Origin of the sequence: Botrimarina hoheduenensis (assembly GCF_007859815.1) — a bacterium.
In the GTDB taxonomy this organism is placed as follows: domain Bacteria; phylum Planctomycetota; class Planctomycetia; order Pirellulales; family Lacipirellulaceae; genus Botrimarina; species Botrimarina hoheduenensis.
Window position 1 is genome coordinate 286,207 of the sequence record NZ_SJPH01000003.1, and the last position, 57,671, is coordinate 343,877.

At 64.1% G+C, this 57,671-nt stretch carries 45 protein-coding genes and 1 pseudogene (1 of these 46 running past the window's edge); 20 read left to right on the top strand and 26 right to left on the bottom strand.

Translation table 11 applies throughout. The features are described 5' to 3' along the window. Positions 1-17 precede the first annotated feature (17 nt). Positions 18-536, bottom strand: a complete 519-nt coding sequence (gene smpB / locus Pla111_RS08535; RefSeq protein WP_146573328.1) for an SsrA-binding protein SmpB — start codon at positions 534-536, stop codon at positions 18-20. A 24-nt stretch (positions 537-560) separates the two neighbouring features. Further along, positions 561-1,688 carry a DUF1559 family PulG-like putative transporter gene (locus Pla111_RS08540; protein ID WP_197524869.1) on the bottom strand — a complete coding sequence of 376 codons (1,128 nt, stop codon included), beginning with the start codon at positions 1,686-1,688 and terminating at the stop codon, positions 561-563. Positions 1,689-2,096: 408 nt separating this feature from the next. Between Pla111_RS08540 and floA the strand changes: the two genes are divergently transcribed. Further along, entirely contained in the window at positions 2,097-3,128 is a 1,032-nt protein-coding gene (gene floA, locus Pla111_RS08545) for a flotillin-like protein FloA (protein WP_146573332.1), read from the top strand. A 67-nt stretch (positions 3,129-3,195) separates the two neighbouring features. Here floA and Pla111_RS08550 read toward each other — a convergent pair whose 3' ends face one another. The 4 genes from Pla111_RS08550 to Pla111_RS17190 form a co-directional block, all read right to left on the bottom strand. Further along, complete coding sequence (locus Pla111_RS08550) at positions 3,196-3,855, bottom strand: hypothetical protein (protein ID WP_146573334.1); 660 nt, start codon at positions 3,853-3,855, stop codon at positions 3,196-3,198. 376 nt (positions 3,856-4,231) lie between these two features. Continuing rightward, entirely contained in the window at positions 4,232-4,792 is a 561-nt protein-coding gene (locus tag Pla111_RS08555) for a hypothetical protein (protein ID WP_146573336.1), read from the bottom strand. 111 nt (positions 4,793-4,903) lie between these two features. After that, positions 4,904-9,256 carry a tetratricopeptide repeat protein gene (locus Pla111_RS08560; RefSeq protein WP_146573338.1) on the bottom strand — a complete coding sequence of 1,451 codons (4,353 nt, stop codon included), beginning with the start codon at positions 9,254-9,256 and terminating at the stop codon, positions 4,904-4,906. A gap of 301 nt (positions 9,257-9,557) precedes the next feature. Further along, positions 9,558-11,663, bottom strand: a complete 2,106-nt coding sequence (locus Pla111_RS17190) for a hypothetical protein (RefSeq protein WP_197524870.1) — start codon at positions 11,661-11,663, stop codon at positions 9,558-9,560. Positions 11,664-11,682: 19 nt separating this feature from the next. Between Pla111_RS17190 and Pla111_RS08570 the strand changes: the two genes are divergently transcribed. Continuing rightward, positions 11,683-12,558: a serine/threonine protein kinase gene (locus Pla111_RS08570; protein ID WP_146573340.1), complete on the top strand. Its 876-nt coding sequence runs from the start codon at positions 11,683-11,685 to the stop codon at positions 12,556-12,558. Between the two features lie 209 nt (positions 12,559-12,767). After that, the gene (locus Pla111_RS08575; RefSeq protein WP_146573342.1) at positions 12,768-12,971 is read left to right on the top strand and encodes a small basic protein; all 204 of its coding nucleotides are present in this window, start codon (positions 12,768-12,770) and stop codon (positions 12,969-12,971) included. Positions 12,972-13,210: 239 nt separating this feature from the next. Here Pla111_RS08575 and Pla111_RS08580 read toward each other — a convergent pair whose 3' ends face one another. Then, positions 13,211-14,425, bottom strand: a complete 1,215-nt coding sequence (locus Pla111_RS08580; RefSeq protein ID WP_146573344.1) for a hypothetical protein — start codon at positions 14,423-14,425, stop codon at positions 13,211-13,213. Positions 14,426-15,182: 757 nt separating this feature from the next. Here Pla111_RS08580 and Pla111_RS08585 point away from each other — a divergent pair. Beyond that, the gene (locus Pla111_RS08585; RefSeq protein ID WP_146573346.1) at positions 15,183-15,872 is read left to right on the top strand and encodes a LuxR C-terminal-related transcriptional regulator; all 690 of its coding nucleotides are present in this window, start codon (positions 15,183-15,185) and stop codon (positions 15,870-15,872) included. Positions 15,873-16,026: 154 nt separating this feature from the next. On the opposite strand, the gene Pla111_RS08590 is transcribed toward Pla111_RS08585, so the two are convergent. Then, positions 16,027-17,133: a PA0069 family radical SAM protein gene (locus Pla111_RS08590; RefSeq protein WP_197524871.1), complete on the bottom strand. Its 1,107-nt coding sequence runs from the start codon at positions 17,131-17,133 to the stop codon at positions 16,027-16,029. Positions 17,134-17,247: 114 nt separating this feature from the next. Between Pla111_RS08590 and Pla111_RS08595 the strand changes: the two genes are divergently transcribed. Continuing rightward, on the top strand, positions 17,248-17,784 hold the full coding sequence (locus Pla111_RS08595) for an FxsA family protein (protein WP_146573349.1): 537 nt from the start codon (positions 17,248-17,250) through the stop codon (positions 17,782-17,784). 24 nt (positions 17,785-17,808) lie between these two features. Here the strand turns inward: Pla111_RS08595 and Pla111_RS08600 are convergent, their stop codons facing one another. The 4 genes from Pla111_RS08600 to Pla111_RS17195 all read right to left on the bottom strand — a co-directional run bounded on the left by Pla111_RS08600 (position 17,809) and on the right by Pla111_RS17195 (position 24,163). Further along, entirely contained in the window at positions 17,809-19,389 is a 1,581-nt protein-coding gene (locus Pla111_RS08600; protein ID WP_146573351.1) for a hypothetical protein, read from the bottom strand. After that, positions 19,389-20,195, bottom strand: coding sequence for a glycosyltransferase family 2 protein (locus tag Pla111_RS08605; protein ID WP_231930848.1), 807 nt, complete (start codon positions 20,193-20,195; stop codon positions 19,389-19,391). Before Pla111_RS08605 ends, Pla111_RS08600 begins: the two co-directional genes overlap by 1 nt. Before the next feature lie 286 nt (positions 20,196-20,481). Further along, positions 20,482-21,264 carry a Nif3-like dinuclear metal center hexameric protein gene (locus Pla111_RS08610; RefSeq protein WP_146573353.1) on the bottom strand — a complete coding sequence of 261 codons (783 nt, stop codon included), beginning with the start codon at positions 21,262-21,264 and terminating at the stop codon, positions 20,482-20,484. Between the two features lie 52 nt (positions 21,265-21,316). After that, complete coding sequence (locus Pla111_RS17195) at positions 21,317-24,163, bottom strand: hypothetical protein (protein ID WP_197524872.1); 2,847 nt, start codon at positions 24,161-24,163, stop codon at positions 21,317-21,319. A 230-nt stretch (positions 24,164-24,393) separates the two neighbouring features. Here Pla111_RS17195 and Pla111_RS08615 point away from each other — a divergent pair, with 230 nt between their 5' ends. The 3 genes from Pla111_RS08615 (at position 24,394) to Pla111_RS08625 (ending at position 28,805) form a co-directional block, all read left to right on the top strand. Next, a complete protein-coding gene (locus tag Pla111_RS08615; protein WP_197524873.1) occupies positions 24,394-25,179 on the top strand; it encodes a sugar phosphate isomerase/epimerase family protein in 786 nt (261 codons plus the stop codon). A gap of 75 nt (positions 25,180-25,254) precedes the next feature. Next, positions 25,255-26,979: a hypothetical protein gene (locus tag Pla111_RS08620; RefSeq protein WP_146573357.1), complete on the top strand. Its 1,725-nt coding sequence runs from the start codon at positions 25,255-25,257 to the stop codon at positions 26,977-26,979. After that, positions 26,976-28,805: a hypothetical protein gene (locus Pla111_RS08625; protein WP_146573359.1), complete on the top strand. Its 1,830-nt coding sequence runs from the start codon at positions 26,976-26,978 to the stop codon at positions 28,803-28,805. The genes Pla111_RS08620 and Pla111_RS08625 overlap by 4 nt, the downstream gene beginning before the upstream one ends. 96 nt (positions 28,806-28,901) lie before the next feature. Here Pla111_RS08625 and Pla111_RS08630 read toward each other — a convergent pair whose 3' ends face one another. Beyond that, positions 28,902-30,263, bottom strand: coding sequence for a methyl-accepting chemotaxis protein (locus tag Pla111_RS08630; RefSeq protein WP_146573361.1), 1,362 nt, complete (start codon positions 30,261-30,263; stop codon positions 28,902-28,904). A 579-nt stretch (positions 30,264-30,842) separates the two neighbouring features. On the opposite strand from Pla111_RS08630, the gene Pla111_RS08635 reads away from it, so the two are divergent. Continuing rightward, entirely contained in the window at positions 30,843-32,162 is a 1,320-nt protein-coding gene (locus Pla111_RS08635) for a UDP-glucose dehydrogenase family protein (protein WP_146573363.1), read from the top strand. Positions 32,163-32,261: 99 nt separating this feature from the next. Continuing rightward, a complete protein-coding gene (locus Pla111_RS08640; protein ID WP_146573365.1) occupies positions 32,262-32,498 on the top strand; it encodes a DUF5808 domain-containing protein in 237 nt (78 codons plus the stop codon). 33 nt (positions 32,499-32,531) lie between these two features. Here the strand turns inward: Pla111_RS08640 and Pla111_RS08645 are convergent, their stop codons facing one another. Then, a complete protein-coding gene (locus Pla111_RS08645; RefSeq protein ID WP_146573367.1) occupies positions 32,532-33,221 on the bottom strand; it encodes a hypothetical protein in 690 nt (229 codons plus the stop codon). Positions 33,222-33,358: 137 nt separating this feature from the next. Here Pla111_RS08645 and Pla111_RS08650 point away from each other — a divergent pair, with 137 nt between their 5' ends. Further along, positions 33,359-34,006 (top strand): J domain-containing protein, encoded by a 648-nt coding sequence (locus Pla111_RS08650; protein WP_146573369.1) that lies wholly within the window; start codon positions 33,359-33,361, stop codon positions 34,004-34,006. Between the two features lie 37 nt (positions 34,007-34,043). Here the strand turns inward: Pla111_RS08650 and Pla111_RS08655 are convergent, their stop codons facing one another. Then, positions 34,044-34,340, bottom strand: a complete 297-nt coding sequence (locus Pla111_RS08655; RefSeq protein ID WP_146573371.1) for a hypothetical protein — start codon at positions 34,338-34,340, stop codon at positions 34,044-34,046. Positions 34,341-34,598: 258 nt separating this feature from the next. Here Pla111_RS08655 and Pla111_RS08660 point away from each other — a divergent pair, with 258 nt between their 5' ends. After that, entirely contained in the window at positions 34,599-36,071 is a 1,473-nt protein-coding gene (locus tag Pla111_RS08660) for an aldehyde dehydrogenase family protein (RefSeq protein WP_146573373.1), read from the top strand. Between the two features lie 22 nt (positions 36,072-36,093). Here the strand turns inward: Pla111_RS08660 and Pla111_RS08665 are convergent, their stop codons facing one another. From Pla111_RS08665 to Pla111_RS08690, 6 genes are all read right to left on the bottom strand, one after another. Further along, a complete protein-coding gene (locus tag Pla111_RS08665) occupies positions 36,094-37,218 on the bottom strand; it encodes a serine hydrolase domain-containing protein (RefSeq protein WP_146573375.1) in 1,125 nt (374 codons plus the stop codon). Positions 37,219-37,377: 159 nt separating this feature from the next. Next, a complete protein-coding gene (locus tag Pla111_RS08670) occupies positions 37,378-38,301 on the bottom strand; it encodes a hydroxypyruvate isomerase family protein (RefSeq protein WP_146573376.1) in 924 nt (307 codons plus the stop codon). Between the two features lie 211 nt (positions 38,302-38,512). Continuing rightward, positions 38,513-39,472, bottom strand: coding sequence for an anti-sigma factor (locus Pla111_RS08675; RefSeq protein WP_146573378.1), 960 nt, complete (start codon positions 39,470-39,472; stop codon positions 38,513-38,515). Continuing rightward, a complete protein-coding gene (locus Pla111_RS08680; RefSeq protein WP_231930928.1) occupies positions 39,469-40,101 on the bottom strand; it encodes an RNA polymerase sigma factor in 633 nt (210 codons plus the stop codon). The genes Pla111_RS08675 and Pla111_RS08680 overlap by 4 nt, the downstream gene beginning before the upstream one ends. Before the next feature lie 187 nt (positions 40,102-40,288). Further along, positions 40,289-40,882 (bottom strand): fasciclin domain-containing protein, encoded by a 594-nt coding sequence (locus Pla111_RS08685; protein WP_231930850.1) that lies wholly within the window; start codon positions 40,880-40,882, stop codon positions 40,289-40,291. 146 nt (positions 40,883-41,028) lie between these two features. Beyond that, the gene (locus Pla111_RS08690; RefSeq protein WP_146573896.1) at positions 41,029-41,931 is read right to left on the bottom strand and encodes a LysR family transcriptional regulator; all 903 of its coding nucleotides are present in this window, start codon (positions 41,929-41,931) and stop codon (positions 41,029-41,031) included. A gap of 165 nt (positions 41,932-42,096) precedes the next feature. On the opposite strand from Pla111_RS08690, the gene katG reads away from it, so the two are divergent. Continuing rightward, complete coding sequence (katG, locus tag Pla111_RS08695; protein WP_146573380.1) at positions 42,097-44,424, top strand: catalase/peroxidase HPI; 2,328 nt, start codon at positions 42,097-42,099, stop codon at positions 44,422-44,424. 16 nt (positions 44,425-44,440) lie between these two features. On the opposite strand, the gene Pla111_RS08700 is transcribed toward katG, so the two are convergent. Both Pla111_RS08700 and Pla111_RS08705 read right to left on the bottom strand, forming a co-directional pair. Continuing rightward, positions 44,441-45,682 (bottom strand): PQQ-binding-like beta-propeller repeat protein, encoded by a 1,242-nt coding sequence (locus Pla111_RS08700; RefSeq protein WP_146573382.1) that lies wholly within the window; start codon positions 45,680-45,682, stop codon positions 44,441-44,443. Between the two features lie 145 nt (positions 45,683-45,827). Then, positions 45,828-46,787, bottom strand: coding sequence for a histone deacetylase family protein (locus tag Pla111_RS08705; RefSeq protein WP_146573384.1), 960 nt, complete (start codon positions 46,785-46,787; stop codon positions 45,828-45,830). A 407-nt stretch (positions 46,788-47,194) separates the two neighbouring features. Between Pla111_RS08705 and Pla111_RS08710 the strand changes: the two genes are divergently transcribed. Both Pla111_RS08710 and Pla111_RS08715 read left to right on the top strand, forming a co-directional pair. Next, entirely contained in the window at positions 47,195-48,505 is a 1,311-nt protein-coding gene (locus Pla111_RS08710; RefSeq protein ID WP_146573386.1) for a hypothetical protein, read from the top strand. Between the two features lie 179 nt (positions 48,506-48,684). After that, positions 48,685-49,968: a Gfo/Idh/MocA family protein gene (locus Pla111_RS08715; protein ID WP_146573898.1), complete on the top strand. Its 1,284-nt coding sequence runs from the start codon at positions 48,685-48,687 to the stop codon at positions 49,966-49,968. A gap of 11 nt (positions 49,969-49,979) precedes the next feature. Here Pla111_RS08715 and Pla111_RS17450 read toward each other — a convergent pair. From Pla111_RS17450 to Pla111_RS08735, 3 genes and pseudogenes are all read right to left on the bottom strand, one after another. After that, positions 49,980-51,335 (bottom strand): annotated as a pseudogene (locus Pla111_RS17450) (OprO/OprP family phosphate-selective porin). A gap of 287 nt (positions 51,336-51,622) precedes the next feature. After that, on the bottom strand, positions 51,623-52,216 hold the full coding sequence (locus tag Pla111_RS08730) for a DUF6580 family putative transport protein (protein WP_146573392.1): 594 nt from the start codon (positions 52,214-52,216) through the stop codon (positions 51,623-51,625). Positions 52,217-52,265: 49 nt separating this feature from the next. Next, positions 52,266-52,895, bottom strand: a complete 630-nt coding sequence (locus Pla111_RS08735; RefSeq protein WP_146573394.1) for a DUF4430 domain-containing protein — start codon at positions 52,893-52,895, stop codon at positions 52,266-52,268. A 73-nt stretch (positions 52,896-52,968) separates the two neighbouring features. Between Pla111_RS08735 and Pla111_RS08740 the strand changes: the two genes are divergently transcribed. The 5 genes from Pla111_RS08740 to Pla111_RS08760 form a co-directional block, all read left to right on the top strand. Continuing rightward, the gene (locus Pla111_RS08740) at positions 52,969-55,185 is read left to right on the top strand and encodes a 3-hydroxyacyl-CoA dehydrogenase NAD-binding domain-containing protein (protein WP_146573396.1); all 2,217 of its coding nucleotides are present in this window, start codon (positions 52,969-52,971) and stop codon (positions 55,183-55,185) included. Next, complete coding sequence (locus tag Pla111_RS08745; RefSeq protein ID WP_146573398.1) at positions 55,182-56,339, top strand: acetyl-CoA C-acyltransferase; 1,158 nt, start codon at positions 55,182-55,184, stop codon at positions 56,337-56,339. Before Pla111_RS08740 ends, Pla111_RS08745 begins: the two co-directional genes overlap by 4 nt. 43 nt (positions 56,340-56,382) lie before the next feature. Then, on the top strand, positions 56,383-56,946 hold the full coding sequence (locus Pla111_RS08750; protein ID WP_146573400.1) for a hypothetical protein: 564 nt from the start codon (positions 56,383-56,385) through the stop codon (positions 56,944-56,946). Between the two features lie 96 nt (positions 56,947-57,042). Further along, entirely contained in the window at positions 57,043-57,423 is a 381-nt protein-coding gene (locus tag Pla111_RS08755; protein ID WP_146573402.1) for an ArsR/SmtB family transcription factor, read from the top strand. After that, a protein-coding gene (locus Pla111_RS08760) for an SRPBCC family protein (RefSeq protein ID WP_197524877.1) crosses the window boundary here: on the top strand, positions 57,410-57,671 show its start. 1,139 nt of this gene lie beyond the right edge of the window; only the first 262 of its 1,401 coding nucleotides appear in the window; it begins with the start codon at positions 57,410-57,412; its stop codon lies beyond the right edge, outside the window. The genes Pla111_RS08755 and Pla111_RS08760 overlap by 14 nt, the downstream gene beginning before the upstream one ends.

A 57,671-nucleotide genomic window follows, 5' to 3' on the forward strand; every position in this document is an offset into this window, starting at 1 on the left:
CACCCAGCCCGGGCGCACTAGCCGCGGCGCATCGCCCGATCGATGTCGCGCTGCATGACCTGCTTCTTGAGGCTCTCGCGTTTGTCGTACAGCTTCTTGCCCCGACACAGTCCGAGCAGCACCTTGGCCCGCCCCTCTTTGAAGTACATCTTCAGCGGCACGAGGGTCAGATTCTTCTCGTACGCGCGAGCGGCGAAGCGCTGGATCTCGCGCCGGTGCATCAGCAGCTTACGATGCCGCTTGGCCTCGTGCTGCTCGTGAACGGCGTTGCGGTACTCTTCGATATTAGCACCGACGAGCCAGACCTCGCCCTGCTGCATCCGCCCATAGGCCTCGTCGAGCGACAATCCGCCGTTGCGCAGGCTCTTGACCTCGCTCCCCAAGAGCACGATTCCGCACTCGATGGATTCGAGAACCTCGTACTCGTGGCGCGCCTTGCGATTCGTGGCGATCGTCCGCTCGTTGGGGTTGTCCCCCTTCGCCGGCTTCTTTTCTTTCTTGCCCGTGGCGACCGCCCTTCCCGCAGTTAGTAACAAACGACTCCTGGTACACCGGGTCGGTCAATAAGAATTTGCCGACAGCGGCGGCGCGTCGCGAAACGCTTGGATCGCTGGCGAAAGCGGCTTGTGCTGCAGCGGATCGACGCACTTCGACCCCTCGGTGGTCAGCAGCTGCTGATAGACGACGTAGTCAACACTCGGATCGATCGAACCGCCGTGCCCGTCGGCGAAGATCACGTTGAACGTGTTGGCCGGGTGGCTGCTGGCGGGGCGGGCGAAGGCGGGCGAAGACGGCTGGTAGGAGAAGGCCGCATTGCCACTCGCATCGCGGTCGTCGCTAAAGCGAAACTGCTGGTTGGGTCCCGTGCCGGCGACCGGCGTTGTTGTCACCACCCACGAGAAACCAAACTGCTGCTCGCCCTTGAGCAGCAAGCCGTTATCCCACTGCCGCGTGACGCCGGCCCAGGTGTAGGACGGGTCTTCTATCTCTTTATGGATGTTCTCGGTCAGCATCAGCGTGTTCGAGGCACCGTCGGAGATGCCGTCGCCAGAGACCTTAACGGTCCCCTCGGAGAGGTTGTGGAAGATGCCGTTGGCCTTGGTGTCTCCCGTGCCGGCAACGATGTTGGGGACCAGGTAGTTGTCGCCATCCCAGTCCCAGGCCCCGGTATTGGCCGAGTAAGTTATGCCGGCCGCTTCGCGGCGTGAGTTCAGCTCCGAATCATCGGGACACACCAGCACCTCGACCCGGGTGATCGGATACTGATTCACGAACTTCGGATCAATAAACTGATCGTAAATGTCCTGCCGCTCGAGCTGCGGCAAGCAGACCGTGACCCAGCTCATAAGGGACTGCTGCTTGGCCGTAACGCCGCCGGCATTCGAGTTGGCCGGGTACGAGGTTGTCCGGGTGTCCTCCATATTGCCGGAGGAGTTAAAGGCGATCGCCAGGTAGTCGCCGTTGCTCAACTGCACCGGCTGCACGTAGCCGGGGAAGTTCTTTTTGGACGTTTCGAAGTTGATTACGCCCAGGCCGATCTGCTTCATGTTGTTGAGGCAGGTTCCCTTGCGCGCAGCGGCGCGGGCGGCCTGCACCGCCGGCAGCAGCAGCGCAACCAAGGCACCGATGATCGCAATCACCACGAGCAGCTCCACAAGCGTGAAGCCGGCTGGGCAAGAACGGCGCACGCAACGCCGCCGAAGAGGTTGGGACACGGTCATCGAGTTTTTGAACCTCATTCTCGCTTGGAGGAGACAGCAGAGCCCCTGTTCCCTGTGGCGAGACCGATCCCAAGGGGGGGGGGTCGCCCGCCACGCTTATAGTATCGTCCAATCGCCCCGAAAATGCCAGCAACGTGCCGCCGCCCCGGTCCCGCGGAGAGCGGTCGGGCACCGCTTCTGCGAGGCATCTCGGGAACCTCGGGGAAATCGGCCGCCCCGGTGACACCCCCTAACTTGGAGACGGATACAGTATAGTGCTGCTGATCGGTCGGCTCGGCCACGGTGCTATCCCGCCCCCTACCGGCTAACAACTGGCGGCAAAACAGCTTGCCGCGTTGCCCCTGCTCTGTCTTCTACCTTGGTGGAAACCTCGAGATGACGCTCACGCTGCTGTCCTGGGTCCCGGGCCCGCTGCTAGCCCAAATCGCCGGCCAACCGGCCGCCGCCCCTACGACCACCCAAAATGTGTTGTCGGTGGTGCTCGCTCTGGCGGCGCTCGTGGCGTTCGTCGTGCTGGCGGTGTTCCTGTTCAACTACGGAAAACTGTGGCTGCAAGCGTACACCTCCAACGCCCCCGTGAATCCCTTCACGATGGTGTTCATGTCGTTGCGGCAGGTGCAGCCGCGGATCATCATCGACGCCCTCATCCAGGCCAAGCAGGCCGGTGTTGGTTCCGACCCCGCGACCGGCATCACCACGCGCCGGCTTGAAGCGCACTATCTGGCCGGTGGCAACGTCCAGCGCGTCATCAGCGCGATCATCGCCGCTCACCGGGCCGATATCGATCTGGATTTCGACCGCGCGGCCGCGATCGACCTGGCCGGCCGCGACGTGCTGGACGCCGTCAAGACGAGCGTTTACCCCAAGGTGATCGACTGCCCCGATCCGCTGAAGTCGCCCAAGACAACGCTCAGCGCGGTCGCCAAGAATGGCGTCGAGCTAAAGGTCCGTGCCCTCGTCACGGTTCGTACCAATCTGCATCAGCTCATCGGCGGGGCGACCGAAGAGACCATCATTGCGCGTGTCGGTGAGGGGATCATCACCGCGATCGGCTCGGCCGCCGACCACCAACAGGTAATGGAGAATCCGGACCGTATCAGCAAGGCGGTGCTCAACCGCGAATTGGATGCCCACACGGCGTTCGAGATCGTCTCGATCGATATCGCCGACATCGACATCGGCGAGAACATCGGGGCCCGGCTCCAAGCGGATCAGGCGGAAGCCGACACCCGCAAAGCGCAAGCCCTCGCCGAACAGCGCCGCGCGAACGCGATCGCCCGCGAGCAAGAGATGAAGGCCGAGGTCGCGCTCAAGCGTGGCGAGGTGGTGCTCGCCGAGGCCGAGGTGCCGCGCGCCATAGCCGAGGCCTTCCGCAAAGGAAACCTCACCACCCTGCCACGCGGATAACGCCCGCCGCCCCGCACTGCTAGTCCAGCGCCTGCTTAGTCCAGCGCCTGATAGTCTCGTTCCCGTACTACTGCTGGTTCAGCGCGTACTCGATCGCGCCCGCATTAAACGGCTGCGAGTCGGGGTCAAGCTCGGTGATCAGCACCCACCGATTGTCGCGGTAAGCGAGCTCGTAGCGGCTCACCCGTTCTTTCTCTCGCTCGACGATCGGCGAGGAGCGCAGGCGGTCCAAATCGCTCGCGCTGGGGCGTTGCTGCAGAGCGCGTAATTCCTTGGGCAAATCCAGAGCCAACTCGTTCTCGGCGTTGTCTCGTTCGGCGTTGCGCTGGTCCGGATCACTCTCGACTTCCTCGCTGGGAGGAATCACCATGGTGACGCTCGACTTGGTGCGGATCGCCACCTCAGCGCGGTACTCGTCGCCCGGGTTCTTGGGCTTGATGAGTCGATGCTCGACACTCGAACGCCACGAAGTTACCGGCGTGCCGGGATCGACTTCGAGGTCCGTGAGCGCCACCGCCGAACGGATGTCGTCGCTCTCGACCCAGCGCTTGAGGGATTCGAGAAAGTTTGCGTAGCGATCTTCCGCTGTGGGTTCGGCGGGGGGCGGCGGAGCGACGGCCGAGCCGCTACCGCGATCGCAACCCGGTGCCAGCAAGAGCAACAAGCTCATCAGGCTCAACGAGCCCAATTGCCATGAAGTAAATAAGCCGCGACGAATCGAAAGCATCGGCAACGCGCGTGGTGTTAGTGCGGAACAAAAAGAGGCAACCAAGCCGCCTCAAGTTCTAGAAGCGTGGAAATCGGGCCCGGCAGCGTTGACGCCACCAGGGTGCCGGGCTCGCCCCCGTATCGAGAGGTCTCCTCCCTGGAAAGATAGCACTTCACCGCCGACCGACAAAACACGTCTGCGCATCTCGCGGCCCGCGTCAGCCTCTTGGACCGATCGTAAGGAAAAAGACGATCGGACCGGCGGACGAATCAAGGGCGGATCGTTTCGAGACCGCCGCCGTGTCGATGGGCTGCCCCGTGCTTGGCGGGGCAGTCGTGTTTGGCGGGGTAGTCAATCGGCCCTCAAAAAAGGGGGCGACCCGGTTACCGGCACCTCATTCGGCGAACGGATCGAGATCGTCAAAATCGTCGCCGGAGGCGTCGTCTTGCGAATCGATGCTGGTATCGGGCTCGACAATCGGGTCGTCACCGGCGGGGGCGAAATCGGTATCGAGCCCCGCTCCTTCACCGAACGGATCGTCGCTAGCGGGGAGCGGGGGGGCGGGAGTGCTCGGGCTGCCCGCCAAATCGGCTGCCTCCGCAGCGAACAGTTCGGCTAGCACATCGAACTCTTGCCCGGTCTCGGCAGAACCATTGAAGGGGTCCCCCTTGGTCTCGGCCGCGGCCACCGGGAGCAGCGGACGATTGGGATCGGGCAGCGGCTCGATCACCACCGACGCGGCGAGTTCACGCGGCGTTTTGGCTTTCGCGAGCTGATCGAGCGGCAGCTTAAAGCGCGGGCGCAAGGCCGCCTGCTCTGCGGGGCTGAGCGCACCGTACCGGTAGCCCAAGGCCGGCAGCTTCTCCGGCGTATCGGGCGACTCCGCGACCAGCTGGCCCCACGAAGAAGACCCGACCGCAAGAACGGCAAGACTAAGGATCAGAGTCCGGGACATCGGCGAGCGGGAGGGTTACAGGCAATCGTTGCGACCTCAAGGCCGGCTTATCTAGCGTAATCGGTGAACAACGGACGGACAAATCTCGCTTCCAAAAGCCGCTTTGGGGGCCTAAAGCGAAGCGCTTTGCATCCCCAGGCCCTCGAGCTGATCCTTCACCCGCTTGAACTGGTCTTGCTCCAGCCGAGAAACGCTCTCGGCCGAGAGCCCCCGGGCGATAGCTTCCTTCCACGCGGCAATGGCCTCTTCGGTTTGCCCCGCCATGAGGTGGGCGGTCGCTTTGTGGAAGTACTTGTCGGCAGTGGGCCGGTCGATCACGGCGAGTTCAAGATCGGCGATCGCGTCGCTGTAGCGCTCATCCGCCATCGCGACAACCGCCCGCGTATCCAGCAGGTCGGTACCGGGACCGAGCAGATCGACCGCCTCATCGACGTACTTCCTGGCTTCATCAACGTCTTGGTCCGACGGGTCGGCCAGGGCCAGCAGGTACGCGAAGTTGTTCAGCACAACCGCTCGGTTGACGCCGGCCAGATCGCGACTTGCCAGCAGCTTGCGATACAGGGCCGAGGCCCCCTCGTAATCGCGTTTGATGTCGAGCAATTCGGCGCTCTGCATGCGGAGCGCGATGAGGTCGGGATCTTCGCGAAGGGCACTTTTCAGCCAGTTATTGATCTTCTCGCCGATGCCGGCGGTGTCGGCCCCTTCGTTGGTGCGCGCCCGCAAGATTTGCAGACCCCGCTGCACAACGCTCGCTGCCGGGATCTCGCTGCGCAGCTTGTCGAGCAGTTCCATCCCGCGGTCGGCATCCACCTTCACGCCCAGGAACGTGGCATACTCAAGCCGCTCGCCCGGACCGCCGCGATCGGCAGCAAGCTTGTACATCGGCTCGGCGTTCTGGATGTCATCAAACTCGCTGAGGAGACTTCCCACTCGTAGCAGCAGCCCGGTTTGCTCGGGCTTGATCTGACTTAGGTTGCGGGGCAGCATGCTGCGCAGGGCGGCAATCGCTTCCTTTTGTTTGCCGCGCTTCATCGCCACGCGGGCGGCCAATTCACGGGTAGTGATGTCGTTTGGCTGAAGCTCGGCCAAACGCCGCAGCTGGCGCACCGCCTCGTCGATCTCGGTCGGGCCGCCCCGCTCCAACAGCATCCGCATGTAGCGAACCCGTACGTTGGGCTCTTCCGGGTAGCGCGCGATGACGTTGATCATCTGCTCACGACACTTGCGCCATTCTCCCACCGAGTAATAGAGCTGCGACAATTCGAGCTCGGACTGAAGGGGCAGACGCTGGGCGTCGGCGAGTTGCTCGAACAGTGTGATCGCCTTCAGGCGTGAAGAGGCCTCGGGACGCGAGGCAAGAATCTTGGCCATCAGCTCCAGGTCTTCGTCCAGCAGGCGACCATCGACCACGTTGCTAGAGAGAAGATTCTCGGCGCTGCGGATCTTTTGGTACTCACCCGAGCCGGCAAGCAGCCGCGCCGCGGCGGTCCGTGCCCAACGAGCGTTCGGATCGTTCGCGTCGAGGTTGCCCTCGGCGATCGCCCGCAGGATTTCGTTGACCAGAGGCGTGGCTTTTTCGAGCTTGTCCGAGCCCGGGTAGAACTGGCTGGCATAGAAAGCCGCTAGCAGCCGCGCCGCGCGGGGGCGTTCGTTGGGGATCGCGTCGTCCAACGCCAGCAGGTAACGCTGCTCGGCGTCGATCCAACGTCCGAGCAGCTCGTAGCAACGCGCGAACACCAGCAGCGAGTCGTCTTCATTCAAACGCAGATGCGCCTCGCGCAGCGCGTCTTCGGCCTCGACCTTGCGGTCGTTCGCCGCCAGGAAACCGATCCAGGTGAGCCACGCTTCGGAAGAATCCGGGGCCACCTCAACCGCCTTCTTGAGCGACTCGCCGGCCCGCTCGGTGAGATCGGCAACGCGCTTCTTATCCGCAGCGTAAACCGGAAGCGCCGTAGCGCGCATGAGCAGATTGCCGTGCCAGAGCCGCGCGGCAGCATCCTCCGAGGCCTTATCCGCTATCTGATTGGCGACATTGATCGCATCATCAGGACTTCCGCTGGCCATGAGCGCCTCGGCGTAGTCGCGGCCAAGCAGCGCAACACGAAGCTGCTGAGGAGCCCGCTCTGCGGCTTTCACGGCATCGGCATAGCGGCCTTGGCGGACCAAGAGCTTCACGTGCTGCAGGAGCGAGATCGCGGTGGGCGGACCAAACTGGGCGGCCTTGTCAAAGCTGCGCAGCGCCGCTCGTTCGTCATTGCGGAGCAACGCAACCTCGGCACGCAAAAGGTGCAACTGGTGCCATTCGGGGCGTGATGCGAGCGCCTTGGAGATCGCGTCGTCTGCCTCGGCAAGCAACGCGGGCTCTTGGGTTTGACTGCGGTAACGCGCCACCGCAAGGTGCGCCTTGGTGAATTTGTAAACCGGGTCATCCTTGCTGCCCACGATCTTGCCGATGCGCTGCTGCGCCTTGAGCATGCCGGACTCGTCATCGCCCTGACGGGCCATCATGAACAGGTCTTCAAAGGTCTGCAGATCGCTCGGCGAGAGTTCCACAACCTTCGACAAACAGAGCTGGCGTCCTTCGACATCGCGAATCTGCTCGAACCGCTGCGACAGCCCGCTCCAGAGCTGGATCTGATCGCGGTTGTTCCAGCCTTCGATCCCCTGAGTGAGCTCGAGCAGTTGGTCGCGGATATCCTCGTCGTTGATCCGGATCAGCAGGTCTGCCTTCTCGAGGCGCAGGATCGGCTTGTCGCCGAACTTCTCGACCACTTTGTCGAGCAGCTTGAGAGCCTTCACCGGGCCCTGCTCGGGGTCGAGGGCAAAGAGCTTGACCGCGGCCCGGCGGACACCCAGGTTGTCGGGATCGAGCTTGACCGAATCAACCAGCTTGCGGCGAGCCTCGGGGTACTTCTCGCGGCGCATGAGAACCTCGCCCTCGATGACCAGCTGCATGGCTTCGCCCAGGTTGAGACGCTTGACGTACTCGTCAATCAGCGGCTGGAACGCGTCCCAGTCTTGCTCGGCCTCGGGCTTGGCGAGCTCTTCGGTCAGCGCCGAGTAGATCGAGGTATCGCTCCGTTCGCGGGCACCGCCCACGCCCAAGCGGTCCTCCATGCGCGTCTTGCCGTAGGTGGCCATCGCGTTAAGCGGATCGCCCTGTAGCGTGACGTTATAAGCGTCGAGCGCTTTATCAAACTGGCCCATCTTTTCGTAGCTGAAGCCCCGCAAGAAGTGCAGCTCGGAGCGCATGTCGGAGACTCCCTCCATAAAGGCAGAAAGTCTCTCAAACTCGCGGGCAGCCTTGACGAACTTGCCCTCGAACATCGCCAGCCGCGCTTCGAGGTACTCCAAGAACGGCGGCGCGATCAGCTTCAGCTCGCGCATGCGAGCGATCGTTTCGCGGGCGGCGTCGCCGTCTTCGCTCTCGATTTGCAGCCGTGCCTTATAGAAAGCCAGCATCTGAGCTTCGCGCGGGGGGATCACGGCAAGCCCCGCCTCGTACCGCTTGATCGCGGCCGGGTAGTCCTTGCGGCGGATCTCCATCGACGCCAGCGTTTGGTGAACTGAGAGGTCGGTCGGGTTGTCGGCAAGGCATTTCTCGAGCAGCACGACCGCCTCGTCGATCTTTTCTTCTTCGGCCAGCAATTGCGAGTTAGCAACGACCGCGGCAGGCAGCTCGGGAGCGATCTCCAGCGCGCGGCGGATCTCGGCCTCCCCCTCGTCCTTCTTGTTGTTGCGAACCAGGAACTGGCCGCGCGCCAATACCGCCTGACCGTTCTCGGAATTGTTCTCTACGAGCTGGTCCATCACCTCGGCGGCGAGTTTCTTGTCGTCATCCTCCACCTGCAGCGCCACCGCCAGCCGGACGTAGGTCATGACGTCGTCCGGAGCGACCGCCTTCTGGCGATCAAACTCCCTGGTCTCCTGGTCATAGCCGACCATCCGATACGCGTGCTCGATCCGCTTGGGGTCGTTGGTCGCGAACAGGCAGGTCGATCGCAGCAGCTCCAGCTCGGTATCACCGGGAGAACGGTTGAGGAGCTGACCGATGTGGTCCAACGCCTGCTTGTAACCGCGGATCTGCGGCGATGTGAGCACATCCACCATCCGCCGCCGGAGCACCACGTTGTCCGGTTGCTCGCGGACGATCGTTTCCAATTGGTTGAGTGCCTTCGCCAGGTCCTCGCGGTCCACTTCCGGATCCGCGGCCAGATCGGCAAACCGATTGGCAAGCTGAGTCATCGCGTCCGTATCTTCCGGACGAATCGACACATACTGCCGGAGCAGGCTGATCGATTTCGAGAGGTTGCCATCTTCACGCGCGACCTCCGCCCGATCGAGCAAACGGCCCGCATTGCGGCTGAGCTGATAGCGCCACAGCCCGAAGCCGCCCCCGATGACGAGAATCGAGCCGACGACTAAGCCGATGAGAAGCGGAAAGTTGACGCGGTAACGCTGCATGGCGGCCTCACGTCGCAAGCCTCTAGGTATCGAAGGGCTCGCGAGACGGAAGAGGGGAAGGGATCGTGAAAGTAATTTGGGCGCATTGCCGGGCCGGCCCCGCTGCTGCGTGCCGCGGGCGGAACACTTCTGGACGCCGCGGCGACAGAAAGAGTTCCAACCGCTTACGCGGGCCCCCTAAGCGACGGAAATGCTTGGCAGTTAAGGGGCTTCGGCAACCGACCCGTCATCGTAACGGGGCCCCGTGGGGTGTCAACGAAGCGTCTCACCCGCTGCGACCGTTGAGACGCTTCAACGCGTTTCAATCGATCGTGATCCAATGCGTGGCGGAACGGACCGTTCCCGGCTCAGCCTGGGCCTGTAATCGCACGGGCCCGGCACCCAATTCGGCAGCCATGACGCGGATGACGCCCACCGGGCCGGTGATGCGCCCGACTTCGCGTGCGTTGTGCAGCAGCACGATCGAGTCGGCACCCTGAGCCGACACCTCAACTGGTACGACGTCGTTCAAACGCCAATCGCTCGGCTTGACCGCTAGCTTGACGTCGCGAGCGACTGCTTTCCCCCCGTCGCCCGGTTTCTCAAGATCGCCCCGCTTGCCGGATTGGTCGGGCTTAGACTCCGCTCCGGCCAACGGCTCCGGATCAGCGGGCTGGGCTGCTCGCTGAAGATTGCTCGGGGTTTCGATCTCCGCGACACGCAGCCGCTGCGGCTCGAGCGGCCCCGTACCGACACCGACACAGCGCAGCTCATGCCAGCCCGCACCAAACTCAGCCGGATCGACCACCGCGCCTCGCCCCGTGGGCAGCCGCAGCCGCAGCCGACCATCAACAAACAGTTCCCAGTAAGCCGTCGTCGGAGCAGGCCCCGATAGGTTTGCCCCAACGTGCGGAGTCAAACGAAACGCGCCCGGTGGCAGCGGCGGCTCGGCCGGGGATTCTGCGGGAGCCAAGGCGGTCTGATCGGTCGGGGCGGTAGCCGGCGCGAGCGAACGCAACGGCTTGAGTTGGGGCCCCCCCTTAGCGGAATCACTGGAGGTCACCGGAAGCGAGAAATCCAGCTTCAGCGAGGTGAGGTTCGAGGCGTTGTCCTTTGCCGGCGCTGCCGAGGCGATGTCCGTCGGTCGATTGAGCGTCGTCTGGCGGTCTTCCGGCCAACCTTCGAGCCGCATGGCCGGACGATCGGCCCAAGGCTGACAGAGCGGATCGCCGACGATCAGCAGCTGATAAGGCGAGGCAACCGACTGGTAATAGGCCTCTGCCAGCGAGCTGCCGCGACGGTAGTGAATCTGGATCGAGGGCAGCGGAAACTTGGCTTGGACCGCGTAGGGTTCTTCAACCGTTCCTGACGCGCCGGTGGCCCCCCGCCGAATCAGCTCTGAAAGCGGCGTCTGCTTGGCGTCGAGCGCAAAGTTGCCGCCGGTGCTTGTCAGGTGCTCGCAGATAGCGCCGGGTTCGATGACTAGCCCTGCCTGTTCGAGGGGCAGAACGGCTGCCCCCAGCGTCATGCCGGCCACGCGCGTGCCCGGTCGTGGCAGCGTCCCCTCCTCGACCGAGGCCCGCGCCCCCAGCCCGGTCAGTACGGCAGCGGCCGCCGGATAGCACCCGTGGCGGGTCTTGGATCGAACGTTGCTGTTCTTCACAAAGCAGAACACGCCTTGGGGCGGCGTCACTTCGGCCTGAACCGCACGCTCCAGCAACGCGATGACTTCTTGAACGCTGTTGCCACGCCCGGTGGTGACCCCCAGCACGGTCGACATCAGATAGCGCCGGGCCTGCGGTGCCCGGTCTTGGCGGACGCCGCCGCGCAGCCAGCGGTAACGGCCCCGGAAAGCGCGGGTGGGGGTTTCGCCGAGCTGCTGGCACTGACTCAGATTGGCTCCCGCCGGGCCGGACAGGTAGTAGTTCGCGTCGTTGCCAAGGTAGGCCGGCTGCTTGGCCAAAATCGCCTGCCAGAAGTAGGTGGCACCGGTCAGCGAGGCCACGGGCATCAATTGCCGAGGGGGCCGCGCCGCTTGGGGAAAATCCGCCCGAAGATCGATCTGCCAGGGAAAGCCGCAGCTGTAGGCGATCGTGTCGATCTGAACCGCGAGTCCCCGCCGGTCGATCTCCGCCAGCACGGGTTGCAAGATCTGCTCGCGAAACGTGTCGCCGTTGGTTTTCTCGGGATTTCCCTGGTAATCGATGGCGATGACGTTCATCGCGGGAAGGTTGCGCAAACGGACGTAGTGGTTCGCGACTTCTTTCGAATCGGGGCGGTTGAGATTCACCACCAGCGCCACTCCCTCGGGGCCCCCGCCGGCCCCCGCGAAGCCGGCAGCCACCAGGGCCATCAGCCCGGCGACCGCTCGGGCCGCCCACCACGCGCCGTAAACGCCAAGTCGAGTTATAGTAGGGGCTTGGGTCACACCATCTCGGGGGTTACGAATGGCCGGTCTGGGCTCTTTCTTCAAGTCGATGCTCGATGGCGGCAAGGTGGATATCACCAGCCGCTATGAGATCTTACGCGATGCGGTGTCGGGCACGATGTCTGACTTCCACAAGGCACGCGATCGTAAGACCAAGGAAATCGTCGGGGTAAAGATCCTCGATATGAAGAAGACGGATCAACTCGAGTCTCGGTTCCGTGGTTTGAACAAACCCAGCGAAGGCCAAATCGCGACGAGCTTTGATCACCCGTACATCGTCAAGACGTTTTCCTACGGCACCACCTCCAAGAACGAGCAGTTTTTGGTGATGGAGTTTCTGGACGGTCCGGGTCTGAACTCGGTCATTATCGGCCGCGATCCGCGGCTGAAGGGCAATCGGCTAACACTGATGCGTCAGGCCGCCGAGGCCCTGGAGGTCGTCCATGCGGCCGGCTATATCCATCGGGACGTCTGCCCCCGCAACTTTGTTTGCAACAAAGAAGTCACGGGCCTCAAGCTGATCGACTTCGGCCTGACCGTACCGGCCAAAAAGGAGTTCATGCAGCCCGGCATTCGCACCGGAACGCCCAACTACATGGCACCCGAGGTGGTCCGGCGCAAGCCAACCGACCACCGGATCGACATCTTCGCGTTTGGGGCGTCGATGTACGAGATGTTCGCCTTCGATCTGCCCTGGATCCGTGGCACCGACGGGCTTGCGGCGATGAGCCACGGAACGAGCGAACCGCCCCCGCTGCGCGATCGATTTCCGACCATCAATCCCGAGCTGGAACGGATCATTATGCAATGCCTGAGCGGAGAGCCCACGGGCCGGCCGGCCTCAATGTCTGCGATCCTCAACCAGCTCAAGAGGATCAAGCAGGAAGAGGTCTGAACCAACCGCACGCCAACCTCAGCCGGAGGGGCCAAAGCCTGCTGGGGGGGGTCCTGATCGGCCTGATAGGGCCTAACCGCCTCGCTATGGTCAGCCGAAAGCCTCGTTAAGCACGCCGCACAGGCCTTGAACGCCTCCCCCCCGGCGGCTAACATGCGGGGCTCGACCAGTAATCTACGCTAAAAACCCCACAACAACGTGGCGCGGCCATGACCATCGACAAGTCTCTCAAAGTCAAAGCTGGCGGCACTTCCAGCCGCAGCGTCCTGACACGCGTCGAGCGAATCACCCGGCTCAGCGAGACCGACCGTTGGTCCGAAGGCAGCTCGGCTTTTGGCCTGCCCAAGGTGCGGGTCAAGATCCTGCAGCTGAAGAAGAAAAAGAAGAAGACCAAGGAAGAAGACGAGAAGTAAGCTCGTCGGGACTTGGCGTCGCTATCCCTCTTCTCTTCTCCTTACCGCCGTGGGCCTGCTTTGCTGCTGGCTGGCCGCTTCCCGGTTGGCTGGACCCGTCCCGGTTGGTAGGACGCTTCCCGGTTGGTAGGTGCTCTCCGTCTGAGAGCCATCACACCGCCTGCGGGTGTGCCGACAAACTGCTGGCTCGCCGAGACTTCTTCGCTAACAAGCCCGGATCACCAACGACCCGCTAGCGCCTAGAAGGCGTCGCGGGCAGGTTCGATTCGCGACATCCGCGCTGAAACCGACTCGAGGGCCCGGCGTTTGGCTCCCTCAAAGTCACGGCTGCTGAGCTGATCATCGGCCCGGCGGCGAAGCAGTTCGCTCACCAGTTCGATCGAAGGCGAGGGGGGCAAAGCCCTTCGCTCGGCCTCGCCGAGCCCTTCCCGGTACAGATCGAGAAAACTCTCCTCCAGGGCGAGTTGTTCTAACTCGGTGGCCCAATCCGATAGCACAAAAGCGTCCGGAGCCGGATCGGCCAAAAGCCGTTGCTGTAGCTCACGCAGCGCCGTGTTGTAACCACGCACCCGGGCCGTCAGCTCGGTCAGGTTGACAGAAATCCCGCTCGGGGTGCCAACGATCGGACGCTGAACCTGCTGCTTCAGACCTCTCCGGAGCGGATTGACGCTTGCCGTGGGATCGTCGGTAAAAGGATCGCGCCAGTCGAGGGGCGCAGCGGAAGCATGCTGCGACCAGTGGCTACGACCGGGCGAGTGCGGCCCAACCAGAGTCGGCTCGCTCGTTGCGGGACGGTCGGCCGCCGTGATGGGTTTTTCTACCCGACGCGGCTCAGCGAACTCGCTCGCCGGGGCCAACTGGCCCCGCGGCGCTGACGGATTCGACAGGTGGGCGTAGGCGTCCCCTGCTTCCGACGAGACCTCTCCAGCGGCGAGCGTCGGCGGAGTTAGGGTAAGCACGCTGTGCGCGGCATGGTCGGAGCTGCTTTGCTGGGGCAGCAGCGACTGAGGCATGAGCGGGTCGCTGCTCTCCAAAGCTGCGGCCGGAATCGCCGCCATCGGCTCGACAAGCGGCTCGATCACGCCCCGAGGCTGCTGAAGCGCCGTCCGGCCCAAGAGTCGCGGTGCCCCAGGAAGTTCACCCGAACCGCCCGGCAGAGTCGCGCGGAACGCGATGTCAAACCAGCGGTGCATCCGCCGATAATCTCCCGCGCTCGGATCGGGCTCTGCCTGCCAAGCGGCCACCATCGCGCGGGCTTCGGTCCGCAGCCGGGCGGCAGCCGCGGGCTGGTTCCGATAGCGCAGCTCGATCTGCTCTTCGAGGGCCACCAGCCGCGATTCAACGGAAACCATGCCGGTGGCGATGGCAGACGGGAGCAGCGTGAGCAACCCGACCAAGATCGCTGCTGAGGAGGCCTTGAAAATCGTTCCAAGCAAGCGGGCGAGAGGGTTCACGGGTTGGTGCTCCTTCGGGCCACCGGCGGTCGCCGCCAGGACGTAATCGCCCTCACCCCGGCGACCGACCTCGGGGCCTGTAAGCGTAGGTCATGCTACGCGGCGGTCAAATCGGTTGGACTTATGACCGCGAACATTCGGCCTCACAGCGTGCGACTTTGACGGTCCTGCCGATCACGCCAGCCGGCACGGGTGATTCGGCCCGCTGTCGGGACGTAAGTAACGCGTTGAAGAGCACAAACTGTTTAAACCAACGCCCGCTGCATAGCCAGAACCTCTAGCAACGGCTTTCAATCTGAAAAAACTCTCGGAGAGGTCGTAGCAACATAGGTGGCGTCTCATCGACGAACCGCTCAATCAACTGGTCTGGCTCTTCGGAAAGCTTCGCGCGTCTTGGTAGAGATTTTGTCCTGACTCCAACTGTGACAAACATCTGACGTTAGTTCAAAAAGAATCGCCGGATTCACGTTACTTCGCGTGTGGACTGCCGTATAAAAGCCACTCACTAGACGGAGCCTTCCGTCCCTTATCCGAAAACCCAAAGTGGCGAGGCTTTCTATTGGCCGCTGCCGAGCCCTACAGGCTCGTTGATCAACCCGCTTGGATGGCGATGGGAGATCCGGCACGAATGAGATTTTTAACGCACCATACAAGTTCGGCATCTCCATTCATTGGCTGGTTGCCCGCGGAGAATCGCTCCGCTGCGGCGGCCGCTTCTGATGACGGCGCTCGATCTACTTACTCAAAGGCGACCCCGATGTACGCCCGCGTAGCCCCTCTGCCGACCAATGGCCTTCTGCTGCTGCACGACGTGCGAGGGCCTGCTGAACGCCTGCTGCAAGAGGCCGCTCGGCAGTTGGGGATCGCTTCGCTTCTCACTTCACGCATCGAGGAATGCGCCGTGCATGCCGAGGGAGCGCGGCCGGTTGGCATCATCGCGCCAACAAAACCAACGGTGAACGCACGGTTTGCGGATCTCGCCGACGCCAGCTTTCGCCGCGCCGTATTCATCGGCCTGATTGAGTCCGAGGCCGAACGTCCCGTCTGGCAACGTCTCGCATGGGGCGTCATCAGCCTCAGTGATCCTCCCGAGCGAATCGCCAAGCTGCTCCAAGACGCCATCCTGATCGCTGATCAGCGCCGGAATGAATGGGATCTCGTTCAGGCTTACCATCGGCGTCGCGAGTCGCTGACCCAGGCCGAAGAAGAGNTCCTCGTCGCGGTTTGCGATGGCAAGCTCAACAAGCAAATCGCCAATGAGTTGGGGGTCAGCATCCGGACGGTCGAACAACGGCGCCGACGGGTGTTCGCCAAGATGAAAGTCGCGTCAGCGATCCCGCTGGCCGATCGTGTGGCGACCGTGCGGACACTCGAAGGCCGCTTCCTGCGGTGCGATTTACAAGAGTCGCGCGGAAACGCGGCACCAAAAATCAGCCCGAATGAATGACGGCGCTTAGCATTCGCAGGCCCGGATGTCCGACCTATCTCTATCGAATGACTGAGGTAACGAGACCCCTCATGTCGCGGCAAGGTCCACTGCGTCTAGCGACAAGGCCCCGGGCGACTCCGTTTGCTTCCTGGGCGATTTCTCGGCAGCGTCATCAACAAAACAGCCGCTGCTGAGACGTGGCGCTCGGGTGACGAAACGCGGCGCGGCTCAACGGCAAGGGCGTGCGCGCCAATCTATTGCGGGCGGCGAACACGCGGAACGTCCGCGCAATGTGAGCCGCATAAGGTCCGATACCCGTCATGCGGTGATGGAAACGGGTGTCGTTGAACCGGCCGCCGCGCGTCGCTCCAATCAGTTGACGCACCTTCGGGGCGAACGTTGGCTCACAGCGGTCGAGCCATTCGAGAAAGACCTCGCGTACCGCACCGGGCAGGCGCAGCAGCGTGTAACTCGCCGAGGTGGCTCCCTGCTCCGCCGCGGCGGCAAGCAGTGCGGAGGCTTCGTGATCGTTCAGGCCGGGGATGGTCGGCGAGAGCATCGCGTGGACCGGAATGCCGGCCGTCGCGAGTTCACGGATCGCGTTGAGTCGCGCTGCGGGGGTGCTGGTTCGCGGCTCCATGCTACGACACCGATGAGGATCGAGCGTCGTCAAGGAAATCGCCACCACGGCGGCCTGCCGCTCGGCGAGCGACGCCAGCAGATCGATGTCGCGGGTCACGAGGGCGTTCTTGGTGACGATTGCTACCGGCTGGCCGCAGGCTTCGGCCACCTCCAGGCAGGCGCGCGTGAGCCGGTACTCGCGCTCGGCTGGCTGATAGCAATCCGTCACGCCCGAGAAGACGATCGGCTCGCCCTGCCACTCGGGGCGGGCAAGCCACTTCTTCAGCAGCGGCGCGGCGGCGTGCTTCACCAGCAATCGCGACTCGAACGCCAGCCCCGCGTCGTAGCCCAAAAACTCGTGCGTGGGGCGCGCATAGCAATAGCTGCAGCCGTGCTCGCAGCCACGGTAGGGGTTCAACGTCCACCGGAACGGTAAATCGGGGCTGTCGTTGCGATTGACGAGGGACTGTGTGGCGTCGGGTTCGTGCCGCGTTGGCAACCGCCGCGAGGGCGACGGGTCGTCCGCAGCGGTCTCCGTTTCGGTGCGCACAGCAACGTGCGGGTTGGCTGGTCGGATGCCGGCACCGCGACCGACAACGCCGTCAACGGGTAACGCCGTGGTCGGCATCGACTGCTCGAAGCGGAAAGTCCCCTGCATGGCTTAGACTCCTGGCGGACGGGATGATGTACCAGAATCCGTTGCATCTGTTATTTTGTACACCTGCCGTGCCGCTGTGGCAAATTACTCGGCAGTGATTTTTGGGAGACCGGCATGCTGCTAGCGTTGATGCTGTTGTTTGTGATCCTGCCGCTGGTGGAGTTCAGCCTGCTCTACCGGCTTGGGCAGGCGTGGGGCCTGGTGCCGACCATCGCGCTGGTGCTGTTTACCGGCGTGCTGGGGGCGGCCCTCGCACGGTGGCAAGGCATGCTCACGCTGTGGCGGATCCGCACCGAGTTGTCGGCCGGCCGCACTCCGACCGACGCCCTGCTGGACGGCGCTCTGATCCTGGTTGCTGGTGCGGTGCTGATCACGCCGGGAATCCTCACCGATGCCCTCGGCTTTGCGCTGCTCGTCCCCGTGACACGCACGCTCGTCAAGCGCTGGCTACGCCGAGGGTTCGCCGAGAAGCTGCATGCGAGCCAGGCCGGCGGAGTGTTCCGGGTCGTGCGGTTCGGCAGACAGAGTAAACCTCCGTCCCCGCCGCTCAATACCGGACAGGTCATTGATGTCGCGGTAACCGAGGTCCGCACGCGTGACGCTTCGACTAAGACGGGCCCCAACACGGAGCCCCGTAACGGCAAAAGCTGAAACGTCAATCTCTTGCAGCGTCTGTTATCCGGCAGGCAGTGGCACCGCGTCGGCCAACCGAGGAGCCAGCCAGCCCTGCGGAAAGAGCACGAAGGCGTGCTCGCGCGAGCCGAGAATTGCCCGCGATTGTTCGGCGAGGCGGGCGGCCGTGAGCTGCTCCCGCATCGCGGCTCGCTCTGTGGAAACATACTCCGCGAGGGCTTGATTAGCCCGCACAATGCGTCGATGACGCTCGGCGGCGTTCGCGGGTGACTTGGCCAAAGCGATCGCGGCCCGCTTTTCCTCGATCCACCGGAGCGCCTCGCCAGAAACACTCGCGGTGCTCATAAAGCGCTCGGGGTGATAGCGCAGATCTCGCTGATCCCTCACAGCTTGGGCGACGGTAATCGGGCAGGCTGGGTGCGGGATCGGCAACCGCAGGGTTGCCGACAGCGTGGCGTGCGGCGGAGGTGCCTGCCCGAAGAGCTGGTGGCTGATCCGGTCGGTTACCTGGTCGTACTTCGCGCCCCCGATCCCGTGTAGAAACAGGTCCGCGAGCGCCCAGCGTGTGAATAGCGTGGTGGTGAGGGCCCGGCTGCGAAGCAAGACCCCTTCCTCACGCAATTGGGTGAGCGCGCGGATCGCGTCCTCGGGTGCGGACGGCAAGGTTGCGTTCCAACCGGCGAAGTTGGCAATCTCAACCGCCCCCGCTCGGTTCCGTGCCCACAGCGGACGCCGTGGCGAAGCCGCGGGGGTCGTTATCCAGAACGGTGTCTCGACCCAGCCGTCAGCGCCGGCCGCCAAGTCTGGCAGCGGCTGGGCCGCAGAACGGAGTCGATGGGCCTGGCGATACGTCGCCAGCGCGGCGTTGTACGCGACGCGCGTCTCGGCTGATCGAGAGACTAACTCGAAGAGAAACGCTCGAAACGGGATCGTATCGGCGACCGCGCTAATCGGCAGCTCGAGGGTGCGATCGTCCCAATCACGCTGCAGCACGCGGCGGGCGGCGTTCAGGCCGGCTGAGATTTTACCGGTCGATTCGAGGGCTTCACGGGCGGCGGGCCAAACGCGCAACGCCTCGGGGTTGGCGATGAACGGTGCCAACGCCTCGGTGATCCGCTGGGGAAAGCTGGCGAACACGCGGTGGTCCATCACCGGGCGTTGCTCGTAGGGCTGTTCCGGTGCCGGTTGATCGTAAGCCAGCGCAACGCGCCGCGGTGCCTCAAGCGTTCCGGTCGGGACGTTGATCGCGACTTCGCGGCAGAGATCCGAATCGATCACCAGATGCAGCCCGACTCCGCCGACGGCGCGCGCGAGGCGGTCCAGGGCAACGTTCTTGATGAGCACGCCCGGATGAAACAGTTCGGGCTGATGCCCCGACACCACCAGCGGCGTCGTTTCATCAAAGGCCCGATCGGCTACGCCGGTCCAGCGTGCCGCAGCGTTTACCGTCTGGAGTCGGAGTTCAGCGGCAAGCGACGCAAGCGAATGTCCGGCCCAAACAAGGGGGACCGCTGCGCGGTGCGCCTGACAGCTGTCGATCAGACGCAGCTGGGCGTCCCACGACGGTTCGACAAGCACACCGCCCTCTTCCGCGGGAGCACGGTAACGGCGAAACGCTTGCATCAGGTCGTCGCAAAGGCGCTGGTATCAACCTGCCGGCAGAGCGGATCTTCTTCCACGACAGGTTGGCGTGCAGCAGCCAACGCACGAGCGATCGTCTCGCGGTAATAGGCGAGTCGCTCTTCGGCGTTATCCAGCGCCCCTCCGAAGCTGCGCTCTTCGTCCAAGTAGATGCGCGGCACCGCGACCTCTTGGATCCGCCAACCGAGCTGCGCCGCTTGCACCCACAGCTCAAGCGGCATGGCGTAACCCGTTTCACTTAGATGAAGATTCGCGAGTGAGGCCACCCGATACGCCTTGAAGCCACAAAACGCGTCCGTGAGCGACAAACCGAGTTGCTCGTTCAGTTCGGCCGTGATCGTGTGGTTGATCCGCCGACGATCCGCGGGCGCGACGCCGGTGGTGTCGAGTTGCTCGTCACGGTAACGGCTGCCCGAGACCAGATCGTATCCTGCGCACGCCTCGGCAAGCGTGCGGATCCGCTGGGGCTCATGCTGACCGTCGCAATCGATTGTGACTAGCACGTCGTAGTTGTGCTTGCGTGCGTAGCAGAAAGCCGAACGCAGCGCGGCACCGTAGCCCCGATTCTTATCGTGCGTGTGCAAGACAATGTCGGTCCGCTTGGCAAGCAATTGCGCCGTGTCGTCGGTCGATCCGTCGTTTACCACCAGGATGTCGTCGGCGTTGCTGACTACGCAGTCGAGCACGGTGTTGACCGACTTCGCCTCGTTAAAAACGGGCAACGCGGTCAGCATCCGGAGCGGCACCGGGGTATTCGGGGAATCGAGCCGTTGGCCGGTGGACTTCAAGGCGGGCTACTCGAGGCGGGGCGGAACGGCAACGAACGCGAGCGGGGGGGGTTCGCGGGGGGGTGCGTTCTGCTTGGGGGGTGAGGGGTTCTAGCCGCGTTCGGCAAACAGCGACATCTTCGCAACCGGCTGAGACAAGCCTTCGCTCTGATGCGGGTCTTGCTCTAAACAATCGCTCTTATGTCTCTAGTCTCTGCCAGACGCGCTTGGTGTTGTACGCTGGATTGTAGATGCCGGTTCGCCAGGGTCAAACTCGCGGTTCAACGCACCAGGATCCCGCGGCGGCTCAAACGGGCTGGAGCGGGTCCCGCTCGATCTGGCTCGCCGTGACCGGCACCCCGATTTCGGCGGCTAAACGCTCCGCAAGCCCGTCCAGTGACGAGCGTTCGCTCGCAAAGTGCCCGATGAGTAGCACCGCGACCCCGGCAGACTGCGCTTTTAAGCAATCGTGAAAACTGGCCTCCCCCGTCACCAACGTGTCGCACCCGACCGCCAGCGCCATCTCGAGCAGCGATCCGCCGCTGCCGCATGCGACGGCGACGCGTCCCGCGGGTCTTGCTGCTGATTCCGTGGCCCGCACCGAAGTCGCCCTCAGAGACACACGGGCCCGTTCCGCCAGCTCGCCCAGGGTGGCCGCCGCGCAACCGATCCGCCCCGTCCCGCCAGCGGACGATGTCGCCGCAGGATCGAGCACCGCCACGTCGGTTAGGCCTAAGGCGCTGGCCAGATGATCGTTCGCCCCGTTGCTCGCCGAATCGAAGGCGGTATGAGCGCTGTAGATCGCCACGCCTGCACGAGCGAGTTTCCACAGCAGGGTGCCGGTGTGCGTCTCGGTTGTGATCCGATCGAGGGGTCGAAAGGGCAGCGGGTGATGCGTCACGATCAGGTTATCGCCCCGCGCGATCGCTTCCTCGGCAACGTCGGCTGTGAGCGTCAAACACACGAGGATTCCGCGGAGCCGCTCACCCGGATCGCCGAGCAACAAGCCAACGTTGTCCCAGTCTTCGGCTAGGTGGAGCGGGGCCGCTTGGTTTAGCAACGCTACCGCATGGGCGATGGTCGTCGGCATCGGCAGAAGGCTTGCGTAATAAGGAATCGGTCGGGGCGGGCTACCGATCGTACTACGGTGCCGCCGCGAGCGGAGCCGGGGTCTTGGTAAACTCCTGCCGCTCGGGCGACTCCTCTTGCGAGGGATCACTGACGGGCTTCTCGGGCGGGGGCGGCACGATGAACCGCTTGATCAGCTCTCGATCGCCATCGATCTCTTCGATGCTGAGCTTCATCTCACGCCCGACCAAGTCTTCACCCTGGTAGAAAGTGTAAGTCTTCTTATCGAGTTGTGGCCCGAGCTGAAAAACCTGCGTCCGCTTGCGCCGCAAAGGCGGGGCGTACAACAAGCACTTGAAGTCACCGGAGCGGCCCGAATGGCTACGCATCAGCTGGCGAACGATGAACCGTCCGTCCGGCTCGTAGCCGACCTCAACCACGAGCTCGAGGTCTCCCTGGCCAACGGTCAGGTCACGCCACACGCTGAAACGGAGCGGGTCTTCGTTGGTTGTCAGCTCGAAGTCAATTCGCAAAGGCTGTCGGCCGTATTCGGCTTCGATCAGCGTCGCGTCGAACGGCAACGCGGCTTTACCGCCCGCGGGCAGGCTAAACGTTTGCTCACGGGGGCTGAAACGGATCGCGCTGTTGACCGAGACACCGTCGTTGCCGAGCGGCACGATCGAGAACGTGCCGCCAACACCCGAGGGGAAACGGTTGACGAAGCGCAACTCGTTCGGATGCGCAATGCTGAAAACGCTTGGCGTGCGATCGTTCGCCAGCTCGGTTTCTAGTCGCCACCGGGCCAAGGGCTCGCTGAGTCCCAGCACAAAGCGGGGCATGCGATCGACCTCGATCACCTGACGACCGTCGCTCAGCGCGGGGGTGCGTGCTTTGCCCCACACGTCGATGACCTGAACCTGATCGCCAAGGTACAGGACCTCTTGCTGAGGTTGCTCGGACCAAACGACCAGCACCACCTGACCATCGGACCGCTTAAACAGCCAGTTGCGGCTGTCGCTCGGCAGGCGGAGCGTGCCCATGTAGTCAGCCCCCCCGAGGAGTCGCGCGCACGTGCGCCACGGCAGCAGCAGTTCTCCCGGCGAACCGTCGTCGTTCATCACGCCGGTCCTGCCGAGCGTGGCGTCGGCAGCCCCGGCAAACGGATTCGCAACAAAGATGGCGTCCGCATGATTGACCTTGGCAACAAGGATCTGTTCGACAAAATCGCGGACACGGCTTTGGTGGCGGCGTTCCTCTTCCGCTTCGTCCGCCGAGATGCCGACGCCCGTCTGTGGCGGCTCGACAAGCACCCACCGCTTCGCAATCGGGGCCGCAGCCTCGGCGAAGGCCTGGCCAAGCTGCGCGGCGTTCAGCCCGTCGCGTGCATCCATTTGCTCGAAGTCCCACAAAGGAGACTCCGACCAGTTCTGGGTGTGGTCCCAACGCCAGCCCAGACCCAACCGAACGTCTTGTCCGAAACGGAACAGCGCGTGGTGGATCTCTTTAATTTTGTCGAGCAGGTTGGGGTAACCAACAAAGCTCGTATCGCCATCGTGCCCCAGCTGCCACCAGCGGATGCGGAGCGAAAGCTTGGTGATCAGGTGATCGATCTTCGACTGCCAACGCGAAGGGTCTTCAACGAGCAACCCCTGGATCGGGGGCGGAGGCCCCTCGGCCAGCGGATTCTCGATTCGCTCGGTGGGGTCCTCCAAGATGCCAACCGTCTCGATGCCGCGTGCCGATAGCTGCTCGGCAAAGCTAATCAGCTTGTCGCCCCGCTGCTCATCGCCCGGCGCGTACCAAACCGGCAGCTTCGCGTACCGCACCCCCACCCGTGGGAGCAGCTCTTGCAGCACCGGAAACGAAAGCGGGCGATCCGCCAACGGCAGCGACCAGCCGAACTCGCTGTCTTCGGTTGTCTCGAGGTCCTCGCGCACCACCGCAACCGTGGTCGAAAGCTCTTTGATCACGCGATCGCTCTCGCTGCCGATCATGCGCACGCGAACGCGATAGAAGCCGTAGTCATCGATTGGTGGCCGCCAATCGATCGAGCCCTCGTAGCCGTCGCGGCTGTTTCCGACACCGTCAACAATGTCTTGGGCGCGCGTGGCGGATTCGGAAATCAACACACCGTCGATCTCAAGCTTGCCGGTGGATCCGATCGATTGATTCGTTGCATCAAGTAGCTGGAAACGGATCTCGGGGTTCTGCACCAAGATGCCCGACACGCTGCACGTGACCACCACATCTTTCGGATCGGTGTAAACGTTGTAATCGCTGCCCGTGTGGATGCGGATGCTCGGCTGACGCGAAAGCCGCACGTCGGCAATCGAGACCTCGGCATTCAGGTCGCCACGCTCGCCTCGGTCAAAGTCGATGTGCACATAGACCCGATCGATCGCTTGGTCTTGGGGCTGCACCGCACCGATACGCAACTCGACCCAATCGCCGCGGGCCTTCACTGGCGGTGATTCTTCTAGCTGCAGGATCCGTCCGTCCACATCAGCAAACGCCATCTGTACCGCCACGCGCCCGTGAACGGCTCGCTCCACCTTGAGTCGCAAGGTCAGCAAGTAGCTGAATTTGGGCATCACCAGAATCGGTGGGCTCGTGAGCCGCGCCGACGCGCCGTCCGGACGGATCACCATCCGCCGACCGGGGATCGCTTCATCGGCGGGAATGTTGTCGATCTCCATCTCCACATACTGCGGATGCGTGCTGTCACGCAGCCGGGTCCAGCGGTCTGGCCAATCGTCGTAGTTGCGGTCGCGCTCTTGATCGAACAGGCAGCGAAAGACCTCCACCAGATCGGGCGTGGCGATGTCATCCACCTCGACACCGTCCGCTAACTGGGCCTGCTGCGCCGCGGCTGGTGTGCTCCCCAAGAGGATCAGTCCCAACACGCCACCCAAAAGCCGCACCGCCCCGCTCCGGCGCAGACCGGACGGGGAAAGGGGGTTCGTTCGGGCAGACCGTCGGAGCATCACAGTTATCTGAAGCGCACTGGGTGGCGGAGGGGCGAATCCGAACGAACAGGGTGCCCGGCTCTGCCGGGTCGCCTAGCCGTAAGGGTCCCCTCAACGTTACAACGCAGCGGCTGACACGCCCGCGCCCGACTGCGCCGCCCCCTGCTTGCGACCCCCCTACAACCGTGGCAACCCTCCCGATCGGCATCGCGACCCGCTCGCTCCGCCTGCCGCTTCGCCAGGCCCTTCTCAAAGCTGCTCAGTTGGGTGCCGACGGTGTTGAGATCGACGTCCGCAACGAGCTTCGGCTGACCGAGATGTCGCAGACCGCGGTGCGCCAGCTCAAGAAGCTGCTCAGCGACCTCGGCTTAAAGGTGGCCGCGGTGGCGTTCCCCACGCGTCGCGGTTACGACGATCCCGATGAACTCGATCGGCGCGTCCTGGCGACCCAAGAAGCGATGAGTTTGGCCTACCGTCTCGGTGCCTCGGTGGTGGTGAACCAAGCCGGGGCCTTGCCCGCCGATGCCGATACCCCGCTCGCAGAAAATCAGGTCAACGCGCTGAGCCTGCTGGCCGCGCACAGCGAACGGGCCGGGGCTCGGCTGGCGCTGGTCTCCGATGCCGCGCCCGCCTCGCAACGCCGTCTGCTCGACGAACTGCCCGGCGGCGGGATCGGCGTGGCACTGGATCCAATCGCGCTGCTCTCGGCGGGTCACGCCCCCACAGAGGCGCTCACGCAGCTCGGCGAGCACCTGCTTTATGGCTACGCGATCGACGCGGTCCACGAGGGGATCGGATCGGGTGCGCGTACCAGCGAAGTTGAACTCGGCCGCGGCGACGCCGACTGGCCCGAGCTGCTCGGCCTGCTCGAAGAGCGCGGCTATCGGGGCTGGCTCACCGCGCTGCGGTCCGCTGGCAGCGACCCGGCAGGCGACCTCGCGAACGCGGTGGCCTACTTGCGCACGCTGTAGCCGCGGCCGCGGCCCGATCGGTGCCTGTCGGGCTCTCTCCTCCTGACCCCGCCACAAGTTGCTAGGCTAAACGCCATGAGCAATCCCGCAGCGTCGTCACCGCACGCATCGAAAGCCCTTTCGGGAAAACTCCTGGTCTGGATGCTGCTGGGCGCGATGTTGATCGTCACGGCCATCCTCATCGGCGGCGTCGGGTTTGCGCTGTACGGGCCCGACGAGACGCCGGTCATTAGTCCCCAAACAACGGTGCTGACCGAACCGCTGCGTGCCGATGGCTGGCCCGACTACGAAGAAGCAATCCGCCGCCGCTGGGCCCGCGGCGCGACGCCCGCGAACAACGGGGCGATCCCCTTCTGGCGGGCGATGATCACCTCGGACCTCGGCGAACTCGACGATCCGGCCGAGCAAGATTTGATTGCACGCGAGTTAGGGATCAAAACGCTGTCGCTGGGCGATGGGTTTGTCGGCGGTCCCGACGCGCTAGAGCGGCGTTTGGCCGAGGAGCTACAGCAGGCTCATCCCCGAGCCGTGATCGCTACAGAAAACTTACTGACGTTCTTTCACCGCAAACCCTGGACCAAACAAGATTCGCCGCTTCTGGCGAGTTGGGTCGCCGCAAACGCGGCGGCGTACCAACTGCTGCACGAGGCGGCAGCCGCATCGCACTTCTATCCGTCGAGTCCGACGCTACTAGACGATCAGCGTGACCGTCTCCAAGACATCGCCCTGCCGGCGCTACAGCACTCACGAACGGCGGTTCACTACCTGTGCCTCCGCGCTATGCTGGCAGTCGGCGAAGGGCGCCCCGATGAAGCGGCCGATGACTTGATCGCGGCCTACCGCCTCGCGGACCATATTTCAGCAGGGCCTTTTCCCATCCATTTGCTGCTGGGGGAGTACCACAACCTTGTCGTTGATCGCGCTCTAGCGCATTTGTGCGTCTCGCGGGAAGTCTCTCTGGAAACCATAGCTAAGTTGCTGCGCTATATTGAGTCACGCCCTATGCCACGTGATCCGCTTGATGTCGAGCTGGAAATCGAGCGGATTGCGCCAGCGAGCTATGCCGCACAGTTAGCAACCAAGCGTGCGCGGATCGACGATGGCCCGACCAACCCTCCGTTGAGGGCCAGGCGGATAGACTGGAACATCGCCCTCAAAGAACTCGCGCCGCTGGCTGATCTTGCTGATCGAGCGATTGCAGCGCCCGATCTCCCAACTCGTGACGGTCTGATTAGCAAGCTTAGAGGAGCTCATCGACAGCTTAGCGCTAACTCCAATCAACCCTTTGGTTGGCGCCAGATCGTGAGCACGCGCGATCGCAGCCGACGGCAAGCCTGGCTGATCTCTGGCGATAGTTTCAGCTTCTTCCTGCACCGAAATCGTGAGATGCGATTCTCGATCATGACGCAACAGCGAGCGTTAGCGCGTGAGTTGCTAAGCCTTACCGCCCAGCGAATTCGCGATGGCGACTATCCTGACGAGTACAAAGCGGAAGGAATCAACTACCGTCGCACGAACGAGGGCGTCCTGCTGTGGAGTAACGGCCCCAACGGCCGCGACGATCGCGGCTTGCGGTCGTTTGCCGTCGCGAGACCGCAAGATAGTCTGCTGTTGCCGCTTTACGAAGGGCGCCTGATCCCACTAGCACAGGAGAGTTACGACAGCGAAAAGCCTGTAGCGCTCGATCCCGCACAGCAGGCGCTGCTCGACGCCATTCCGCCCGACGCCGACGACGCGGCGATTCGCCTGCCTCCGCCGCAGGAGCCCTGGCCGTGGGAAGAAGCGGAGCCAAACGAATGAGCGACTCCCGTGCGTCTGGCGCCTCCCTGCCGAGCGACCCCAAGGCACCGCGACGGCGGTGGATCTTCTGGCTGCTGCTGGGGCTGGTGCTGCTCGGCACACCGGCGGCGCTGCTGCTGATGGTCTTCGGTCCGGGGCCCTCGATCCGCGTAGCGAAAGAGACAACGCACCTCACGACGCCCCTGCTGGCGGATGGCTACCCCGATTACGGCGCTGCGCTCTTGGCCGCCGGACGAGTCGGTGTGACGCCCGACAACAACGGAGCCATCCCCTTCCTGCAAGCGATGTGGCCGCCGAATCCGGATGGCTGGTACGAGCTATCGGACGCCGAGATCGCCCTGGTGTGCAAAACAATCGGTGCCCCCGTGCCGGCCGGCGGCACGCGGCTCAAACGGCTCGACACTCCCGAGAATCGCCTGGCAACGCTGCGGTTGTTGCGCGTGCGGCTCAAGCCAGACCCGTCGAATCCTGCCAAACCGACAGCGATCGACCCGGGCGGATTCGACGGCGCGCTCTATCAGCCCGTGCCGCTCGAAGAGTTCCTCACCGGGCCTGAAGAGGTGGCGGTGCAGGATGGCCGCGTTGAAGCGTTTATCGATGCCTGCTGGCCGATCAGCCGGCCGTGGACGCGTGACGAGTTGCCGTTCGTAGCGGACTGGGTGGAAGCCAACGCCCCCGCCTTCGCGCTGCTGGAAGAAGCGGCCCGCCGCGAGCAGTGGTGGTTGCCGCCGGTTGAACTCATTCAGTTCGAGCGCGGCAAGCTGGTCGAGCAGCAACTAAATGGGTCGAACGAAATGCGTGAGGCAGCCCGCGCGCTGGTGACCCGCGCCGGCTACGACGGGGGGGCCGGGCGTCACACCGAGGCGGCAGTGGGACTTGTGACCCTGCTGCGACTGAGTCAGCACGGCCGGGCCCGGCCAACGCTCATTGATCAACTGATCGCGACCGCGCTGGAGGGAATGGCGCACTCACAGATCCAGGGGTTAGCGTCCGATCCCGCGACCCCGCCGGCAGCGCTTCGCGCGCTGGCCGAAGCGCTCGACGCGCTGGACGCGCGCAGCCCGATGGCGCAAGCGATCGACCTCGGCGAGCGCTACTGGATGCTCGACGCGACGCTCGATGTGGCTGTCAACCACAACGTCGAAGCGGTGGAGATGGACCTGCGACCGCTCGATCTGATGGTGTACGTGAGTTGCGATTGGAACATTGTGCTCAGTGACATGAACGCCTGGTGCGATCGCTGCCTCGCGGCGCTGCAGAATCCCTCTTGGACGCAGCGCGAGGGGGAGCTCGTCGCAATGGAGGCCGCGCTCAATGCGCTACCCGTGGCACCAAGCAATTTTCGTGAGGCGCTGCACATCGCGGTCAGCCAGGAGCGCCGGGGCGAGTTGGCCTCGGCTGTCATGAGGAATCTGTTGTTGCCACCCCTTGGTGCCGTCGCTCGCACAACCGATCGCATAGAGTCCAACCGGCAACTGACGCGCGTAGCGATCGACCTCGCGCTGTATCGCGCGGCGAAGGGCGCGTACCCAGAAAACCTTACGCCCGAGGTTTACCCCACTTCTCCGGTCGATTTACTGCAACAGTTCCCGCTCGTTTATAAGCCCTTGGAAGAGGGCTACCTGCTCTACACCGTCGGCGCTAACGGCAATGACGAAGGGGGCAGCCGTGAAGAGGGCGAGTGGGGCGCGTCGTGCTACGAGGGGCGCGAACTGACCAGCGACACCGACCTGCTGCACAAGAAGATCCCCACCGGTGCCGATGACCTGTCGGTCCGCACGCCCTGGCAGGTGCCGCCCGGGCCGTGGGAAGCGCTAAGCCCCTAAGCAAAAAAACGGCGGTCGAGCCCGCCCCTCTCGATGAGGGCGGACCCGCCGCCGTTTACCCCTTCAGCCCCTGATTGCCGTTCTGTCGAGAGCGGCTTAGCGCTCGCTCTCCGAAAGACGAACCAGATTCTCGGCCGTGCGGCTGAGCTCGCCCATGGTGATCGACTGCTCTTCGATTGCGGCAGCGATGGTGTTGGTGTTGCCGCTGACCTCGGTAACGCTCTCGGTGATGCGTCCGGTGCTGGCGGCGACTTCCAGGATGCGCTGCTGGATCTGCTGCACGGAGAGTTCGATGCTCTGCGTGGCGTTGGAGGTCTCTTGCGCGAGTTCCTTCACCTCGTTGGCCACAACGGCAAAGCTGCGTCCGCTCTCGCCGGCGCGGGCCGCCTCGATCGTGGCGTTGAGCGCCAGCAGGTTGGTCTGGTCGGCCAGCTCTTGGATAACGCTCACCACCTTGCCGATCGCCTTGCTGCTTTCCTGCAGCGCGTCGGTCGCGGTGGTCGAAGACTGCGCGTGAGATTCGGCCTCTTGGGCGAGGCTGGCGGTGCGGCTGACGTTCTTGCTGATCTCCTCGATGGTCGAGGCCATCTCGGTCGTGCTGGTCGCGACGCTTTGTCCGACAGCCTGGGCGTCATTTTTTCTCTGCAGCTCAGCTTGAACTTCGTCGGTAATGTTCGATGCCAGTTTGACGACCCGGACAACCTTGCCCTCGGCGTCAAACACCGGGTTGTAAGAAGCAAGCAACCAGATCTCGCGGCCGCTCTTATCAATGCGGCTGAACCGTCCGGATTGAAACTTACCACGCTGGAGGTTGCTCCAGAAATCCGCGTACTCGCTGCTCTGGACGTATTCGGGTTTGCAGAACATCCGGTGGTGATTGTCGCAGATCTCCTCGAGCGTGTAGCCGACGGTCGAGAGAAAATTCTCGTTTGCTTTAAGGATGGTCCCTTCGGGCGTGAACTCGATCATTGCCTGCGAGCTGCTGAACGCCGAAATGAGTGCGGATTCGTTCTCCGCTATCTGCTTGGTGACCGTGATGTCCGCGGCGATCTTGACCACCTTCGTCACCTGACCCGCCGCGTTCAGCACCGGGTTGTACGAGGCCGAGATCCAGCAAGCTTGCCCATTCTTCTTCCGACGTGCAAACTCTCCGGCCGCGTGCCGGCCCCTTGCCAGGTCTTTCCAGAATTGCGTGTAAGCCTCGGTCTGGACCTCCTGCGGATCGACAAACATCCGATGGTGCTTGCCCTGGATCTCGTCGAGGGTGTAACCGAGAACGCTCAAGAAATTGTCGTTGGCGGTGAGGATCTGCCCGTCGGGCGTGAACTCGATAATCGCTTGGGCGCGGTTGAATGCGTCGAGCACCGCCTGGGCATCCGACGGGCTGCCGGCGATGGCGTCCGCGGCGGAAATCTTATCGAGCGCCAATCGCGCGGTCTTGGTCTTGGTCATGAACATGATGGGGGAACTCGGCGTTCGGAGTTAGCGAAAAGTGGGTACGTCGAGGGAATCGCCAGCTGCCAGCGCCAGCGATCGCTGGGGAACTGATAGGTTGCCCCGCTGCGCTTGCCGCCGAGAAAGACTGCGCTCGCACGGCTCGGCGGGAAGTGGTTCACCCCCTCAAGACCTCCGCACAGACCGACAAAACGTTCATAGCGACGGCCCCGAACCGCCAATCCCAGCCCCGATGCCCGCGCAAGCCGACGAAACGTCCATAACGCCTCGTCCCTTCCTTTCTCCGACATTCTCGCCGGCGCGAAGCGGATAGGCACTCTACGCTGGTTGTAGGGCCCCCTGCGGGGAGCCGTTTGTAAGGCTTTAAACAAGAGGCGATTTCCTCGGCATGCGGTCGCTCGACGTAGGCCGACGGCTGACTATGATGAGGGGCTTGCCGGTTTCCGCCCGAACGTTTGGCTGGGGCACGAAACCACCACCCCGCCGCGGGTTTGCCGCCCGGCCTGTACGCCACGGCACCCCTCACGCCCGCGCCCTGCCCGCCCGCTTACTCCACCTTCTCACCGCTTTAACGCCCAAGCTATGAAGATCGCAGTCATCGGTACCGGTTACGTCGGCCTCGTCACCGGCACGTGCTTTGCCAACAGCGGCAACGACATCACGTGCATCGACATCGACGAAAAGAAGATCACCGGCCTGAAGAACGGCGTGATCCCGATCTATGAGCCGGGCTTGAAAGAACTCGTGCTCCGCAACGCCGAGGCCGGACGTCTGCACTTTACGACCGATACGCCGACGGCGGTCAAAACGGCCGAGATGGTCTACCTGGCCGTTGGCACGCCGCAGGGCGATGACGGCTCGGCCGATCTCTCGGCGATGTGGGCCGTCACCAAGGCGATCGCTCCGCACCTGCAAGAGGACGCGATCGTGGTCACCAAGAGCACCGTGCCGGTCGGCACAAACGCCAAGATCTTTGGCATGCTCAAGGAGCTCACCGGCCGTGAGTGCCACGTCGCCAGCAACCCCGAGTTCCTCAAAGAGGGCGCGGCGATCGACGACTTCATGAAGCCCGACCGGGTGGTGGTTGGCGTGCGTTGCCAAGAGGTGTCGGACAAGTTGCACCAGCTGTACGCACCGTTCCTACGCACCGAGAAGCCGTTCCTCTCGATGTCGCCCGAGTCGGCCGAGATGACCAAGTATGTTGCGAACGCGCTGCTCGCGACCAAGATCAGCTTTATCAACGAGATGGCCAACCTCTGCGAGAAGATGGGGGGCGACATCAACGACGTGCGGCGCGGCATCGGGCACGACAGCCGGATCGGCTTCGCGTTCTTGTTCCCCGGCGTGGGCTACGGCGGCAGCTGCTTCCCGAAAGACGTTCGCGCCCTGACGGCCATGACCGAGGACAAGGGCAATCTGCCCGAGATGCTCCGCGCGGTAGATAACGTCAACGAGCGGCAGAAGACGGTGCTTTTCACCAAGGTGAAAGAGCAGTTCGGCGGTGATCTGGGCGGCAAGCGGATCGCCGTGTGGGGACTGGCCTTCAAGCCCGAGACCGACGACATCCGCGAGGCCCCCGCGCTGGTCCTCATCAAGCAGCTACAAGAAGCCGGCGCGACCGTGATCGCCCACGATCCCGAGGCCATGGACAATGTCCAGGCCGAGACCAGCGGTGTGGAGTTCGCCGACCGCGCGATCGACGCCATCAAGGGTGCCGACGCCCTGTGTATCTGCACCGACTGGAAGGCTTATCACCAGCCCGACTTTGCCGAGATGTACCAGCTGATGGCCCAGCCGATCGTCTTCGACGGCCGCAACCTGTACGACCCGGAGCGGATGAAGGCCCGTGGCTACTGCTATCACAGCATCGGCCGCGTGGCGGTGGACGGTCGCAAGGCCTGAGGAGGACGACCTCCGATCCGCCGGCGTGCGATTCCCTCGCGGGGTGATTGAATCGCTGTTGGGTCGCCAAGATCGGCCGGACCGCGACGAATCCCCGCTATGCAAGCCGACCAACCTACCCAAACCGCGATCAATGAGGCCGAGTGGCGCAGCCGCGCCAATTGGCATTGGGGCATCTACCACAGCCCGCGCGACACGCGCGTGTGGGTTCCCAAGCCGATCCGCTGGACCGGCTGGACGCTGAACTTCGCGCACCGCATGAGCTACGTCTGGCTGTCGGTGCTGCTGGGAATCCCGCTGCTCGTCGCCGCGACGGCGATCTTGGTTTCCTCATAGGCTCAAGACAACCGACACAACCGACCAGATAGCTTAAGCGCTCGCTGCTGCGCTTTCGCTTTCGTTCGCATGCGGTTCCTCTTCCGTAACGGTTTTTCTTGCCGTCAAGAGCGCTAGCAGCATGGCGATCAGCAACAGAATCAACATAGGAATTTGTAGCGTCTCCGTTTGCATGGTCCGATAGCCTTCTTCAGCGTGATCGACCAGCCAGGCGTAGTCCAAGGCCTTCACGACAAAGCCCAGCACACCCCCCAAAATCCCCAAGACCAGCGCGTGCTGAAACGGTTGGGCGAAGAAGAGCAGACCGAGGCCGATTCCGAACGCAGCGATCACAAACGGCAGAGTGAACCCCTTAGGAAACTCGAAAGCCACGCCATCCTCGTTCGTCATCGAAGTCCCGAGCGGAACAGTGGCCGTCTCGGACAGGGTGTAGATGGCGGCGACACAGAACTGCTGGTAAGCAGCGTTCTTCTCCGCGAAGTAATCGCCCAGCGAAAGAGCCGCTGCGCCCAGCCCGATAAAGAGGGCGAGCCTCACGCCCCATGAAATCCATGAAGGTGATCGCACCCGGCCGACCTGTGCCGTGACAATCACCGCCGGCGGAAGCAACGCACTGAGCAACACGCACAGGATCGACTTCCACAACGTCCATCGCCGAGAAACCACGATCCCCAGCGAGAAGATCAAGGCGACCAGGGCCATGAGTAGCGAAAAGAGATTCATGCGCTGCTCTTTTGGTTTTTCCTGCCGATAGATCGGCACCGTCGCTTCAGATAGAGTTAGGACCGCAGGGTGTCGATCGCGTGTCGATGCTTCTGACAGTAATGCTAATTCAAGCCTAGAGACAAGCGTACCTCGGCATGTCGGATTCGCACGACTCGAGCCGTCGCCACAAGCCCAAGCACGCCGCGCTCGAGCGGCTGGGTCTCTCGCTACCCGTCACCCAAGCAGACGTCAAGCAGGCTTACTTCGCCAAGGCGCGCGAGGTGCATCCCGACCACGGCGGCACCACCGAAAAGTTCGTCGAGGTGCAGCGCGCGTTTGAAGAGGCGATGGCCTACGCCTCGGAGCGCGGCAAGCGGCTGCCCTGGCTCGGTGCCCAGATGACTTCGTACCTGGATCAGCTACGGGCCGTTGAATTGATCGAGGACTGGGGCGGACGGGTCGTGGTGAAGTCGCTCGATTGGCTAGCCGATACCGTCGGGGAAGACTTTGCGCTGCTCGCGGAACAGCTGGTTGAGATCGACCTTTCGGGAACGAACTTTGGCGACGCCGAGGCGCGGGCCCTCGGGGCCGAAGTCGAAACGTTGCCCTACGTCCATGCGCTCAATCTGAGCGGTTTGGGAATGAGCGACGAGGGCTATCGAGCGCTGCCGCGTATGGGCAGCCTCAAGACGGTCAACCTGCACGGCACGCGGACCACCGCTGCGCTGCACAAGCAGCTCGCCGCCCAAGCCGGTATGGAGCGCGTCGAGACCGACGGCTGGTTGAAGCGCCTGCTGGGATAACACCAGCTTGGCCGCAGCCGGGTCTTCGATCTGCGGCTCAGAAGCCGTAAACCACAATCGGCGGGTAGATAACCGGCGGCTGATAGTAATAGCCGGGATAATACGGAACGCCCCTGCGCGGGCCGTAGTAGTAACCCCCGCCATACACCGGCAGATTAAAGGTGGGCACAGTGATGGGGTGATTGGCCCGGTAATCGCCGCTGTAAGAGCGCGAATACCGACCGCGCGGCGTCCCGTAGTACGAGGGATTGGCGTTCTGGGCAAGGGTTTCGCCCGCCGTCAGCGCGACGGCGAGTCCCCCGGCCACCAACAAGATCCCGAACCGACCTTTCATGGCAGCGCTCACAACCGTTTAGAGGAAGAAACTCGCCCCCGCTGCAACGCCCGACGAGAACCGCTGCTAGCCAATCTTCGTTATAGAGGGTTGGGGGGACCCTTCGTCAAGCAATTCGGGCTTGCGTTTTGTTGGTTCCCCGACGGGGGGGGAGGCGTGACAATCGTGGACCCCGTTCGCTAGGCTGGGGCCTCGCTGTTTGGCTCTCGTCGTTTTTTCTATTTTTCCTGTTCGCTCTTCTCGCTCGGAGTTCTACGCATGGCGACCCTCACCAAGCCCGTCGCTCGCCCGGAGATCCGCAACACGCAGTGTTACATCAACGGCGAATGGGTTGACGCCCTCAGCGGCAAGACCTTCGAGACACTCCACCCGGCCACCGAAGAGGTGATCGCACACATTGCCGAGGGAGATGCGGCGGATATCGACCGGGCGGTCACCGCCGCCCGCGAGGCGTTCGAGCGCGGCCCTTGGTCGTCCATGGACGCTCGCCAACGCGGCAAGCTGATGTACCGCCTCGCAGAACTGATGGAAGAAGAGGCCGAGTACTTGGCGGCCCTGGAAACGCTCGACAACGGCAAGCCGATCCGCGACTCGCGCGCCGCCGACATCCCACTGGTGGTTGAGTGCATCAAGTACTACGCCGGCTGGGCCGACAAGATTCACGGCGACACGATCCCCATCAGCGGCGACTACCTGTGCTACACGCGCCGCGAGCCGATCGGCGTAGTGGGTCAGATCATCCCGTGGAACTTCCCGGCGCTGATGGCGGCGTGGAAGTGGGGCCCGGCCCTGGCCGCGGGCTGCACGATCGTCATGAAGCCGGCCGAACAGACGCCGCTCACCTGCCTGCGGATGGCCCAGCTGGCCCACGAGGCGGGCTTCCCGCCGGGGGTGATCAACGTGGTGCCGGGTTACGGACCGACGGCCGGCGCGGCGCTCGTCAAGCACCCGCAGGTCGATAAGATCGCGTTCACGGGCGAGGGCTCGACCGCCAAGATCATTCAGGCGGACGCGCTCGACACGTTCAAGCGGGTCACGTTCGAGCTGGGTGGCAAGAGCCCCAACGTGGTGCTCGCCGACACCGACCTGCAAGCCGCTGTCGATGGAGCCCACTTCGGCTTGTTCTTCAACCAAGGGCAGTGCTGCACCGCGGGAAGCCGACTGTTTGTCGAGGACAAGATCCACGACGAGTTTGTCGATCGGCTCATCACGAAGAACTCTTCACGGCGTGTTGGGGACCCGTTCGATCCCCAGACCGAGCAAGGACCTCAGGTCGATCACGCCCAGCTCGAAAAAGTGCTGCGCTACATCGACTACGGCAAGCAAGACGGTGCCGAGTGCGTCTCGGGTGGCGAGCGGCACGGCGACCGCGGCTACTTCGTTAAGCCGACCATCTTCACCGGCGTCAAGGACGACATGCGGATCGCGCGCGACGAGATCTTTGGCCCCGTGATGAGCGTGCTGAAGTTCTCGGACCTGGACGAGGTGGCCGAGCGCGCCAACAACACGCCCTTTGGCCTCGCCGCGGCGGTCTGGACACGCGACATCAACAAGGCCCACCGCTTGGCGGCAAAGATCCGCTCCGGCACCGTGTGGATCAACTGCTACGACGTGTTCGACATCGCCGCGCCGTTCGGCGGGTTCAAGCACAGCGGTATCGGTCGCGAAAAGGGTGCCGCGGGACTGGATAACTACCTGGAAACCAAGAGCGTTATCGTCAAGATGTCGTAACCAACCGGCAGCAGCGGCGTTCTTAAGACGAGCGCCGCCGCTTGCCCGTTAGCAGCAAGCCGCACGCCAACAGCCCCGCCGCGCTGGGCTCGGGAATCGCGCGCAGGATGGCCGTGTGCATCCGCGAAGACAGCTCTTCGACATTGCTGAACCGCGTGCGATCGGTTGAGAAAACGAACACGAGCCCTTCGTCTTGATCAATCCAGCTGTGAAAACCGCGGGCTCCCCCGGCTAGCGCATCGACCGCGGGACCGGCCTGCGTCAGCTGATCGAGCCACACCCCGATCCCGTACCGATTGTTGTCGGTCGGCGATTGGTCGATTCCCTGGGCGTCGGTCGTTTGCCGTGTAAGCATCTCCTCCACCGCGGCTTCGCTCAACACGCGGGCTCCGGTCGCCCGATCGACGCCGTTGTTCAGCAGCATGTCCATCAGCCGGGCGAAGTCGGTGGCGGTCGATTCGATCCCCCCCGCCACGCGAGGATTGGTGGGGCTCGCTAGGCGAAAGCGCGTGCTTTGCAGCTGCAACGGGTCGGCAATAAACTGATCGAAGAGGCTCGTGTACGATGCGCCGGTGGCCACCTCAGCCGCGGCACCAGCGGCCTGCATCGACAGGCCGCCGTAGGCAAACGTTGACCCGGGCGGGCCGTTCTCGAGCGGCGTATCGGCGATCAACGCCGCCGACTGGCGGAGCGTGATATTCGGATTCGCCAGGATCGAAGAGCCCGCGTCCTGACCCAGTAGACCTGAGGTGTGAGTGAACGCCTGGCGGAGCGTGATCGCTCCGTAGCCCGGCTTGCGGTACTCCGGCAAATAGTCGGCCAGCCGACTTTCGAGCGAGAAGCCCGAGACGTTGTCCGTGAGGGCCATCATCAGCGCACCGCTCATCGTCTTGCTGCTGCTGTCGGTGCTGACCACCTCGCCCAGCGACATGTCGCCAAACGCGCGGTGGTAGATGGGCTGGCCGTGCTGTAGCACGAGCAGCTCGAAACCTGTCACGGGGGTATCTACCCCCACCCCCACGAGGGCCCCTCGCGCTAGCTGAGTGAGTCGCGTCAGGTCGTACTGCGCGGTGGCCGGCGTGACGAACGCTATCGCCGCGAAGGCTAACAAAAGGACCGAGTAAACTGCGCCGCGGATTGCCTGCATGAGATCGACTCGGGGCTCGGGGAAAGAAGGAACTGACGCCTCCCTGCACCGAGCACTTAACCCTGACCGCACAGCAGGGTTCCGCAAAAAATCTCGAGCGAGCGGACCAATTCGGCCGCGTGCGGATCATCCCCCCATGACCAAGACGCGGGGACCCCCTCAGAAGGCGTCGGCGGTCCGGTAGGCTTCGATCACCGCCAGATCACCTTCTTTGCCACCGCGGCTGGCACCATGCTCCATGCCAACCACCCCGTCAAAGCCCCGCGTGTGCAGGTGCTTGAAGACGTTGCGGTAGTTGATCTCGCCCGTCCCAGGCTCGTTACGACCCGGGTTATCACCGACCTGGAAATAGGCGATCTCGTCCCACGCCAGATCGATGTTGGGGATCAGATTGCCTTCTTGAATCTGCTGGTGGTAGACATCAAACAGGATTTTGCACGCCGGGCTGTCAACGCCACGACAGATCTCGTATGCCTGCGGGATCTTGCGCAGGAACAAGCCCGCGTGGTTCTTCCACCAGTTGAGCGGCTCAAGCACCATCACCAGATCGTGCGGCTCGAGCACCTCGGCACAACGCCGCAACAGATCGATACAGCGAGCCGTCTGGTAGCCCTCTTCAACGTCGATTGAAAAAGCGCCGGGGACGACCGTCATCCACTTGGCGTTCACGCGCTTCGCGACCTCGACGGACGCGCGGACCTCGGCGACCGCCTCTTCTCGCAGCTTCTTATCGCTACCGGTGAAGCTCCGCTTATCGAACGAGCCAACACCGTACGCTACAAACACGCCCATGCGGATTCCCAGCCGCTCCATCGCCGCGGCGATTCGGGTTTGCTCTTCAACGGGCCGCTTGTGCATCGTGTTGTCTTCCCAGTCGCGGAAGCCCTGGGCGGCAGCAAACTCGAGCTGAGCCACCAGATCGTTACCGGCCGCATTCCGGAATAGGCCAAAGTGCGGCGCATAGCGCAGCCGAAACGGTTTTGTCCCAGCGTCTTGAGTCGTGGACTGTGCGCTCGCTGGGCTGGTTGTGACAGCGGTCGCAGCGGCGGTCGCGGCGGCGGCAAGGAAGTTGCGGCGTTGCATCGGGAGAAGACTCGCAGACGAGGAACGGGGGGAAACCGGTCCCTCACTATAACCGCGGCGGAGAACGCTGTCGGCCAGCGCAGGTTCCCTTCCGGCGGCCGGTAGTAAGGCCCCCCGGTCAAAATGGCTCCTTGAGCCGGGCAACCGGCAGGGGCAGCCAGCCCCGAAGATCGGTGCTCAAACGCCCAGGAGAGCGTTGAGAAAAGAACGCCTACAGCTGCGCAAGCAGCGGCAACCGCGAACGGTCCGAAACCACCACCCCGCCCGGCTTCTCGACGGTCACCGCGAAGAGCGTTGCCCGGCTGACCGATAGCTTCACTCGGATCGGCACCACGACATGTTGCACCGATTCGCCCGGATTACCCGGAATGTCGAAGACGCCGCCATCCACCGGATGATCTGCGCTGCGTTCAGCATCGAAAACCCAGAGCTGATACTGCTGCACCTCCGGATCGTTGGGCATTAGGCCATTGAACACCATAAAGCCACGCTGCTCGGCGTCGCTCCAGACCACCTCGCCCCAATTGAATTGGGTGCGGTCAAAACCTTCGGCGGCGTCCCGGGGGCCGATCAGGGCCGGGTCCTCGGTCGGCTTCCAAGCGATGGTGCGCGAGTCGGGAATGGCGCGCAGGGCTTCCATTTGTCGGGCCGGCGCTTGTGCAAGCGGCGCGCTGAGGGTGTCGGGGCGCTTGTAGCCGCCCCCCAACCAGAAGCCCACAATCAGGCTCGCCGCCGCCGCGAACGCCCACGTCAGATCGCGCAGCCTTCGATGACGAGCAGCACTTGGTAGCGCTGCCAACGAAGCCCGGTCAGCCAGCCCGCTTTGCGCTGGCGTGGGGGCAGGCAACGAGCGGGCTTGCTCGGCAGCCTGGACAAAGTTGAAGTCTGCCGCATCGGACCGCAACTGTTGACGCAGCGACGCCGGCGGGTCCGCAACAGAGGGTGTCAGGCCGACCGCGACCGCGGCCGCGACCAGCTCGGCCCCGGTGGCGGTATCGAGAGCGTCGCCCATCAGCAGCGCGAGTTCGGCTTCGTCAGCAGCGTCGAGCCCGAAGACAGCTCGATCGCACAGCAGCTCTTCAAGCCGCGCTGCGCGATCGCCGGTGAGCGGGGGGCGGGACAAATCGGTCGGCCGAGGAAGATCGGGCGTGGGTTCAGAAGGCATGGTCATCGGCTCGCCTCCTGCGGGAACGGGGGGGATGAGGGAACCACGGGCGACGATTCGTTCAACAGGACCGACCGCAGTTGCTGCATGCCTCGCCGGGCGTGCGACTTCACGGTCCCCAACGGCATGCCGGTGCGATCGGCGATCTCGCTCTGGCTGAGCCCCTCGCCCAGGGCCAACTGGAGCACCTCGCGTTGTTCGGGTTTGAGCTGCGCAAGCGCCGTGCGGGCGCGACTCGCTTCTTCCCTGACTTCAACCGGCCCCAAGTCGATTCCGTCAACTCGCAAAGCGGTTTCCCCGCCCGCGAGTTCGTCGAGCGAAGGATCTGCCTGGCCGCGAAGGGCGTCGGGCCGATCAAGCGTACGACGCACCCGGCGACGCACCAGATCGAGCAATCGCCGCCGGCTGATCATCGCAACGAAGGTTGTTTCCGAAGCGATCCGCGCATCAAACCGAGCCGCGTTGCGCCACAGCGAGACAAAGGCCTCTTGCACCGCGTCCTCGGCGTCGGCATTTTCCGCGAAGTACTTTCTCGCTAGTGACCACACCAACCCGCTGTACCGATCCAGACAGGCCTCGATCGCGGACGTATCGCCAGCGGCGACACGGGGCAACAGCGGCTCGGCGGGCAACACGGCAGTCAACGGAACAGACTCGCAAGGCTGTGGCTTGGTACCCGACGCGAGGCACCGGGACCGGTATCTAGCAAGCCGCAAACCGGGAGCGACGCAGCGGCGTCGCTCCCGGCTGGTGGGCTGACAAAGACGATAACCGATCGGGACCAAAGTCGCAGTCGGGGGGTCTGAGGAACAGGGCAAGGGCTCACTCGGCCGGCATCAGAACGGTGTCGATCACATGGATCACGCCGTTGCTGGTGCCGATATCGGTCTTCAGAACCCGCGCGCCATCGACAAACACCTTGCCGTTGGCCACCCCGATAGCCACTTCGCCGCCCTGCAGGGTCTTCGCCGTGCGGAGGTTCACCACCTGATCGGCGGTGACCCGGCCGGGGACCACGTGGTAGGTCAGGATGGCGGTCAGCTTGGCCTTGTTCTCGGGCAGCAGCAGCGACTGCAGCGTCTCGGCGGGAATCTTGCCAAAGGCCTCGTCGGTCGGCGCGAAGACGGTCAGCGGGCCGTCTCCTTTGAGGGCGTCAACCAGACCGGCCGCCTTCACCGCCGCGACAAGCGTGTTGAAGCTGCCCGCGGCGACTGCGGTATCAACAATGTCGGCCGTCGGAGCGGCCGAAACCATCGAAGCCTGCGCACCGTGATGATGCTGATCGGCATGGTGACCGTGATTCACGGCTTGGTGATGCTTGCCCTGCGAGGCGGGGCAGCTGCTGGCGCATTCGCCAGCAAGAGTCGGGGCAGCAAGCGACAAGGCGGCGGCAAGCGCGACAAAAGAACGGAGCATGGTTTTCTCTTCCTGTTGGTGTAGCAAAAACGAATGAAGGGCGATTTGCCCCGGTGACGGGTTAGCCGTCCCGGTGGGTCTCACCAATGAGTTCGCCGCCGAACCGCAAGCGGATGCGGCCGGCCCCGATTTTTTCACGGAGCGTGCTAGCGAGTGGCCCTGCCAGCCGTGCGATGCCGCGCGACATCACGCAGATGCTGCTTGAAGCTCGCGAGCAAGCGACTCTCGAAGCGGTAGGGATTCCAAGCCATCGCGATCGTTCGGCGGGGCTTGGTGCCGTCGAACGATCGATAGACCCGCGATTCGGCCGGGTCGCAGCGGCGGGCCATCTCCGGGATCAGCGATACGCCATGCCCCAACGACACCAACTCTTGCACCGTGGCAAGCTGGCTCGCCGATTCCACGGCCACCGGCTGGAAGGAGCGTTGTCGGCAGTAGCTCACAACGCTCGTTGTTAAGCAGTGCGCTTCGCTAAGCAGCACAAACGGATACGGCTCGACGTCGTCAAGCATGACCCGCTTACGCTCCGCGAGCGGATGCCCAACTGGCATCGCGAGCAGCAGCTCTTCTTTGAAGAGTTCCTCCGTATCGACGTGCTTTGCTTCGAGTGGCAAAGCCAAAATCGCCAGATCGATCTCGCCGTGCTGACAGCGGGTGAGCAGCTGCTGGGTCGTCTCTTCGTGGAGGAGAACCTCTGCCGACGGAAACTCGGCGCTAAAACGGCGCAAAAAGCTCGGTAAAAAATACGGCGCGATGGTCGGGATGGCACCGATCCGCAATCGGCCCAGCCGTCCGTCATCCGCAATCTGGGCCTTGGTATCATCCAAGATGCCGAGCACTTCCTCCGCGCGGCGTTGGACAAGCTGTCCGGCGTCGGTCAGTTCGACGGCGCGCGTCTTTCGGTCGAACAGCGGCTGGCCGAACTCTTCCTCTAGTCGCTGGATCGAGCGGCTCAGTGCCGACTGCGACATCGAAAGCTCCTCGGCCGCCCGGGTGATGTTGCCCCGTCGGGCTACCATCAGAAACTGACGGAGCTGTTCGCTATCCACGGCCTTCATTCCCCGGCTTTAGGCATGCACAAAACGCATCGACTCTATCTTAACTATGCATTGGCCTTAATGGCGAGCTAGCCTAGACTTAACCACATGCCCTTTTCGCCCGCGGGCGAGACGGTCACTTGCCTGATAATCCGAACTCTCTTCGAGGCTATTCGTATGTCGCCCCGCTTGCTGCTTGTTCTGATCGCGATGCTTGTCCTCCAAGCCACGAACAAGGCCCGTGCCGAAGACGCGGCCTCGGCCTCGGCCGGCAAGTGTCCCGTGATCGGTGCCGGCGCGCCCCACCGCCAAACCGCAGGGGGCGCTTACACCAACGGCGACTGGTGGCCCAACCAGCTGAACCTGCAGATCCTTCACCAGAATTCGCCCCGCGGGAATCCGATGGGCGAGGAGTTTTGTTACGCCGACGAATTCAACCAGCTCGATCTGGACGCGCTCAAGGCGGACCTCACCGCGCTGATGACCACCTCGCAAGCGTGGTGGCCCGCTGACTACGGCCACTATGGCCCGCTGTTTATCCGCATGGCCTGGCACAGCGCGGGCACGTACCGAGTCGCGGACGGTCGGGGCGGGGCTTCCGACGGAACGCAACGCTTTGCACCACTCAACAGCTGGCCGGACAACGCCAACCTCGACAAGGCCCGCCGCCTGCTCTGGCCGATCAAGCAGAAGTACGGCCGCAAGATTTCGTGGGCCGACCTGATGGTGCTCACGGGCAATTGCGCGCTGGAATCGATGGGGTTTGAAACCTTCGGATTCGCCGGCGGTCGCGAAGATGTTTGGGAACCGCAAAACGATATCGACTGGGGCCCCGAAACCGAATGGCTGGCCGACAAGCGGTACCAGGGCGAACGCATGCTGGACAACCCGTTGGCCGCGGTGCAGATGGGTCTCATCTACGTGAATCCCGAAGGGCCTAATGGCAAGCCCGACCCGCTGGCCGCGGCCAAGGACATCCGCGAAACCTTCGCACGCATGGCGATGAACGACGAAGAGACCGTCGCGCTGATCGCGGGTGGCCACACGTTTGGCAAAGCCCACGGTGCCGCCAGCCCCGCCGGCAACGTTGGCCCCGAACCCGAAGCTGCCGGCCTCGAGGAGCAGGGCCTCGGGTGGAAGAACACGCATGGCACCGGCAACGCGGGCGACACGATCACAAGCGGCCTGGAAGGGGCGTGGACGACCACCCCCACAGAATGGTCCAACGGCTACTTCAACAACCTTTTCGACTACGAATGGCAACTCGTGAAGAGCCCGGCCGGCGCGTGGCAGTGGACCCCCGCCGACGCCGCGGCACAGGGCACCGTCCCGGACGCGCATGACCCCGCCAAGTCGCACGCGCCGATGATGTTCACGACCGACATCGCGTTGAAGAAGGACCCGATCTACGGCCCCATCTCCAAACGCTTCCACGACAATCCGGAAGAGTTCGCGACCGCCTTCGCCAAGGCGTGGTACAAGCTCACGCACCGCGACATGGGCCCCGTCTCGCGCTGCCTGGGGCCAGATGTTCCCGCAGCCCAGTTGTGGCAAGACCCCGTTCCGGCGGTCGATCATCCGCTGATCGACGCCCAGGACACCGCGGCACTTAAGCAAAAGATCGCTGCCTCGGGGCTGTCGGTCGGGGATCTCGTCGCGACCGCCTGGGCCTCGGCTTCAACGTTCCGCGGCAGTGACAATCGGGGCGGTGCCAATGGTGCCCGCCTACGCCTTGCGCCGCAAAAAGATTGGAAAGTCAACGAACCCGCGAAACTCGCCGCGACCCTGCAGAAGCTCACTCAGATCCAAACCGAGTTCAACCGCACCCAGTCAGACGGCACAAAAGTCTCGCTCGCCGACCTGATCGTGCTGGGCGGCTGCGCGGCGATCGAAACGGCCGCTAAAGCGGCCGGACACAACGTGGCGGTTCCGTTCACGCCGGGCCGCACGGACGCCTCGCAAGAAGAGACCGACATCGAGTCGTTTGCGGTGCTCGAACCCCGTGCCGACGGCTTCCGGAACTACGTTGGTAGCGAGCTCGATCGCCCCGCCGAAGAGGTGCTCATCGATCGGGCCAACTTGCTCACGCTCAGCGCGCCCGAGATGACCGTGCTCATCGGCGGCCTCCGCGTGCTGAACGCTAATGCCGACGATCTGGAGCTGGGCGTCTTCACCGATCGGCCGGAAACTCTCTCGAACGACTTCTTTGTGAATCTGCTCGACATGGGGGTCGAGTGGCGGAAGTCGCCGCGTTGCGAGCACTTCTTCGAAGGGCGCAACCGGGAGACCGGCGCGGTCCGGTGGACCGCCTCGTCGGTAGATCTGGTGCTGGGATCCAACTCGCAGCTGCGCGCGATCGCCGAGGTCTACGCCGCCGACGATGCGGAGCCCAAGTTTATCGAGGACTTCGTTGCCGCGTGGAACAAGGTGATGAACCTTGATCGTTTCGAGCTATCGGCCGCACAGCGCAGTGGAGTAAACCCCCTGGCGGCTAAGCAGCCGTGAGCGCTGCGGGGAAGGCTCAATCGCCGATCGCGACCAAGTACTCTTGCCGTTCCGGGCCGTCCCCCGACGCGTAGCGGTGATAGAGCTTGCCGTCGAGCGGCGTTAGCGTGGCGTAGCCGCTCGTGCCCAGCTGATTCTCAGCCAAGAGCTCGAACGCCGCGGGGTCGGCACGAAACACGAACGTGGTGCCCTGCTCGTTCGTGACGTAGATCTTATCGCCCACTAAGACGGGTGATGAGCTATAGCGACCGCCCAGGCGTTGCTTCCACAGCTCCTTGCCATCGGCGGCGCGCCAGCAGTACGCCACGCCGTTGTCAGCGACACAGTACACGTGCCCCGCGGCCACGAGCAGCGATTGCTCGTAGCACTTGATGCGGTTCTCCCACACCACGTCGTGCGGGGGAGTGGTGCGGATCGCGAGCGTGAACGACTCGGGGTAGCCGCCGCTGCCCATCGCCAAACCAAGCCCCTCTTCCCAAACCATCGTGCCACAGGTGGCGCGGGTCGTGCCGGGCTGGCTCCACAGCGGCGCTCCGCTGGCCGGGTCGTAGGCCGCCACCTGGCGGTTGCCGGTCAGCATCAGCTGCACTTTCCCCGCGACCGGCACGAGCGACGGGGTGCTATAGGAGAGGCTTTCGGGTCGGTCCGCGCGCCACACCTGCTTGCCCGTTGCCGGATCAAAGGCATAAATGCCGCTGCCCGTGCCATCGAACTCCGAAGACACCACCACCAACCCCGCCACGACCCGCGGCGATGAACCGAATCCGAACGTGTACTGCTGCGGTTTGAACGGCGCGGCCGGCACGCTCCAGAGCGGCTCGCCAGCGAGCGTGAACGCGCTCAGCCAGGCGCTGCCGTCGTTGTAGAACAGGGCGAAGACGCGCTCGCCGTCCGAGGCGACCGTCGGGCTGGCGTGCGTATTGCTCGGGTGGATCTCCGCGGGAAAGTTCCCTTGGTGAACGCGCTGCGTCTTGAGCAGCGCGCCGGTTGAGCGGTCCAAGATCAGCAGCGACTGCGTTTGCGTCGGTTCGTCGGCGGTGGTCAGATAGATTCGCTCTGCTACGACGGTCGGCGACGAGTGGCCCCGGCCGGGGATCGCCGTTCGCCAGCGCAGGCCGCTGGTCTCCGACCACTCAGACGGCGCGGTGGCACCGGGGGCCGCGTGGTTGTCGGCGGTTGGCCCGCGCCACTGGGGCCAGTCCTCAGCCGCCACGACAGACGCCATCATCGCCAGGCCGATGACCATCAGGTTGCGCATCGTTCGTTCCTTTTATTGTTTGCCAGTGGAAGCCCGCGACGATTGGGAGCCGCAGGCAGGCTTTCCGTGCCGGGGCCTTTCTACGCTGGACTTTGTAGAGCGGGGCGCCGCCATAGGCCAGCGGCTGAGCCTGCACGCCGGCGGGCTAGGCGGGGTCGGCCAGCCGCTCATCCGCGTCGCGTTCTAGTAGATCGTCAAGGTGCGTTGCGACGGCGTCGGCCAGCACCGGCGGGTTGTACCCCCCTTCCAGCACGCTCACGAGCCGTCCGTCGCAATGCGTGGCCGCCACGTCCATGGCAATCTGCGTGAGCGTCGAAAAATCCTCCGTCTCCCAGCCGAGCGAACCGATCGGGTCCTCGCGGTGCGCGTCAAAGCCGCAACTGAGCAAGACCAACTGCGGGCGGAGTTTGTCGGCAAGCGTCTCGACCTCACGCCCCAGCCAACTCGTGCAGCGATCGCGCGACACGCCCATCGCGACCGGCAGATTAACGTTCCAGCCCAAGCCATCGCCGCTGCCGGTCTCGTCGGCGGAGCCTGTCCCCGGATAGAAGGGGTAGCGGTGCATCGAGAGGAACCCCACACGCGGGTTCTCATAAAACATGGCCTGCGTGCCGTTACCGTGGTGCACGTCCCAATCAATGATCAGCACGCGGTCAAGACCGAGTTGCAGCGCATGCTCAGCGGCGATCGCGACGTTGCCCAGCAGACAGAATCCCATCGCTCCACCGGGCAAGGCATGGTGCCCCGGCGGGCGGACCAAGCACAGCGCACGCGAGGCTTCGCCGCGAATCACCCGGTCGACCGCGTCGCAGGCGGCACCCGCGGCGAGCAGCGCGACCTCGAACGAGGCGGGGCTGACGACGGTATCCACCTCGGCGCGCCCGCCGCCCGCGGCGGCCAGCGTGCGGAGCGTCGTTAGGTGCTGGGGCTCGTGGAGCGAGAGAACTTGATCGTCGGTCGCGGGACGCCAATCAGGCCGAACGCACCTGGCAAGCTGCCCGCCACGCTCCAGCCGACCGATGACCTGCTCCAGCCGCTGGGGCCGCTCGGGGTGGCCGCCGGTGTCGTGCTGGAGGAAATGCGGCGAATAGTACAGGAGCGTCATGGCGTGGCGAGTGTAGCAAGGCAACGCCGCCGGGGGGCAGCGGGGGACGACGGCATGTCCAGCGGCCTACCAATCCTTACAATCCGGCTGGTTTGCGCGGGGAGAGCTGCCAGAAGCGCCCCGCTAGCCCGCAGAACTTGACACCTCGCGCCGTCGGTAGATAGGGTGATTGGGGGGGGATGGCGTTGCGCAATCGACGACCGAACCGCTTTGCTCGGCGGTGGTTAGGACGCCACGGGGGTGATCGGCGCAACCTTCACCTCCCTGCGCCACGCGATGCGGCACCCTCGCGACCAGCGTGTCGTGGCGGGTTGCGTCCGCGGGGTCGTGGGGGCTTTGCGTGAGTTGACTATCGGCGTCGTGGCTTCTGTAGCAGAGGTCGGCGATCTTGGAACGAGTGGAACTTGATGGCTAACGTGCGCAAAGCAATTCGACTCAGCGTTTACGCAGCGGGGCTGCGCACCGCGCTGGCAGCGGCCGTCATGACCGCCCTGTCATCCGTGGCGTTGTGCCAGGACTATCAGGGGGACGATTTCGATAAGAGCCTTTCGTCGCGCGGATCGCTCTATCGCAGCTACGTTAAAGACGGCCGCGGCTCGGACGATCAAGACACCGCCTTCCGGCTATACATCACCAAGTATTACTTGCCCGCGATGACCCAGCCCTCGCCCGAGGCGCTCGAGGACCTGGGCAAGCTTCGCTCGGACTTGTTCTCGCGGTTCCTGTGGCCCGCTCGTCCGGCTATTCAGAGCTGGATCACCGGCGAGGCATTCAACTGGGCCAAGCAGGTCGCCACTTCAAGCCGCTACCACCCGGCAGTTCAGTACAACGCGGTTTATCTGATGGGCCTGCTCGATGAGCGGTACGCCAGCGATAACCAGCCGCAGCCCGCCCCTTTACCGGCGGCAAACGATGAGCTGAACCGCTATACCCGCTTAGCCGTGACGAACGAACGCGTGCCGCGCCGGTTGCTGGCAGGAGCCCTCGTGGGCCTGGAAAGGCACACGCGGTACCTGGCGAATCTGCCGGAGAAGAATCAGACCGAGACACTAAAAACCCTGGTTGGCTTGCTCCGTGCGAAGTCGCTGCCGGGAGACTACGAAAAGCCCGTGCTCGGATGGATCTACGTCACCGCTGCCGAGGCGCTCGGCAACACGGGCCAGGCCGGCCCCAAGGGCGCTTTCTTCCAAGCGATCGCGGGCCGCGTTGGCGACAAGAAACTGCTGATGGAAGACCGTGCCGAACTCGCGAGCAAGCTGAAGCTGCTCTCCGCGTCTCGCGTAGACTTGGACGCACAGGTTGCCGATCGAACCACCAATGACGTGCGTGAGCTGGCTCTCGCAATCGCCGTTTCAGAAGCGAAAATTGCCGAAGAGTTTGAAGACCTGGGCCTCGGCGGAGGCGGTCGTCTGGGAGTTCTCGGCCTGGGCCGGGACAACAAGGAGCGCCGCTTTCGTGAAGGCGAAGAGGGCATCGAGCTGATCCGCGAAGACCTGCTCGCGCTGCTGATGAACTTACAGGATGGCTTGGAAGCGACCGCGGCGGTCGCCGCTGAGTCAGACGCCGCCTCCCTCAAAATGATCAACGAAGCGCTCAGCGAGGCGATTCGCCTTACGCGTGATAAAGATCAGATCGACCTGAACGTGGCCGACGGGATCAAGAAGATGGCTGCCAAGGTGAAGAGCGCCGTGGCAGTGAAGCAGACCGCTGGAAACTAGCGCCCGCGGGATCACACTCCCCCCTCGCTTTCCTACGGGTAGGCGGAAGCTGCCCGAGGGTTTTCTTGGGAATTCGCCGCCGGATCGTCTACCATGCGGAAGAGGGCTTGGCGGATAACGCCCCTCTCCGCTTTTCTGTTTGCGCGCTTGCACTTCTCAATTTGCTGATCGGAGCGGCGATGTCACGCTTCCAGGCGCTTAATGTGCCGACCGGCCGCCGTGATTTTTTGCGGCAGGCAACGACTCTCGCCGCAGCGGCCGCACTCCCGGGCGGTTCCCCCCTGTGGGCTGACGCCGCCAACAACCGCCTGGGTGTGGCCTGTATCGGGGTGGGTGGCATGGGCACAAGCCACCTCACATGGCTCGCCAAGCAGCCCGACTTGCGCGTGGTTGCGATCGCCGACGTCGATAAAACCCACCGCCAGGCGGCCGGCGTTCTCGCTCCCGATGCGAAGCTCACCGGCGACTTCCGCACGATCCTCGATCGTGACGACGTCGATGCCGTGTTCATCGCCACACCCGATCACTGGCATGCCCTCACCACTATCGCCGCGGCCCGAGCCGGCAAGCACGTCTACTGCGAGAAACCGCTCGCCAACTCGATCGGCGAGGGGCGGGCTATGGCCGACGCGGTCCGTGCGGCCGGGGTGGTGCTCCAGACCGGTTCGCACGAACGCTCCAACCCCGGTGCCACCGTCGCGAAGCGACTTGTGGCCGAAGGAAAACTGGGCCGGATCCATACGGTGCGAATCCATCTGCCCAACTCTGATCAGCACCTGCAACAGGTGGAAAACTTCACTTCTCCGCCGCCCGATTCCGATCCTCCCGCCAAGCTCGACTACGACTTCTGGCTGGGGCACACACCGGTCGCGCCCTACAACGAGAAGCGGGCCCACTTCTGGTGGCGTTTCCACAGCCGCTACGGCGGTGGCGAGATGACCGATCGCGGCGCGCATGTCATCGATCTGGCACAGATGATTCTCGACCGCGATGCGACCGGGCCCACTCGCATCGAGGCGGTCGGCAGTCGGCAGCGCGCAGGCTTCTACGACGCGTTCATCACGTTCCGCTTCGAGAACCGGTACGCCGACGGCCTGCGGATGATCGGCGACAACTCGGGCCCGCGCGGCGTCACGTTGATCGGCGAGGCGGGCGAACTGTTCGTTGCGATCCACGGCTGTCAGCTCACGGCGCAGCCCGCTTCGCTGCTCGCGGGCGTGACCTTACCGCGTGTCGATGCCTACGAGATTCACCGCCGTGGCTTCCTGGAGGGGGTGCGCAGCGGCGCGCCGGTCGCTGCCCCCGCTGAGGCGGGACATCGCACTGCCACCGTCTGTCATCTCAACAACTTGGCCATGCAAGTCGGCCGCGCGTTCGACTGGGACCCTGCCGCCGAACAATCCAGCGATGCCGAGGTCAACGCTCTGCTAACGCCTACGATGCGTGCGCCTTGGATGCTGTAAATCCGCGGGGCTCAGAAGTCCAGCTGCGCGCGCAGCGCCAGCACATCGGCCTCGCTATCCACTCCTGCCGGTCGCTCTAAGAAGACGTGGATGTAGTTGAACTGGAACTTCGTGTACTTGTTCAGATACCAGTTCAAGCCAAAAGTCAGGTCGTTCATCACGCCGCCCGCGACCGCGCCATCGGTCAGGTCCAACCGGCTCCACCGGCCGGCAACCTCCCACGCTCCGAGGCCGCACGGCCCGTAGTCGTTGTTGGGCGTGATGCGGCTGTAAGCGCCGGAGGCCGGGTTGTAGGGATGGGTTTCTCCCGTCAGGGCGTAAGCAACCTGAGCATACGCCCCATTGAAGTTCAGGCCGCTGCCCGTGCTGGGATCAACCCGCGCGAAGTACACCTCGGACTGAGCGAACCAAGGTCCGCGGGTTAAGGCCAATTCGGCGTTGATAACCTGATACGAATCGGTCGCGATGGGGCCCGAGTCAACAAAGAACGGCACGGGGAAGTCGGTCGCGCGGAAGTCGAGTTGGTTGAAACCCACCTCGGGCGGCGACCGAAGCCGCGCCACCTCCGTTGCCGGGCGGTTGTAGGTGTAGCCGCCGCCCACATGGATCGTCGAACGATCGTCGTCGTAAAGCAGCAGCGTCTCACGCGTTGAGAATCCATAGCCCGAGTCTCCCGCGGTGTCGCCGAAAACATCGGTCGGGAAGCGGTACACCGAAAGGGCCCACGTGGCCCGCTCTTCGAGCGCCTTGTCGTATAACCCCACGCCGATCTGGCGGAACGGGACAAAGGCAAACGGCAGGGAACGTTCCAGGAAGATCAGCTCGCGTACGCTTGTCTGGGCGTCCATTCCCAACGGCTGCCGCCACTAGCCGATCCGTAGGTGCCCGAAGCGTGAGACGTCGGCCAGATCGACGTAGACGTCCATGAAACTCGGACGTCCCGGGAAAGCAAAGTCATACTCCATCATGTAGTCAACGTTCTCCGCGACCTTGCCCTTGGCGGCGAGGCGGGCGCGGCGGAAGTCGGCAACGTCTTGCGCGTCGCCCACCGCCCCGATGTTCGCATCGTCCTGAGCAAACCAGATCGCGTCGGCCTGGAAAAAGCCGGTCACCGCCACGCTTGGAAACTTCGGCGGCGGGGTTGGGGCTGGGCAAACACACACCTGTGGCCATGCCGCCGGCTCGATGCTGGCATCAAACAGCAACGAGTCCACAGGGCTTGGCGAGATCGGCGTGCCCGGGTCCGCTGTCGGTTCGATCGACGGAAGCAGCCGCGCGCCCGGCACGGTCTCGGTAGCGCCGGCCATTCCGCTCAGCAGCAAGAGCGACACCGAGAAGCGCAACGCACTTCTTCTCCAAGCTAGCATCACTCGCTCTCTCGCTGCGCAGGTAGACTCTGGTTATCCAATAGCAGCATCGACAACGGACGGCACCGACTTCGGCTCCGTACAGTGGCGTGGAGCAGATGTAATGAAACTAGTCTAGCGCTGCTAGCAGCGCGGGCACACGCTCACCGCCAACGCGATTCCGGTTAGCAAGACGAGGGTCGGGCGACATGGCCCTGTTGCCGGGAAGACATGCTCGGCTGCCGGGAAGACCAAGCGCTGGCCGCCCGCATGCTTAGGTCGCCCTATCAACGGGCCCTTCGCATCAGCTAGGCAGCCGAAGTGCTGGCAGCCGAGGCGGTGGATTCCGGACGCCGTTCGCCACGCAGCGAGTAGGCACCGGCTGCGGCGGCGACCGTCAGCAACAGGGCGGCATAAACCGCGTCGCCGGCGAGCATCCGGCGGTAGAAAGGCAACGCGGCGGCATAGCACTCGCCCAGGCCGGCGAGCGTTTTGGCGTAGCGTCCGCTGCTCGCCCAGACCGCGAAATTGGTGGCGACAAAGAACAGCAGCGAGGGGGTCGCCACCGAAACCGCCAGCCGCACGATCCCCGCCGATAACCGGTCCAGGGGCCGCCGCATCCAGCCGCCGAGCAACGCCGGAACCATCATCGAACCGTACACCGCGGCGTGGACGGCAAATCGATCGTAAGCGGGCAGCAGCAGGTCAGAGACGGCCATCGCTACCAGCGGCACGAGCACGGCCACGCCCACGCTGCGGAACCAGTATCCCGCCAGCAGGCCGGCAGCCGCCATTGGCGTGACACACCAATCGGGTTGGCTCCAGCGTCCCGCGACAGCAATCGCCACCAACAGCGCAAAAACAGACAACTGGGCGGGCAACTGAGGCAAGCGAGAACGCATCGGAAGGACTTCCTGCTCGGCGACGGAAAGGGGTCAGCGAGCAACCAACCTACTCGTAGGGAGCCAGCTTCCACAAGACGCGGTCCCCCGCCCCGAGCTTCACCACGCCGGCCCCCTCGAGGGCCTCGACGCCGTTGACCTCGAACTGCCAAAACAGCCCCTGATCTTGCTGGTGAGAGACCCCCCCGAGGCTCTCCAGGAACGCCATCGGGCCCGTTCCGCTCCACACGCTGGCAAAGGCGGCGGTCTCCCGCCCCGCGGCGGCAGTGGCCTCGTAAACGGTCAGGTCGGTCTGCCAAGCGATCTCGACGGCATGACCCCCTTCCGGCAAATCCCCCACCGCCGGCCGATCTCCGATCGCCGGGCGGCGTTGCGAGACGCTCACCACCCCCCCGGCTATCGCGTCAGTCGGCAGCCGGGCTGCGGCCGCAGGGTCAGCGGACGGGCTCGGCCGATGTCGGATTCCCCCCCCCTGATTCCAGGCAAGCACCACCAACAGCGCAGCCGTCAGCCCGAGCAGCAGCCGCCCGACAGCAGAAGCCGGCCTTTCCGGAGACTCAGGGATCATGGCAAAACCATCGCAGACAGTGCTCGCCAGCCGATCGGGTAGGCAGCCGCCCCGTGCGGGCGATAGGATTTCTGGGTGAACGCTGCTCACCGGCGTTTCGTACGTAAACATAGCGGCCACGGCCGTTCGAGCCCAAGCGCGGGTGCCTGCTGCACCGCGCACTCATCCTCTCAAGGACCGCGTCATGGCCAGCCACAGCGAGTCCCTCGCCGCGGCGACCACGCTCTCGTGGGTAACGCACGCCGGCGGACGCGTGGCGGTTCTCACGCTCGATCTGCCCGGTAAATCGGCCAATCTGCTCTCGGCAGCGGTCTTGGACGAACTCTCCGCACACTTTGACAAAGTTGATGCCGCGCACGATGCGCGGGGCCTCGTCATCACCTCGGCAAAGCCGGGCGTGTTTATCGCGGGGGCCGACCTGCGTGAATTCGCCGCGGGACTGGATCGCCCCCCGGCAGAGATCATCGCCATGGCGCGGCGCGGGCAAACTTTGTTTGCGCGGCTTGCTGAGGCCGCATATCCCACCGTCGCCGCGATTGCCGGCGTGTGTGTGGGCGGCGGTGCGGAGCTTGCCATCTGGTGCGATCGCCGCGTTATGGCCGACACGCCCGCCACCCAGTTTGGCTTCCCCGAAGTAAAGCTCGGCCTGTTTCCCGGCTGGGGGGGGACGGCACGCACGCCGCGCGTGATCGGACTGGCGAATGCCCTCGAACTGGTTACCAGCGGAGAGAGCGTCGATGCCGGCGAAGCGTACAAGCTCGGTCTGGCCGATGATCTGGTGCCCCCTGCCGAATCGTCTTCGCTGGCTGATCCGAGCGCCTCGCGACTGCTGACGGCGGCGCTGGCGATGCTCGATGCCGAGCACAAGTCGGGCGCGTGGCAGCGCGATCGCCAGCGGTGGTCCCAACCGATCGCGATGAGCGAAACCGAACTTGCGTTCCTCGGAGCCACAGCAAGCGCGGTCATCCAGCAGAAAACGGGCGGACACTACCCGGCACCGATGGCGGCCCTGGAGCTGATGCTCGAAGCCTCGCAGCTCGATTTACACGCCGCGTGCTTGGCCGAAGCCGAAGCGTTTGCGCCCCTATTCGGCTCGTCCGTTAACCGTGCGCTGCTGAACGTTTTCTTCTTGACCGATCGGGCCAAGAAGACGGGCGGGACCGTCCACGAGCCGATCGCCACCGCGACAGTCATCGGAGCCGGCATCATGGGCCAGGGAATCGCGGCGGCCAATCTGAAACGGGGCGTGGCTGTGCGTCTATCGGATGCGCAGCCCGAGGCGCTTGCGGCCGGCGTTGCCAGCGTGGTGCGCGAGGCGTCGTACAACAAGAAGACCAAAGCGGCCGACCTGGAACTCGCCCTCCACAACGCCGCGTTGATTGCCGGCACCAACGATTCGACCCAGCTCGCCGCGGCCGACGTGGTGATCGAAGCCGTGATCGAAGCGGCCGACGTCAAGCGTTCTTTATTTGCACAGCTTGAACCGCTCCTGCGCCCTGACGCCCTGCTCGCCAGCAACACCTCGACAATCCCCATCACAACGCTCGCCCACGGGCTTGAGCGCCCAGAACTATTCTGCGGTCTGCACTTTTTTAACCCCGTGCGGAAGATGCCCCTCGTGGAGGTCATCCGCGGCAAGCAGACGAGCGAAGCAACGGTTGAACGGATGGCGGCCTACGCGCGGCAGCTCGGCAAAACACCGGTTGTTGTCAACGACGGGCCCGGCTTTTTGGTGAATCGGCTGCTGCTGCCCTACATGAACGAAGCCGCTCTGCTCGCCAGTGAAGGTGTCCCCTTCAAGCTGATCGATAAGGCCGCCAAAGGGTTTGGCATGCCGATGGGCCCCCTCGAGCTGCACGACGTCGTGGGCCTCGACACCTGTGTCCACGCCGGTCGGGTCATGCAGGCCGCGTTCAGCGATCGCGTCACCGGTGCCCCGATACTGGAACGGCTGCTGGCGGCGGGCCGAAAAGGCCAAAAGAACGGTGCCGGCTTTTACGACTACCCCCCCTCCAAGCCCGGCAAGCCGCCCCGGCCGGTCGCCAGCGCTGCCGCGGAAGCGCTCCAGGACCACCCCGTCGAGGGTGTCCGCTGGAATCCCGAAGACCTGGCCAACCGATTGCTATTGCCGATGCTCGTCGAGGCGACCCGCGCGCTGGAAGACGGGATCGTCACAGATCCGCGTGACGTTGATCTCGCGCTGGTGCTGGGAATTGGCTTCCCCCCCCACCGCGGCGGCCTGTTCTTCTGGGCCGATACGATCGGTGCCGTTGCAATCCTGGAGCGGCTCGAGCCGCTTCAACCACTCGGCAAACGATTCGAGCCCACCGAACTACTCAAAGACGTAGCGCGCACCAGCGGCAAGTTCTCTTCGCGCCCCCAGCCCCCTCAGGTGCCGTGAACACGCCGGTCCTTATCGATGCCCTCCGCACGCCGATCGGTCGCGCTCACGCAGAGCGTGGCGTGTACCGCTCGGTGCGTGCCGATGATCTCGTCGCAACCGCGATCGAAGCACTCGTCCAGCGCACCGGCATCGATCCGGCGGCGATCGAAGACGTCTTAATCGGCTGCACCCAGCAGCAGGGAGAGCAAGGCCTGAACGTGGGTCGGCTGGCCGGCCTGATCGCGGGCCTGCCGGCGACAGCCGCCGGTGCCACCATCAACCGGCTGTGTGGCAGCAGCCTGCAAGCGCTCGCGCAGGCCGCACACGCCATCGAAGCCGGTGCCGAAGACGTACACATAGTTGGCGGCGTCGAGCACATGCACCACTATCCGATGGACCTCGGAGTGGACCTGAACCCGCGGTTGTTCCATCACACGAGCAAGGGCGCGTTGATGATGGGTGTCACGGCCGAGTTCCTTGCGCAGTCGCAAGGCATCACGCGCGAAGCGCAAGATCGCTTTGCCCTGGCCAGCCATCTGAAAGCGGCCACGGCTCATGAGTCGGGCGACCTGCACGCCGAAATCATTCCCACCTGGGGGCGCGACGAGGCGGGCCAACGCACACTCATTACAGCCGACCAATGCGTGCGCCACGACGCCAGCCTCGCGGCCCTGGCAGAGCTGAAACCCGCCTTCATGCCAGGCATCGGCACGGTGACGGCGGGCAACAGCTCGCCGCTGAACGACGGTGCCGCGGCGCTGCTGGTCATGAGCGCTCAGCGTGCCCAAGACTTGGGTCTCTCGCCGCTGGCGCGGGTCCGCGCGACCGCCGTGGCGGGCGTTGATCCGTGCGTTATGGGAACCGGCCCTGTGCCGTCCACGCGCAAGGCGCTTGCCCGAGCGGGCCTTGCGCTGGGCGATCTGGACCTAATCGAACTCAACGAGGCGTTCGCCGCTCAAGCGCTGGCCTGCGTGCAAATGCTCGACCTCGATGAAGAACGCGTCAACGTTCACGGCGGAGCGATCGCCCTGGGCCACCCGCTGGGCGCTAGCGGCGCGCGGATCGCCACGACCCTGCTCCACGCCATGGTCGCCCGCAACGCCGAACTCGGCCTGGCCACTATGTGCATTGGCGCGGGGCAAGGGATCGCGGTCGTGCTCGAACGCATATAACCCTAGCTTGGGTCTGATCCTCAGCGACGGTGTGAAGGCAACGGTGCGAAAAATCGAAAAGAAGTACGAAGATCCGCTCTCGCTCGTGTGGCTTCATGCCGCCGAGCAAATGGGGCTGCGTATCGAGCGAAGCGCCGAGGTAAACGCCTCTTGGGACGGTGTCGGGGTGCTCACGATCGGAACGCCTGAGACGCTGGATGCCGATGACTCGCTCGCCCAGATGATCCTGCACGAGGTCTGCCACGCGCTGTGCGAAGGGCCCGAGAGCCTCGCTCGACTCGACTGGGGGCTCGGGTCCGAGCCCGACAAGAAAGTCCACGAACACGCCGCCCTGCGGTTGCAAGCGGCACTAGCCGACCAAATTGGCATGCGCGCGTTCTTTGCTTCGACCACAATCTTTCGGCACTACTACGACCAGTTGCCCGCCGATCCGCTCGCCAAGGGCGACGACCCCGCGATCGCGCTGGCACAGGTCGGCTGGGAGCGGGCTCACGCGGGGCCCTGGGCGGAAGCGCTCGCCGTCGCGCTCGAACGCACCGCTCAGATCGCTGCTGCGATTGCTGACATCGCGACTCCCGACTCGCTCTGGTGTCGTTCGGCGCGCTGAGGGCCTGGCAAACCGCACCCGCACGCCCCCAAGCTGCTTGACAGAAGCCAGCTCGCCCGTTTATTTTACCTTCTGGTTATTTTACCCGGAGGAAAAATGGTCGCCGCTGCCGACACGCTGAGCCAGACTTTCGCCGCCCTGGCGGATCCGACCCGTCGGGCCATCTTGGGCCGCCTCGCTGAGGGCGAAGCAACCGTTAGCCAACTCGCCGAGCCCTTCGACGTCACTCTGCCCGCGATCACCAAACACCTGAAGGTGCTGGAACGCGCGGGTCTTGTCGAGCGAAGCAAGCGTGCGCAGTGGCGTCCGTGCCGGCTCAAAGCCGCACCGCTGCGCGACGCCGCGGGGTGGATCGCCGACTATCGCCGGTTCTGGGAAGCAAGCCTCGATCGGCTCGACGCTTACCTGCAAAAAGTACAAGCAGAACTCCCGGCCGACCCCAAGAACAAGAAAGGCTCCCAACGTGGTCGCAAGTAATGCGGGCGATGCGTCGCAACCAACGGGCTACGCCCTGCGTTTCGAGCGTTCGTTGGCAGCGCCGCGGGCGCTGGTGTGGGCGGCATGGACCGAGCCGGAACGGCTCGCCGCGTGGTGCTGTCCTACCGGTTGCGACATGCTCTTTGCAGAAGGTGACCTGCAACCTGGCGGCGCGTGGCGCAGCGGCATGCGGACCCTCGCCGGCCGTGAGTACATCGCCTGCGGCGAGTATCGCGAGATTGCGCCGA

Bases quoted from the DNA above. Each gene is read 5' to 3' on its own strand.
- Pla111_RS08655 (WP_146573371.1), bottom strand. From the start codon at position 34,340: ATGAAAGGTCGGTTCGGGATCTTGTTGGTGGCCGGGGGACTCGCCGTC.
- Pla111_RS08700 (WP_146573382.1), bottom strand. From the start codon at position 45,682: ATGCGCAACCTGATGGTCATCGGCCTGGCGATGATGGCGTCTGTCGTG.
- floA (WP_146573332.1), top strand. From the start codon at position 2,097: ATGACGCTCACGCTGCTGTCCTGGGTCCCGGGCCCGCTGCTAGCCCAA.
- Pla111_RS08630 (WP_146573361.1), bottom strand. From the start codon at position 30,263: ATGTTCATGACCAAGACCAAGACCGCGCGATTGGCGCTCGATAAGATT.
- Pla111_RS08645 (WP_146573367.1), bottom strand. From the start codon at position 33,221: ATGAATCTCTTTTCGCTACTCATGGCCCTGGTCGCCTTGATCTTCTCG.
- Pla111_RS08685 (WP_231930850.1), bottom strand. From the start codon at position 40,882: ATGCTCCGTTCTTTTGTCGCGCTTGCCGCCGCCTTGTCGCTTGCTGCC.
- Pla111_RS08660 (WP_146573373.1), top strand. From the start codon at position 34,599: ATGGCGACCCTCACCAAGCCCGTCGCTCGCCCGGAGATCCGCAACACG.
- Pla111_RS08635 (WP_146573363.1), top strand. From the start codon at position 30,843: ATGAAGATCGCAGTCATCGGTACCGGTTACGTCGGCCTCGTCACCGGC.
- Pla111_RS08560 (WP_146573338.1), bottom strand. From the start codon at position 9,256: ATGCAGCGTTACCGCGTCAACTTTCCGCTTCTCATCGGCTTAGTCGTC.
- Pla111_RS08600 (WP_146573351.1), bottom strand. From the start codon at position 19,389: ATGCAAGCGTTTCGCCGTTACCGTGCTCCCGCGGAAGAGGGCGGTGTG.
- Pla111_RS08620 (WP_146573357.1), top strand. From the start codon at position 25,255: ATGAGCAATCCCGCAGCGTCGTCACCGCACGCATCGAAAGCCCTTTCG.
- Pla111_RS08640 (WP_146573365.1), top strand. From the start codon at position 32,262: ATGCAAGCCGACCAACCTACCCAAACCGCGATCAATGAGGCCGAGTGG.
- Pla111_RS08710 (WP_146573386.1), top strand. From the start codon at position 47,195: ATGGCTAACGTGCGCAAAGCAATTCGACTCAGCGTTTACGCAGCGGGG.
- Pla111_RS08595 (WP_146573349.1), top strand. From the start codon at position 17,248: ATGCTGCTAGCGTTGATGCTGTTGTTTGTGATCCTGCCGCTGGTGGAG.
- Pla111_RS08740 (WP_146573396.1), top strand. From the start codon at position 52,969: ATGGCCAGCCACAGCGAGTCCCTCGCCGCGGCGACCACGCTCTCGTGG.
- Pla111_RS08735 (WP_146573394.1), bottom strand. From the start codon at position 52,895: ATGTTTACGTACGAAACGCCGGTGAGCAGCGTTCACCCAGAAATCCTA.
- Pla111_RS08650 (WP_146573369.1), top strand. From the start codon at position 33,359: ATGTCGGATTCGCACGACTCGAGCCGTCGCCACAAGCCCAAGCACGCC.
- Pla111_RS08610 (WP_146573353.1), bottom strand. From the start codon at position 21,264: ATGCCGACGACCATCGCCCATGCGGTAGCGTTGCTAAACCAAGCGGCC.
- Pla111_RS08570 (WP_146573340.1), top strand. From the start codon at position 11,683: ATGGCCGGTCTGGGCTCTTTCTTCAAGTCGATGCTCGATGGCGGCAAG.
- Pla111_RS08705 (WP_146573384.1), bottom strand. From the start codon at position 46,787: ATGACGCTCCTGTACTATTCGCCGCATTTCCTCCAGCACGACACCGGC.
- Pla111_RS08575 (WP_146573342.1), top strand. From the start codon at position 12,768: ATGACCATCGACAAGTCTCTCAAAGTCAAAGCTGGCGGCACTTCCAGC.
- katG (WP_146573380.1), top strand. From the start codon at position 42,097: ATGTCGCCCCGCTTGCTGCTTGTTCTGATCGCGATGCTTGTCCTCCAA.
- Pla111_RS08670 (WP_146573376.1), bottom strand. From the start codon at position 38,301: ATGCAACGCCGCAACTTCCTTGCCGCCGCCGCGACCGCCGCTGCGACC.
- Pla111_RS08665 (WP_146573375.1), bottom strand. From the start codon at position 37,218: ATGCAGGCAATCCGCGGCGCAGTTTACTCGGTCCTTTTGTTAGCCTTC.
- Pla111_RS08550 (WP_146573334.1), bottom strand. From the start codon at position 3,855: ATGCTTTCGATTCGTCGCGGCTTATTTACTTCATGGCAATTGGGCTCG.
- Pla111_RS08730 (WP_146573392.1), bottom strand. From the start codon at position 52,216: ATGCGTTCTCGCTTGCCTCAGTTGCCCGCCCAGTTGTCTGTTTTTGCG.
- Pla111_RS08555 (WP_146573336.1), bottom strand. From the start codon at position 4,792: ATGTCCCGGACTCTGATCCTTAGTCTTGCCGTTCTTGCGGTCGGGTCT.
- Pla111_RS08590 (WP_197524871.1), bottom strand. From the start codon at position 17,133: ATGCAGGGGACTTTCCGCTTCGAGCAGTCGATGCCGACCACGGCGTTA.
- Pla111_RS08675 (WP_146573378.1), bottom strand. From the start codon at position 39,472: ATGACCATGCCTTCTGAACCCACGCCCGATCTTCCTCGGCCGACCGAT.
- Pla111_RS08625 (WP_146573359.1), top strand. From the start codon at position 26,976: ATGAGCGACTCCCGTGCGTCTGGCGCCTCCCTGCCGAGCGACCCCAAG.
- Pla111_RS08755 (WP_146573402.1), top strand. From the start codon at position 57,043: ATGGTCGCCGCTGCCGACACGCTGAGCCAGACTTTCGCCGCCCTGGCG.
- Pla111_RS08715 (WP_146573898.1), top strand. From the start codon at position 48,685: ATGTCACGCTTCCAGGCGCTTAATGTGCCGACCGGCCGCCGTGATTTT.